Source organism: Hymenobacter sp. (assembly GCF_036387835.1).
Taxonomy (GTDB): domain Bacteria; phylum Bacteroidota; class Bacteroidia; order Cytophagales; family Hymenobacteraceae; genus Hymenobacter.
Genome location: NZ_DASVSY010000037.1, coordinates 1 through 53,356, shown reverse-complemented (window position 1 = coordinate 53,356; position 53,356 = coordinate 1). Strand labels below are relative to the sequence as shown.

Below are 53,356 nucleotides of genomic sequence, written 5' to 3'. Positions count from 1 at the left end.
GGACACCGGCACGTCCACCTCTCCCAGACTGATACAGCCGGACAAAAAGCAACCGAAAACCAAGAGCAGCAGAGTAGGACGGAAAAGCAGAGTAAATAGCATAGGCCAAACCTACGCGGTACCCGTAATTGTATTATCTTGTCTTGCCATAACTTCCCATATCCAGCCCAAAATGCCCCAGGTGTGCATCTGCCCCAAAGAAGCAGCGCAGTTAACCGGTACCAAGTACAGCACGGCCAAAGCCTTGCTGCAGCGCATCCGCGCCGAGTTCGGTAAGCCCCCGCGGGCCTACGTGTCGGTGCGCGAATTCTGCCACTACACCCACCTCTCAGAAGAGGAGGTGAGCAAGGCCCTCAACAAAAGCTATAGCATAGCTTGAGTATGGCTTGAGTATGGCTTAGGTATGGCTCACCCGTGTCAATGGTTGTCTCGTCCGGCTCTAGCTATACAGGTGGAGGCGATAATCCGCCCTGCGCTTTACAGGCTGTCTGATCCTAAAAAAAAGTTGTCAGTTTTTCGGTGAGAGATGATGACGCATTAAGAGTCCTGAAGGGAGGTTGTCACTGTTGGTAAAGGGGGCTCGTTAGAGTCCCCCTTTCTGCGGGATGAGTATACTTTCGGCTTCCATAGTTGCTGCAATGGTTCAGTACTGGTGTGGGCCGCGGCCGGTGTTAAGTACCCGCAACTCATGTGGGGCCGCAGGTGGTTGTAGTTACGGATACTGGCTTCGACCGTCCGCTGGGCTTCGTCAAAGGTGTTAAATACCCGGTTCAAGCGGAAGTCAATTTTGAGGATGCCGTTCACCCGTTCGGCAATGGCATTCTCGTATGGATCTCCATTTTCCGTCATACTAATGGCAATGCTAGCCTGTCGCAGCTTTTGCACGTATTGGAAGCTGCAGTACTGGCTCCCCCGATTCGAGTGATGGATAAGCTCTTGGCTGATCTCACCACCGTAGCTCAGCGCCATGTCCAAAGCCTTGACGGCCCCTTCAGCCGTCAGGAGGGGATGCAGGCAATACCCCATGATCATTTTGGAATAGGCATCCGTGATCAAGGATAGGTAGGCGAAGCCTAGTCCAATGCATAGGTAGGTAATATCGCTGACCCATACTTGGCTAGGAGCGGTGAGGAGCTTGTTCCGCAACAGGTTGGGGTATTTGCGCAGGCTGTGCAGCGAATTCGTTGTTTTGGGGACTTGCCGTGGCTGACGCAGTAGCAGGCCATGCTCGTGCAAGAGTTGATGCAGCTTGTCCCGCCCCATCTTAATTCCGCTCTCTGCCAGAGGCTCTTGCAGCAGCACGTGTAGCTTACGTGTGCCCAGACCCGGTATTTCGCGCCGTAACGCCAGCACCAGATCCAGCACCAAGAGCGACTGACCACGAGCCCGCTGCAGATACTGCTCTTTGCGGTAAAAGGCTTGTCGGCTCACACCAAACAGTCGGCACAGGCACCCGACACTCACCTGTGCTATTTCATTGCTTCTCCGCTTTAAGACCGTTTGGTGCCAGACTTTTTTCGGATCGGGATCTTCAGCTCTTGTTCGGCCACCTCAATCATCGTATTGAGCGCAAGGATGAGCAGATTGGCTTCTTGCAGCAACTGCGTCAGCTCCTGATTGCGCTGTTGCAGCACTTGGATATCCTGTTTCTGGGTGCGTGTCATAGTGGGCGCAACGAACAAGCCCGTCTGGATCTTGCGTTGATACTGACTCACCCAGTTGCGCAACGTGTAGCTGTTATGGATGTCGAGGTCAGCCATGACGTGGCGGGGATCCTCTCCGCCGATGAGGATGCGGAACGCCGCCGTTTCTTTCAATTGCTCGCTGTACTGGAACCGGTGGAGCAGGTCGCGAATGTGGTCTTGCATAGAACAGTTTTTAAGGTCAAAAACTGTCAACCTATTTCCGGACAAGACAGGCCGTGTTGGTAATCCGGTTTGGACTTTACAGGTGAGGAAGATAAGCAACGGATTCAGTTCCGCCGCGTGCTTGGCGTGTCAGCTGGTGCTCACAAGCGGGGCTGGCTGATAGTAGTTTTTCCAGCGCCGCACCAGCGGCCCCTCTTGGTCGTGGGCCTGGCTTGGGGTGAGAAAGTTGCAGCTGCCGTGTGGGCGCAGGTCGTTATAGGCCCGCACGGAGCCTACCACCAGGTCCTCGGCCTGGGCAAAGCCAGGCAGCGTGTCGCCCAGGCCGAATTCGTCTTTTAAGATGCCGTTGACCCGCTCAGCCACCGCATTTTCGTACGGGTCGCCGTGCTCCGTCATGCTTAGGCACACCCCGTGGCTTTCCAGTAGGCCCACGTACTCGCGGGCCGCGTATTGCAAGCCCCGGTCGGAGTGGTGAATCAATGGCCGTTGCGGGTGGGTGCGGGTGGCCAGGGCTTGGTGCAGGGCCGCCAGCGTACCGCGCACCGATAGGTCGGGGTGCAGGCACGCGCCCACGATTTTGTGGGAATACAGGTCGGTAATCAAGCTCAGGTAGCTCCAGCCGCTGAGCAGGCGCACGTAGGTGATGTCGCTGACCCACACCTGTTCGGCGCGGCCTACGGCCAGGTGCTCAATCAGATTCGGCCGCCGCAAGAGCGGCAAGCAGGTCTGCGTCGTCACCACCCGTCGCTTGCGGCGGCGGATGAGCTGGCCGTGCGCGGCCAGCAGGGCAAAGAGGTAGTCCCGGCCCACCTGCGGGGCGTGTTCACCCAGGTGGGGCTGGAGTAGAAAGTGCAGCTTGCGGGTACCCACGCGGGGCATTTCTTTGCGAAAGCCGGCGACCAGTTCCAGCACTAGCCCGTCGAGCAGCGCTTGGGCCGTGGCCCGGCGCTGGTGGTCATAATATGCGTTTCGGGTCTTGCCAAACAGCCCACAGAGCGCCCCTACACCAACGCGGGGGTACTTCTGGCGCATTACTTCGACGGCTTGGCACCAGCCTTTTTTCGGATGTCGATTTTATAGGTGGCTTCCGCCTGGTCGATGAGCGTGTGCAAGGCCTCCAACTGCCACTGCGCCTGCCGCAGCTGCGCCCGTACCGCGGCCACGTCCTCGTCCCCGTTGCCCGCTGGCGCTGGGTCGGCGGCCGGAGGTGGAGCCGCCGCTTGCTGCGCCTGGTAGGCGGCCACCCACTCACGTAAGGTGTTTTTGGTGCGCAGCTCGTACTTGAGCAAGGCCTCGCTTTCACTCAGGCGCCCGTCCAGCAGCTCGCGCACAATCTGCTGTTTCTGAGCCGGGGTAAACAGTTTGCGCTTCATGCCGTGATATACGCGGGTGCCATACTGTTTGAGCCAGAGCGCCATCGTGGCGGTACTAATACCCAGTCGTTCCCGGACCTCCCGTTGTAACAACCCGGATTCCACTTGGCGTACCGCTTCCTGGCGGAAGGCAAGTGGATAATTTTCATGTTTGGTACGGCGTGGGGGCCGTTCAGTTTCGGTCATACAGCAAGTGAATGATGTAAAGCCCTAGCCGGACGAGACAGCCACAGGGGAAGGCGATAATCCAGCCTGCGCTTTACAGGCCGCGTTGTTAATCCAGGTTCAACTTTACTGGCGGATCAAGCCAGAACTTCATTCGCCTTTACATAAAAACAGCCCACCAGATTGGGTGGGCTGTCTAATAGTGCGAAAAATCTATGCTTAAGCTGCTACATGCTCTACGGCACAGATCTGGCTTGACTGTATGTCGGTAGTGTCGGAAATAGCATCCTGAGCTTCCCAGACTCGCCGCATTGTCTGATGTTGAAAGTCTTCGACAATCTTGGCGTAGACCAGCGTAGTTTTAATATTCGTATGACCCAGGATCTTCTGTAGTACGGCAACCGGCATTCCGCGCAGCAGGCTTTGCGTGGCAAACGTGTGCCGGGCCGTATGCATCGTAACCAGGTCATGCTTGGGGGTCGGCGTTTTGACCACGCTTCCAGCTACTACCCGCACTACTTCTATAATCGACGCTACGCCCGCCAAGCGTAGTACCCGTTTCAGGTAGCGGTTCATCACCTGGTTGGTGAGCATGGGAAGCAGCCGCGTCCGTTGGCCGTCAGCATACTTGTCGATAATGGCTGCCGCCGCCGAGGTCAGATAGATACTAACTCTTTTGCGGGTCTTGCTCTGCGTCAGCCGTAGCACCCGCCCGCCGTCCCAGTTGTCCACATTGCCCACGTGCAGCTGCAGCGCATCGGAATACCGCAACCCCGTGTAGCAGCAAAACAAGAACACGTCCCGTACCGGTCCCAGATTAGCCGGCAGCACCGCTACGCGCAGGGCCTCCAGCTCCGCCGCGGTTAGGTATACCTTGTCCACGTCTACTGAATTGGCCTTCAGGTTTTTCACTTCCACCCCCAGGGTGTAGCTGCGCTCATCCCGCAGAAAATTCAGCAACGCCTTCAGATCTTTCACTGCCGTGTAGACCGAGTTGGCCGACAGCTTGCGCTCCATGGTCATAAAAGCTAGGAAACCATCGTGCGCTGCCAGGTCATAGGTGGCCACGAGTAGCGGTTGCCCCCGGCGCTTCTCATAGCTAGCTAGCCAGTTACGAACCACCAAATAGTGCCGCAAGGTCTCATACATGTACCCCCGTCCGCGCAACACCGTCCGGAAGTCGTCCATTAGCGCTACCAGGCTCTGCTGTCGTTCGGGTACTGCAACTTCATCGGAGGGAGGAGCCAAGGCCTTGCGCAGTCCTTCAACAGTGGGCGTTTCGCCCACGGCCCGGAGCTTGCGCCACCAGTCATTGACCTGCTCGATGCGCAGGGTCAGGTATTGGTTGGCTTCGTCGGCCCCCGTAAAGGAGCGTCGAAACTGCTGCCGGTCCGCGTTCCATTCGGCGGGCTTACATTTTTCGCCGGTGGCGCATTTGAGGCGGGTACCATCGAGGTACACCACCAGATGCACCGGACAACGCCCAGCGCTGTCTTTTTTGTCGGTGCGAAGTACGAATTGAGTGGTCATAGCCGGAGGGGGCGTAAGGGGGGGCGTTGCTTAGGTAGCAAACCCCCTATTTCGCGTCGTAGACCACCGAGAGGCCTAGACGCAAAAAACCCGGAAAACCGCCTCTGCGACGCGAGAAGCCATTTTCCGGGTACTCCGGGTTGTAGTAATAAGAGCCTCCTGCCGGGATCGAACCAGCGACCTACTGATTACAAGTCAGTTGCTCTACCAGCTGAGCTAAGGAGGCGTTGCGGTGGTGCAAAACTAAGCGGCTAAATCAGTTTTTCAAACCGATTTACAAACTTTTCTGGAGATGAATAGCAAACTGCCTAATAGTCAAGGCTTGAACCAGCAGTGTTCAGGGCATGCTAAGCAACGGCAGTGGAATAGCAGGCGCTAATCAAGTTGACGAAGCCAAGCTTCTGCTTCCTCCGTGTCCTGGAACAGTCGGTAAGTCATGGCTGCTGCTTTGGCTTCTTGCATAATCTGGCTGACCGACAAGCGGGCAAATACATCGTGTGGCAAGAGTACGGCTCCGAAAAGGGGCTGAGATTCGTTTTCCTTGCGAGCAAGCCAGTACTCAAGAATCCAGGAGCGCTCCTCGTCGCTGAAAGGAGCCATAAGGCGCTGGTCGCCCAGCATCTTATACCAATTGCGAAGGCGTAACAGGCGCCCAGCGTGCGTCAGGAAGGCCTGTAAATGATCTAGTTGACGAAGGCCCGCTTTATACTGAACCACAGCGTAACCATCAGGGTGCTCGAGGATGCGGCCCACAGGATTCTCAAAGTACAGGCGTAGTGATAAGGTAAGCATAACTAGGAAAGGCAAAAAGTAAGAGTATTGCTGCGATACAGGCGTAGCCGCAGTTTCTGCAAGCCCCGGCCTGGTAACCCGTAGCCGTTATTGTTCCTCATTAAAAGAAATTGTAGGTGCAACGTATCGGGATATCGGTTTGCTTGGCTGTTTGTGCAGCTTTTTTTAAATGCGAGTAGGCAGCGGGCGGGAAGTACGCAACGCCTGCCTGTTGCTCCAACGCGACCAATACAGCGCAACTATTGGTGAGGCCCGAGGTTTCCAGCATTACTATGGCAAGCTTGCCTTGGTAGAAACCGTAGGGTATAGCTGCCACCTGACCGCTACCGAGTTGCGGTGAGTCGCTGGTGCGGCGGTAATAACGCGTCTGGCCGGCTTTTTCTGCTAAAGCTAGATCGTGGTAGGCGGAAGTGTCGGTTTTGAAACGGGCGCCCCGGAACCCATACGTTTCATCTAAAGCATGAATGCTGGCCGTATGATTTCGAGCATGTAGGTAAGAAAAGGCTATAGCAAGAAGGCAAAGCAGAGTAGAATAAAACGTCATTTAAAAGCAAGCATTAGCAGAACAACAATAAGGTCTTGGTACAAGCAAGATAAAATCCCCTATCACAATGAGTGCAATCAAATTTGTAAAGTGCAGATTAAAGGTTTAATAGTACCAGTTATAGCTTACACAGCCATCAATAGAAGGTCAAAAGAAGGAGCAATGTGATATAGTAGCATTGGTGACGGCGACCAAAAGGTGGCAGTCCGGTGCCAAAGGCCGCCCCCGGACTGCCACTAAGCTTATTCCTGCAGAGGGCTGTCGTCGGATGGCGGGGTGTCGAATGGCGCGCTTGGGTTCTGGCTGTTCATACCAATGCGCTGGCTGATGGCTTCGTTGGGCTGGTTGTAGTCGCCCCCGCCGTAGCCGCCCCGAAAGGCGTTGGTGTCGGTATCGAAGTGACGGTCCGATAGGTCTTCGCGGCCGCCGCTGGTGCCCAGGCCGCCACGCTGTCCACTCTCGTCGTAGGTGCGGTCTTCGTCGCCGTTGAAGCCGGCGCGGCCGGTGCCGTAGCTACGGCCTACCGAACCATAGGGGTCGTTGGGGTCGGCGGCGCTGCGTCTGCGCTGCTGGTTGTAGTCAGATCCTTGGTCGCCGAAAGGGGAGTTGCCTTGCGGAGCCTCGTCTTGGTCGGGCCCCAGGTGTTGTTCTTTAAATTGATTGTCGCCCGTAATGTTGCCTCCGTTGGGCATGCCATTCAAATCGTCTTCTAGCGGGTCAAGACCGTCATTGGGGTGGTTGTAGGTAGCCATGGTAGTACTGAAATATGCGTGAGGCAGGGAAATATGCGTGAGGCAGATCAGCTTTCAATACTACACCCCCTGCAGAATGGTTATGCCGAGCTTAGGCAAGGGTAGGGGGGCGCATCGGCAGCAACTTATTGCTTGATTTTACAATTTTCGCGCAGCAGGCTAACCGCCAGGTTACTAGTTGCTAGAAGCGAATGGGCCTTCGCAGTTTATATAAGCTGTACAGTAGGCAATACCAATAGCCCGTTCCTATCGTAGGTATAGTTTTCCGACTGCGAGCGGGCGGGTGGTTGACGCAGCCGTTTACACTCTTGGTCTTGCTGTTAATGCGCTGCTTACTTTGTTGTTTGTTATTGCTTCTGCTACCCTATGCACCTATTGGAAGTTACTGCCCCCGAACACGCCCGTGAGTTTCTTGAATTTCCGGTCCGCCTCCACCGCGCCGACCCTCATTATATCCGGCCGCTCGACAAAGACATCAACCAAGTATTCGACCGGCAACGCAACAAGTTCTTTCGGCACGGCGAACTGGTGCGGTGGCTCTTGCAAGACAAGCAGGGGCAAACTATTGGACGAATAGCGGCCTTCGTTAATGAGCGAACCGCTAACACGTTCGAGCAGCCCACCGGCGGCATCGGCTTCTTTGAGTGCATCGACAAGCAGGAGGCTGCCAACCAGCTTTTCGAGGCCGGCCGCGAATGGCTTACGCAACGGGGGATGGCCGCCATGGATGGTCCCATCAATTTCGGTGACCGGGACCAGTGGTGGGGCTTATTGATCGACAATTTCAAGGCCCCGCTCTACACTCAGAATTACAACCCGCCTTACTACCGCCGCTTGTTCGAAAGCTATGGCTTTCAGCTCTACTTCAAGCAGTACACGTATTTCCGTAAGGTGCAGGCCCCGCTCTCGCCCCAGTATCAGCAGACGGCGGCCCGTATGCTCAACGACCCAAATTATCAGTTCGAGCACCTGCAGCTGCGCAACTTACCTAAGTATGCCGAGGACTTCCGCCAAATTTATAACAAGGCGTGGGTGAAGCACACCGGCGTCAAGGAAATGACGACTGAGCAGTCGCTCAACATCATGAACAAGCTGCGGCCGGTGCTGGACGAGCGCATTTGTTGGTTTGCGTATTTCCAGGGTGAGCCAGTCGGTTTTTTCATTGCTTTGCCCGAGCTAAACGAGCTGTTCCGCTACGTAGACGGCAAGCTCGACTGGCTAGGCAAGCTCAAGTTCGCCTACTACCGCTGGCGCGGCGCGGTCCGCACCATGACGGGTATTGCCTTCGGCATCGTGCCCGAGCAGCAAGGCAAGGGCCTCGAAATGACCTTTATTCTGGCCGCCAGCAAAGTGGTGCAGGATACCAGCAAAGTGCACTACGACGACTTCGTGATGAACTGGATTGGCGACTTCAACCCCAAAATGATGTCGGTAGCCGAGAAAATCGGTGGCGAAATCTGGCGCACCCACGCCACCTTCCGCTACCTCTTCGACCGAACCAAAGAGTTCAAGCGGGCTGAAGTTATTGATTGATGGTTGATTGGTGGTAGATGATTGTCAATTGCTGATTGTTGGCTGCTGATTATATAAACAACGCCGCCCTACTCAATAGAGCAGGGCGGCGTTGTTTTCGATTTAATTGGTGATATGAGCAATCAACAATTCAACAATCAACCATCAATTAAAAAGTATACTGCACGCTCGCGGTGATGTTGCGGGGCAGGATGGGGCGAACGAGGTTGTAAGCCGCTTCTGAGGGGGTTAAACCGGCGGCGTTGCGGGTTTGGTTGTCGATGAATTCCTGCGTGATGGTTTCGCCGTTGCGGGCAGCGGCATCACCAAAGCCAATTGTATTGAGCAGGTTGGAGCCTTGCACCATCAGGCGTACGCCCTGTAGCTCGTAGGCAATGCCGCCGAACAATACGCCGTAGCTCGGCAGCAGGATGGTGTTGCGGCGGTTGGCGTACCGCTCGCCAAACCAACGATAATTGGCAAACACGTTCAGGCCCTTCCAAACGTAGTCGGCGCCGCCTTCGAGGAGTACGTCGGGGGTGTCTTCGAGGCGGTTGCCGGCAATGGAAATAGGAGTGGTGGTAGCTGTCGGCTGCAACTGGAACTCCACGATGCGTGCGGCCTGCAGGGTGCCGATACCTTTCAGGGTTAGGCCTTCCACGGGCTGGAAGCTGATTTCAGACTCGATGCCGGCACTCTGAACCGTGCCCCGATCCTGGCGCAGCGTAAAGCCTCCACCGGGGTTAGTTTGCTGCACCGTAAACGGGATGTTCTTGTTGCGGCTGTAGAAGAAGGTCAACCCCAGGCCCAGCTTGTCGGTCGAAGCCTTGGCGCCGGCTTCGGCCTGTACTACGCGCTGGATCTGGCCGCGCACGGTGTTACCATCGGCGTCGGCGTTGAAAGCGAACTGGTCGTTGGTGGGCACTACGCCGGCGTTGCTGAAACGCGCATACACCGCCGATTTGTCGTCGAGCTTGTAGTTGGCCCCTACCGAGTAGTTGAAGGTCTGGAAGTTGAAATCCCAGTTGCGGTTGCCGCCGCTGGAAGCCAGGTAGGAATTGTCGTAGAGGGTGGTGTAGTTGCCGTCGAGGCCGCCGTTAGAGCCACCAAAGTTGTTGGTAGCGGAAGGTACCCCCAGGAAGGGTGTATAGCGCGCATCGGCATTTACTAGCTTGGCCGACCGGGCCGCCGCGCCTTCCGTGTGGGTGGTTTCGAGGCGGACGCCAGCGTCCAGGCGCAGCTTTTCGGTTATGCGGTACTCGTCGCCAGCGAAATAGCTCAGCACCTGGGTGGTGTTGGTGGTGTTGGCCAGCAGTCCGCCCGCCGTGCCAAAGCTATAAGCCAAAAAGCCGTTCTGCGTTACCTGGAAAGCGGGTTGGCCGGCCGCATTCAGCAGCTCCAGGTTGAGCAGCCGTGGTCGGTTGCTTACTTCCTGCACTACTTGGTTGTAGCTCAGCCGCTCCTTAATAGTATAGCGGCTGGCGTAGAACCCGGCCGAAAGCTGATGCCGACCGGCGGTTTTGTTGAGCTGCAGCTTATTGATGGCGTTGGTGGCCGGCTTATCGTCGGGGAAGATGCCCGCAATGTTTACGAGCCCGTTGCCATTGAGGTTGATATCACCTTGCGTAACCGTGTTGGCACCAGTCATCGGGTTGATAGACCCAGCCGCTACCACCTGGCCGTTGTCGGCGTAGCTGTAGCGGTAGCTGGCAGCGCCCAGCGCCCGGTAGCCCAACTGGTAGCTGGCCGCCAGTGAGGCCAAGGGCAGCGGCGAAGTCAGGTCGTATACGCCGTCGGTGGTTAGGTTGGCGTCGAGCAGGCGGGCGTTGTCTTGCAGGGTGAAGCCGTTACCAAGGTCGAAAAACACTTCCGAGCTAACGGCCTTGTAGCGGCTGTGCTGGCCATCGGCCAAATCTCGCTCCAGGGTGCCCTGGCCGTTGTTGAAGGGGTTCGGAATACTTTGCCGGCGGATATACTGCGACATGACCGTGCCGTGCCGGAAGTCGGGGCCGCCCGGAATCTGCTGCGGATTGTTCAGGTTCTGGTACGGGATGCTGGTTAGGTAGGCCACCCGGTCGTTGAGGTACTTGCCGTAAACCCGCACGTAGCCGTTTTTGAGGGTATAGGTTACGTTGGCCTTCACGTTGCCGCCGCGGTTGAGCGGGAAGCCCGCATACTTGGTGCCTACGTCGTAGCGGTAGAAGCCGCCCACGTTGAAACGGATTGGTGTGCCCTTGATGGGGCCGCCTACGTTGATGTCTACCCGTTGCAGGCCCCCCACCTGGGCCGCGCCTTCGCGGTCGGTGTTATAGCCCTGGTCGCCGGCAGTCAGGCGTACCAAACCCCCGATTTTGTCGCCCTGACCGGTTTTGCTTAGAAAGTTAACGACGCCGCCCGGGGCGTTGTTGGCGTAAATGGCCGCCGAACCGCCCCGCAGCACTTCCAGCCGGTTCACGGTTTCGTCAACGCGGAAGTGGATGTCGGTTTTGGCGAAGGTGAGCGAGCCGGTTTCCAGAATGGGCAAGCCATCTTCGAGCAGCTGAATGAAGCCAAAGCCTGATTCCGCATTCACTGGCAGCCCGCGGGCCGACACCGAGTTGGCTGCTTCGCCGCCGTCGGAGTTCACCCGGAAGCCCGGTACGGCCATCAGCAAGTCAGCCGTGCCGCGCGATACCCGGTTGAGAATCTGTCGGCTGTTGAGGGTGGTAACGGCGGTGGAGCTTTCTAGCTTGCTTTGAGGGTTGAACGTGCCCGTTACCACCACGTCGTTCATGAGCAGCGCGTCGTCGGCTAGGGTGGCTTGCACGGTAGCATTCTGGGTGGCATCCACCGTTACGCTTTGGGTGGCCGTGCGATAACCCAGGAAAGCAACCGTGACGGTGTAGGTACCCGGCGCTACGCCGCTCAAACTGAACTGGCCTTCAGAATTAGTGGTAGTGCCCTGGCCGGAAGGCTGGAGCACGACGGTGGCCCCGGCGAGGGGCCGGCCTTGGTTGTCTTTGATTTGCCCGTTGACTGTACCGGTGCTTTGCGCCATCCCCGCGAGCGGAATGGCACACACAACGGCTAGGGCAGGTAGCACCCGACCGATTTGGGTAAGATTTGAATTCATAGAAGAAAGAAACTGCTGGCTGGCTGATAAAAGAAAGCAAAAGTACGACCTCAACCGATATACGGATTGAACTCAACAATGCTTGTGCATAAAGACGGCTATTGTCGAAGCCCAAACTGTTCAGGCGGTTATTTTCGTAATACCTTTGATTTTGGGCGGTCGTGCGGGCCGCTGGTTTGTTACGTTTCTACATTCACATGAAGAATTTCTCCCGTTTGGCCTCTCGGCTGGCTGTTTTTTCCTTGCTGGCAGCTACTTCGGCCTGCCAAAGCGGCTGCGCCTACGTACGCTACTTCACGCCCCTCAACCCAAGCTCCAAAAACGCTGCCCCCGCCGACCATGCCGTCTGGGACGGGCTGCTGAAAAAATATGTTGATGCGCAGGGCATGGTCAACTACCAGGGCTTCCGGCAAGACAGCACCACCCTCAATACCTACCTGAAAACCTTGTCGGACCACCTGCCGGCCGATAAATGGACGCCCGACGAGCGCCTGGCGTACTGGCTCAACGCGTATAATGCCTTCACCATCCAGCGCGTAATTCGGGCGTATCCAGTGAAGAGCATCAAAGACTTAGGCGGCGACAAAACCCTGGTCAATACGGTTTGGGACCAGAAATTTATCAACCTCGACGGCGACAAGCTAACGCTCAACGACATCGAGCAGCGCATCATCCGCAAGAAATTCGACGACAACCGCATTCACTTTGCCTTGGTGTGCGCCGCCATGTCGTGTCCGCGTTTGCGCAACGAGGCTTACGTAGGCAGCCGCCTCAACGCTCAGCTGGAAGACCAGGCCAACGGCTTCGTCAACAACCCTCAGAAAAACCAGCTCACCCCGCCCGACCAGCCGAAAGTGTCGGCCATCTTCAATTTCTATCCCGGCGATTTCAAAAAGAACGGCAGTACCTCCGTGCAGGAACTCATCAACCGCTACGCCACCCAAAAAATCAAGCCCGATGCTCAACTCGGTTTCTTAGAGTATAACTGGGCGCTCAACGAGCAGAAGTAAGTTGTAGCCAGCCTCATCTATGCCCTTAACTTGGCACTGGCGCTCAGCCTCATGGTGGAAATCTTCCAGAATATTCGTCAGCTATATGATTTTGTAGCGCCTTGCCAGGAATTGGCTGACCATGTCGAATTCTTTGCGGAGACGTCCCTGGCTAGAACCCGGCAGCACTTCGGGCAAGCCCCGATTGCGGTCAAGATGTTTGCGAGTTGGACTCCCACTTTTTATATCAATTTAGGGCCAGCCTATAGCATTGATCTAGCGCATACCCGTTATCAGGTAAAAGCGCATGAGGACATTCTGCTGCTTAGAAACAACACCGTTGCCCGGCACAACCAACCGACTGATAATATTTTCACCGTCAAGTTTTACCCCGGCGGTTTGGAAGCCGTTCTGGGGATAAGCCAGGTCAAGCTTACAAACCAGCTTGTTCCGCTAAAGCAAATATTGCCGACCCAACTGCTTGGCAAGATGAGGCAGGCGCTACCGTTTACCGAGCGGCTTGATCTGATGCAGAGCTATTTGCTAAGCACGTATAAGCGCAACAAAAACAAGGATCATTATTTAAGTGTAGTGAGGGAGGCCATCGGGGAGTATCAGGCCAGCGGTTTGCAGCTAAACACGTCCGCCGTAGCCGAGCGACTCTTCGTGACTTCCAAAACCATCACCCGGTATTTCAACCGGGTGGTGGGCCTGGCGCCGAAGCAGTACTTTGCGCTTCTGCGGGCCCGTACCGCGCTAACGGTCTTTATCGCTGATCCGGATAACTTTGTTCCCTTCGAATACGGGTACTATGACTGGAGTCATTTCAACAAGGGCGTGACGAACTTCACCGGGCAGAAGCTTTCCGGGCACGAGCGGTAGATTGTCCGTTTTTTACTTTCCGGGGGTGGTGGGCAGGTTGTTATTTGTGTTACACAACTGCTGCTGTCTTATGAAACGCTTGGCTGCTACTTTTCTATTTCTTCTTATCTACATTGCTGCCGTTCGGGGGCAAGGCTACCAGCCGATCATCGAATCCACGGCTTGTTTGGTTAAATACGATGCCCGCCTGATAGTGAAATCCGGGTATCTGGTGGTGCCCGAAAACCGTCAGCGGCCCCAAGGTCGCAAAGTGAAAGTGCCGTTTTTGTTTGTGCGCAAGCCCGAGCAGGATGCCAGGCGCAATATTTCCCTGTTTAGTACGGGTGGCCCTGGCTACAGCACAACCGCCAACATAGACAGCATTGGCTACAAGTCCGGTCTATTAAAATACGGGGCCACCATTCTATTCGACCAACGAGGCACCAAGCGGGCGCAGCCCTGTCTGGACTGCCCGGAGGTATACGAGGCGATAAAGCGCAGCTACCGGACCGGCCTGAGCCAGGACAGCCTAGCAGAGGCCGCCGCCAAAGAGTGCCGTAAAAAGCTCACCAGCCAGGGCATCAACCTGTCGGCCTATAACACGGTAGAAAGCGCCGAAGATATTAACGACCTGCGGCGGGCGTTGCAGCTAGACTCGCTCAATCTTATTGGCGTATCCTATAGCGGCGGGTTGATGCTCACGGTGGTGCGCAACCATCCGGAAGCGGTACGCAGTTTGGTGCTCAATTCCCCGCTGCCCGGCTACGTGCATTACGAGGAAGAGGCCTTGCTTAACATCAATGAAGCCCTGGAGCAGGTTTTTGCCGACGTTGCGGCAGACCCTGCTTATGCTAACCTGCGAAGCCGATTTCACGCCTACTTTACGGCCATTACGGGCAAGAAATTCAAGTTGAAGTACTTGGAAAAAGGTGCTCGTGACAGCCTCACCATTACCTACACGAAACATGAGTTGCTGGGTGCAATAGTGGACCGATTGAATGGCAACCAAGTGAAAACACTGCCGGTTGTGATCAATGACCTGCTTCGTGGTCGCCATCGAGCCTACGTCCAGGAGCAGCTAGATGGTGTTTTTGCTGGTAACTCAGCTGAATCCTTGGGTATGCGGTATTCTGTGTATTGCACCGAACAAATAGCGTATGCAGATCCGGGCTTGGAGGCCGCGCAGGAGAAGACTGTGCCCTGGCTGGCCGGTTATCGTTTCAACAATGTCAACCACGCCATCTGTGCCTGCTGGCAGGTAAAGCCGGAACCAAAACTGGTTAAAACGCCCGTTTATTCGGCGGTGCCCGCCTTGATTGTAGCCGGTGATATTGATCCTTGGTGTCGGCCGTTCTACAATCAGCTCATCAAGCGTTATATGCCCAACAGTCAGCTGCTCCTCCAACATGGCTGGGGACACACGCCGGGGTTTAAAGCAGAAAATGTTGATTATGTTGAATTGTTTTTGGCGCATCCTTATCAGAAGCTTATTTCGCGGTCCAAAGACTTACTTATCGAATAAGTCAACTCTTGGTTGTTTGTTCTATGGATGCCACCCGCGCCACCCGTCTCAGTAAGTTTCTTAGTCTGCACCTGCGTCACCGCCCCGAGGCCCTGGGCTTAACGCTGGCCGAAGGGGGCTGGGTAGGAGTGGAGGAACTGCTAGCCGCCGCTGCTCGCCACGGCCAGCCCATCAGCCGCGCTGAGTTAGAAGAACTGGTAAGCGGAAGCGACAAACAACGGTTCGCCTTCGATGCCGAGGGCGCGCACATTCGGGCGCAACAAGGCCACAGCGTGCCCGTCGATTTGGGGTTGGTGCCCGTAACGCCGCCCGCCGTTCTTTATCATGGCACCGTGCCGGCCGCTTTGCCTACTATCCGGCGCGACGGCCTGCAAAAAATGAAGCGCCATCACGTGCACCTCTCGCCCGACGAAGAAACGGCCCGGCGCGTGGGCAACCGTCGCGGGCCCGCCGTGCTGCTAGCGGTTGATGCGGCTGGTTTGCAGGCACAGGGCCATGTGTTCTACGTGTCTGGCAACGGCGTTTGGCTCACCGACCACGTGCCTGCGCAATATTTGCGTGAGTTGTAAGGTTGTAAGGCCGCCAAATAGGAGGGAGACACTGGTTTCTGGTACGAAAGTCGTTGCTTTGCGGAGCCAACCCACGGTGGGGTGGCCACAGTTTATTTGTTGCTTTGGACAACCACGATCTTATAACCCGCACGGCCGACTTCGTCCGCGAAAAGTTCTTACACGAAGGATCTGGCCACGACTGGGAGCACATCCGCCGGGTATGGCAGGTGGCCCGTGCGCTGGCCCGCGACACTCCGCAGGCCGATCCGCTTATCACCGAATTGGGCGCTTTGCTGCATGACGTAGCCGATTGGAAATTCCATGACGGCGACGAAGAAGTTGGTCCTCGCGCTTCCCGCGCCTGGCTGGAAAGCCTGCAAGCCGAGGAAAGTGTTATTCAAGCCGTGGAAGTCATCATCCGCGAAATCAGCTTCAAAGGCCTAGGCGTGGCTACGCCCATGAGCTCGGTGGAAGGGGAGTTGGTGCAGGATGCCGACCGGCTCGATGCTATTGGGGCCATCGGGGTGGCACGGGCGTTTGCCTACGGTGGGCACAAAGGCCGGCCGTTGCACGATTCCAGCGTCCCGCCCGAAGTGCACGAGTCGTTTGAAAGCTACAAGAAGAACACCGCCCCAACCATCAATCATTTCTACGAAAAACTGCTGCACCTGCGGGAGCGGCTGCATACGCCCGCAGCCCAACGGGTAGCCGAGCAGCGTCATGCCTTTATGGAGCTGTTTCTGACGCAATTCCTACGGGAGTGGGAAGGCGAGGACGTGAGGTAAGTAGTCATCAATGAGACCATCAGGCTGCACATGACGCCTCAAGCCAGCAAGCCAGGGACCCGGAGGCGCAGTCGAAGCATCTCGCTAGCATAGCAAACGCAAGAGTACCTCAGCACGCGAGATGCTTCCTCAAGCGGACGCCAGATCAAGCAGGACCGTTCTATTCATCACTACACTACTCTTTGTTGCGTTTAGAACGAAGCTTTTGACGCACGTTGTTGATCCAACGGCCTACTTTGGTGCGCTTTCGAGTCTTCTGCTTGGCTGCTTGCTGCGTGACATTCGGGCGAGCCAACTTAACGGAGCCGGTGGCAAGAGGGGATTTAGGTTGTAGCCCCGATTGGGGTTCGGGCAGTCGGGGGCCAGACTTGGAAAGTACTTTGATGCTAAGCCTGCGGTTGAGGGCGCGCCCAACCGGAGCGGCATTGGAAGCTACGGCATACGCTTCACCGTAGCCCATAGCCTGCAAGCGTCCCATCGAAACGCCTTTTTCGGCCAGTGCCCGCATGGCCGTTTGGGCCCGGGCATCACTGAGGCGTAGGTTTTTCAAGCCGTCTCCGATACTGTCGCTGTAGCCGCCGAAAAGGATTTGAGTTCGGGGAAAGGTCCTAAGAATAGCCGCTAAATTGTCAAGCTGCTCCTGCGATTCGGATGTAAGCGTAGCTGCGCCCGATTTAAAGTACACCCGGTCGACATTGATCCAGCCAGTGGCGGGGTTGAGGGAGTCCACTTGGCGGTTGGCATCAGCCAGAAGGCGGTACAACTGGTATTCAGTGGAGTTCATTCCAACCCGTTGCGTGCTGCCGTCGGCCAACGTGATAATCAAGGGCTGGCCGGTGTTATAAATGTACGTGTCGGTGGCGGGGTCGTAATGGCCGGGCGGGGTTTGCGAGTTAGAAGCTGGGGTATCAGCAGCAGTTGCCGAGGCAGTGGTTGCCGTGTAGGCTACGGGAGTTTCTTGTTCGGTGAAGGCCGATCCATCGGTAGCAGGGAGTCCCTGGAAGAGGAGGTACCCAACCACCAACAAGGAGAGCAGCAACAGCGCCCATTTCCAGGAGGGCAGTTGCTTGAGATAGGAGCCAATCAGGGTACGGCGCTTCGGTACAAAAACGCTGCCCCCGCCTACGCGGGACCAGTCGCCGGCGCCGGCTTCAAACGTAGGAGTGGTTTGTGGGGTAGGTGGGGGGATGGCGCGCCGTGTTCTGGAACCAGGTATTGCCGCTGGCCGCTCTGTAGGAGTTGGTTGTGGAGTGTTGGCGGGAGCAATTGGTTGTCGTTGCAGCCAGTCACGTAAGCCAGAAGCATCTAAGCTCTGATCGGTAGCATACTTACCGAGGCCACCCAATACCGCCGCCACGGCTACTTCTAGCAGCTGGTTGAAAGAAGACAAAGGCATCCCTGCCTTGATAGACCTCCGAAATGTGGTCGATTCGTACGTGTCCTTGAGCAAGCCCTGCACCAGCAGTACGCCCCGGCCGCGCCAGCTGGCAATGTCGAGTTTATCGAGCTGAACTAGCACCTGGTCGTCCTGTGCCTGCCGCGTCGCGTCCCAAACGGCTTCTGCCCCGCGCGGCCGTGCGGCTTGCTCGGCTAGTAGGCGAACTAGCCACGGAATCAGGTCGGCCAATGCCTGGCCTACTATGGTCGTGCTTTTGCCAACCAAGGCGCTCAATTGGCTAATATGCTCTGGAGTTAGGCAGCCGTTAACCACTTCAACTACTGTTTCGTCCTGCTTCATGCCCTGGCCTTGTTAAACAAGTGTCACTTTAGTTGTACTGTACATTAGTATTTATAGAACGGCCCTAAAATCATACCAGGTAATTAGACTCCATAGGTAAATGCTTAACACAGTATTAAGCTGTATAGACTGATTGGCCTGTCTGAGCAGCCCGGCTACAACAAGAGTAAGAGCAGGGGACGCCAGGCTTAGTACGCACCAATAGGAAGAGTGTTTACGGGTTGGTGCTTAAGCCGGATTGAATATGGTTAAAACAAGCTTTTTGTTGGGATACTAGCGAGGAGTTTTACGGAGGATAGCAGGCTATCGGTAACTGAATATCTTTACCCCATGAAATTTTTTCTACTCTTCTCGCGGCGGTTTTGGCCGCTGCTTTTGCTGGTTATCGTTGCCTCGTGTCGCACCTGCCCAATTGTATCCTGCCATACTCGAAAGGTGCATTTCCATGATGGAGTGAAGTACCGGGGGCAGCCTATCTTCAAGAAACAGAACCCGGCTATCGGCGAGAAAATCAAGACGTACAACCCCAAAGCAGGCAAGCACAAGGCCGATAAAAGCCGGTCTATCCGTTAAGTTTCGGGTTAGTAATAAGACCAGCTAAATCGGGGCGGAAGCTCGGAAAAATGCGGTTTTTTACCTATCTTGCAGGCTAAACGCAACCATCATTCACGGGGCCGGAACTGCCTATGCAGGTAGCGGCCGGCCGACTAAGTTCTCCCTATGGCGGAAGGCGAAAAAATCATTCCGATTAACATCGAAGACGAGATGCGCGGCGCCTACATCGATTACTCGATGTCGGTTATCATCTCCCGGGCTTTGCCCGATGTACGCGACGGCCTCAAACCCGTACACCGACGCGTGCTCTACGGTATGAGCGAGCTAGGTGTCTCGTACAACAAATCCTACAAAAAGAGCGCCCGTATCGTGGGCGAAGTACTAGGTAAGTATCACCCGCACGGCGACTCGTCGGTGTATGATACGATGGTGCGCATGGCCCAGGACTGGAGCCTGCGCTACCCGCTCGTTGATGGGCAGGGCAACTTCGGCTCCGTCGACGGCGACTCGCCCGCGGCTATGCGTTACACGGAAGCCCGCCTTAAACGGCTGGCCGACGAAATGCTCGGTGACCTAGACAAGGAAACCGTCGATTTCCAGCCCAACTTCGACGACTCGCTGGAAGAGCCTAGCGTCATGCCTTCGAAGTTCCCGAACCTGCTGGTGAACGGTACGACGGGTATTGCCGTGGGTATGGCGACCAATATGCCGCCCCACAACATGACGGAAGTCGTGAACGGCATTATTGCCTACCTCGATAACTCCGAGGTTACCATCGCCGAGCTGATGGAACACATTACCGCCCCCGATTTTCCGACGGGTGGTACTATCTACGGCTACGAGGGCGTCAAGCAAGCCTTTGAAACGGGCCGCGGCCGGGTGGTCGTACGGGCAAAAGCTCACGTTGAAACCCTGGACAGCGGCAAAGAGCAGATCATCATCACCGAGATTCCCTACATGGTGAACAAGGCGTCGATGATCGAGAAAACGGCGGCGCTCATCAACGAGAAGCGCATCGAAGGCATTGCCGACCTGCGTGACGAGTCAGACCGGGACGGGATGCGCATTGTGTACGTGCTCAAGCGCGACGCCATGCCCAACGTGGTGCTCAACCAGTTGTATCGGTACACCCAGCTGCAATCCTCGTTTGGCGTCAACAACGTGTGCCTGGTAAAAGGCCGCCCGATGACGCTCAACCTCAAGGAGCTGATTCACTACTTTGTAGAGCACCGCGCCGATGTGGTTGTGCGCCGGACCCGCTACGAGTTGGCCGAAGCCCAAAAGCGCGCCCACATTCTCGAAGGTCTGCTCATCGCCCTCGACCACTTAGACGAGGTAATTGCGCTGATCCGTGGCTCACGCGACGGTGAAGTGGCCCGGGCTCAGCTCATTGAGCGTTTCTCGCTGAGTGAAGTGCAGGCCCGCGCTATTCTGGATATGCGTCTGCAGCGCCTCACCGGCCTGGAGCGCGACAAAATCGTGCAGGAGTACGACGAGCTGATGAAGCTGGTCGATTACCTGAAGTCGGTGCTGGCCTCGGAAGATCTGCAGCGTCAGATCATCCGCGACGAGCTGACCGATATCCGGGAGCGGTACGGCGACAAGCGGCGCACCATGATCGAGTACGCCGGTGGCGACTTCAGCATGGAAGATATGATTGCCGACGAGAGCATGGTGATCACCATCTCCAACGACGGCTACATCAAGCGCACGGCGCTGGCCGAATATCGCACGCAGGGTCGGGGAGGAGTAGGGGCCCGCGGGGCTGGTTCCAAGCAAGACGACTTCACCGAGCACTTGTTTGTGGCTACCACCCACGAGTACCTGCTGTTCTTTACCGAGCTTGGCCGGGTATTCTGGCTGAAAGTGTACGAAGTGCCCGAAGCCGGCAAGTCTGCCAAGGGCCGGCCGATTCAGAACCTGATCGAGATTCCGCGGGAAGACAACGTTCGTTCGGTACTGAACGTGCGGGGCCTGCGCGACCCGGATTACCTGGAGAACACCTACCTGATGTTCTGCACCGAGCAGGGCACCGTGAAGAAAACGCCGCTCGAAGCGTACTCACGGCCCCGTACGGCGGGTATCAACGCCATTACCATCAACGAAGGCGACCGGCTGCTCGACGTACAGTTGACCAGTGGCAAGTCGGAGGTGGTGGTAGCGCTGCGCTCGGGTCGGGCGGTGCGTTTCCCCGAGGAGAAAGTGCGCTCCATGGGCCGGACGGCTGCCGGGGTGCGCGGCATCACTCTCGGCGACGAGCAGGACCGGGTGGTGGGTATGGTGTGCATCGCCAACGACAGCCAAGAAGAACTGCTGGTAGTTTCCGAGAACGGCTACGGTAAGCGCAGCCCGCTCGAAGAGTACCGCATCACCAACCGGGGCGGTAAAGGCGTGCGGGCCATGAAAATCACCGAAAAAACCGGGGCTCTGGTAACCATCAAAGCCGTGTCGGATTCCGATGATTTGATGATCATCAATAAGTCGGGTATTACGCTGCGGATGAGCGTGGCCAAGGAGCTGCGTTCCATCGGTCGGGCTACCCAGGGGGTACGCCTGATCCGGTTGAGCAACGGCGACGCTATTTCGTCGGTGGCCAAAGTAGCGGCCGAAGACGAAAAGGCGTTGGACGCCGAATTATTAGTTGATGGCACGACCCTTGCAAACGGAGCAAACGGCGACGGTGCTACATCTTTGGCCATCGAGCCAGACTCGGATGATTTAGATTCTCTCACTGATCCAGACGCGCTCAGCGACAACTAAGCGTTGTTTCTTTCAAGTAGTGGTAGGAGTGGGGCTAACGTTAGAATAGACGTTGGCCTTACTTCTGCTGCTCCTGAAAGCTACTGAACCGGCAAGCTGAACTTCGCGCCGGATCTTTCGGTTTGTTCAGCAATTCCTTTCCACATCCACTTTCTTCACGAAAAAAAACCCATGAAGAAGATTATTCTGACGCTTGTTGCTGCGGCAGCTCTCACTTCCGCTTCGGCCCAGAATTCGGCTGTCACCAACGCCATTCTAAACCAGAAGCAAGGCCTGCTCGACAAAGCCCGCACCGAAATCGACAAAGCCATTGTAAACGAGAAAACCTCGACCAAGGCGAAAACCTGGTTTACGCGGGGTGAAATCTACGACGGCATGACTACCAACCCCATCTACGGCAAAGCTTTGCAGCCGGGAGAAGGTACTAAAGTCGCTTACGAGTCGTACAAAAAAGCCATTGAGTTAGACGGTAAAGATGGTGAGTACGGCAAACAAGCCACCGCCAAGCTCGATAACCTGTATGGTTTGGCGCTTAATGCTGGCGTAGAAAACTACAACGGTAAGAAGTACGATGATGCGCTGGCTTCCTACAAGATGGCCCAGCAGATCCGGCCGCAGGATACTACGGCCTATTTGTATGCTGCTTTCGCCGCCGAAGCCAAAGAAGACTTCGCCACAGCCAAGCAGACCTATGCTCAATTGCAGAGCATGAATTACAAGTCACCCCAGATGTACGGCCGAATGCTGCAGATTGCGCGTCAGGAGAAAAATGACCAGGAGGCCATGAAGGTGGTGGAGCAGGCACTGAAAGCATATCCCAACAACAAGAGCTTTATGCTGGAGGAGTTGAATATGTACTTAAGCGCCGGTCGTGGCAAAGAAGCCATCACCAAAATCGAAAGCGCTATTGCTGCCGACCCGAAGAACTCCAACCTGTATGCGGTGCTCGGTTCGATTTACGACCAGGACAAGCAGCCAGAGAAAGCCTTAGCCGCTTACCGCAAGGCCGTTGAAGTTGATCCTAATAACTTCGACGCCAACTTCAACCTAGGCGTGTATAACTACAACAAAGCTGCTGATTTATATACCAAAGCCAGCAAGATGGACTTGGCAACGTATCAGAAGAGCGGAAAAAACTTTGAAACCCAGGGCAAGAAGTTTTTCACGGATTCAGTGCCATATTTCGAGAAGGCGCTGGTTATTCAGCCCGATGATCGTGCTACCATTTCCTCGTTGGGCAAGGTGTACGCCAAGCTAGGCCGCACCTCTGATGCCGAGAAGATGAACGCCAAGCTTGACAGTTTGAAGAAATAGTCGCTCTTGTGCTTTTAAGCAGGAGAGGATAGAAGTAAACCAGCCCGAGGCCGCGTAGCAGCTTCGGGCTGGTTTTTGAAAAGTCTACTTAACATAATATAAATTATAAGACAAATAAAACAGTTTATGTGTGGCAGGCTTATGAGGCAATAGCGTTCCTTCAAAATCTAGCAGAATTCGGTTGCTCCAATGATCAACGCGTTAGCCAACGTTCAGAGAAGCTGGCTGAATATCACTCCCGATACCGGGGCCTTTCTAGCGCTTCTAATAAAGGCAATGCAAGCCCGCGCTGTATTGGAAATTGGCACCTCTTTGGCTAGCCGATGCGCTGGAAGACACTGGTGGCCACGTAACAACTATATGTAGTAGAAACTCGTGCTGAGCATTGGTTGCCTACGTGTGCCAGTACTTTCGACTTTATTCTCCTTGATGCTGATCGCGCGCAATACGTTGGCTGGTGGCCTCAGTTGTTCTCCCTGCTAAAACACGGTGGTTTACTCGTAGTAGATAATGCGCTATCCCATCAAGATGAGCTAAAGAGTTTTGCGGCACTGTTAGCATCGACACCTGGAATAGAAACTGTGCTGGTGCCAATTGGTAAAAGTGAGTTGTTAGTCTGGAAAGGTTCAGCAGCGAAAATAGAATAAGGTAGAAGTATGATACCAGCAGAAAGAATGATTGCTCCTCTCCTATTATCTAAGCTCCAGATAAAACGCGACTCTGCGTTGTAATTCTGCTTTTGCGGCCCTCTACAGGTACTTATATAGTAAGGATTAGAAAACCTCTCTTTGTATACACTAAGTTGTCTGAGTAGCAAACAGGGAGTTTTATCGGCATTTAAGAAAGGGTCCGCCCTCGCCCCGCCCCAATGTTAGTTTGGTATAAAAAATGATATGAGTGGAAGGATAGGATGTAAGAAAAAATAGCATAATAGCATCTAATGGCACATAATAGCACAAAAAGTATAAGAAAGTATAACTTTTATGGGCTGTTTTATACTTTATACTACTTTTACACACTTTTTATTCTTATACTTGCCTTCCACTTAACACTTCCTCTTTATGCCTAAAACCATAGACTATCCTAGAACTACCTACCAAAGCGCATGGGAAGTCTCAGAAGTAGTTGATGATACGGGTGGTAAATGCTCCCTTGAAACTTGTGCTCGTAAGCTTAATCGCAAAGTCAGTGGTTCCTTCAAAGCTATTCTTGGCTCAGCAGTGAAGTTTGGCTTGCTTACTAGCAAGAGGGAGTTGCTTACTACTACCAATCTGTTTCGCCGCATCAAGCATGCCTATGACAAACAGGAAGAGACACTGTATCACCGCGAGGCTTTCTTACATCCACCACTCTTCACGCAGATATGCCGCAAGTTTCGCAACCGTGAGCTTCCTGTCCACATGTTTGATATCATGCTCATCCGTGAATTTGGCGTTGAAGAGATAAATGCTCAAAACGTAGCCAAAGCTTTCGTTGAGGGCGCGCGCATGACTGGCGTTATAGATGAACGTAATGTTATTGCGGATATAGACCAACTAGCGGCCCAGCAAGGCCCACGGCGAGAGTTAGCTACAGGCGAGATGCCTCTCAACTTATTCCGGGGTACTGATGCATCTAAGGCTCCCACAGATACTAGTTCGGGCTCACCTAGTGCTCCAAGCAATTCCTCTAACTCAGCACAAACTAAACCACCGGTTTTAGACCCTGAGGCAGACGATGAAGAGGTTCCTAGTACATCTTCTAACAGAGCCTATGTACCACCATCCACAGTAAGAACAGTAAGTAAAGCCACTCTGCTTGAAGACTCCGATGCTGACCCCATATCGGCGTTGTTTGGACTGCATACTTCCTCTCGCGTGCCTGGTCCTACGGCTACGCCTTCGCACGCTTCAGAAGAGGATACGGAAGCACATAATAAATCGGCATCTTATACTCTTCCCCCTCAAGCTCCTATAAGCGCGCCCATATCGGCGGCACCATCTTCTCCTCCCTCTCCGCCTGCCAAACCACGAGCTACCCCGGCCCCACCATTGGCTACCCCAGCGTCAGCAGGCTCTCTTAGCTTTATGATTCACATCAGCGGCCCGGGCCTCGATACCCAACTGCACATTCAAGACACCGACGATTTAGAGATTGTGCGAATTCTGTTAGATAAGATTCGCAAACAATTAAGTTAACGTCTTGACATACGATTACAGGCAAATGCCCACCTAGTAGCAATAGGTGGGCATTTGCCTGTAGTAGCATTTAGTCGGTGAATTATTCCTCCCGGCGAACTCCCTGCGAAATGGTGCTGTGCCGCTGCCGGAGCACCTCCACAATGTTTTCCAGCGAAAGGCCGGAGGCCGTAAGTAGTACCAACAAATGGTAAAGCAGGTCGGCCGCTTCCCCTTGCAGGCCCTCGCGGTTGCCTGCTACTGCATCAATAACCGTCTCTACGGCCTCCTCTCCTACTTTTTGCGCCATTTTGGGGATTCCCTTACGAAACAACGAGGCGGTGTAGGACTTGGGCTCCTCCTCAGGGAAACGGTGCCGACGCTGCACCAGTCGCTCCAGTTCCGCCACGAAACTAATGGCCGGCGCGGGGTAGGCTTGCTGCTCGGGCTGCTCGAAGCAGCTGGTGGTACCCCGGTGGCAGGTGGGGCCGTCGGGGGTGGCCAGGATCAGCAGGGCATCCTGGTCGCAATCGGGGTGCATGCTGACTACCGTGAGGAAGTTGCCGCTGGTTTCGCCTTTGGTCCAGAGCCGCTGCTTGGAGCGGGAAAAGAACGTAACCCGTCCCTCCTGCTGCGTCTTCAGTAAGGCTTCTTCGTTCTGATAGCCGAGCATCAACACCTGACCCGTCTGCGCATCCTGAACGATAACCGGCACCAAGCCGTCGGGCATTTTAGTGAAATCCATATGATTGTAGTTACTGATTTCTACTTGCCTGTTTCCAACCAAATAACTAAAAACGAGCAAGTAGGAACTCGTTTTTTACAGACGTACCGGGATACCGTCGTGGCGGAGATGTTGTTTCAATTCGCGGATACCGATTTCGCCGAAGTGAAAGATACTGGCGGCCAGACCGGCGTCGGCGTGAGCTAACTGAAAGACGTCGGTGAAGTCTTGTTTAGACCCCGCCCCGCCGGAGGCCACTACCGGCACCCCTACCGCCCGGCTAACGGCCCCCGTAATATCGAGGGCGAAGCCGGCCTTACACCCATCGTTACTCATGCTGGTAAGCAGGATTTCCCCGGCGCCGCGGTCAGCGGCCTCCCGGCACCACGCCACGGCGTCGAGGCCCGTGTTGTGGGTGCCGGCGCGGGTATAGATCTGCCAGCCGTCGGGCTCGTGGTAACGGGCGTCGGCCGCCACCACAATGCATTGAGAACCGAACCGACGGGCCAGCTCGTCAATAAGCTCTGGGCGGGCCAGTGCTGCCGAATTGATGCTCACCTTATCAGCGCCGTTCAGTAGCAAGGCCTCTACGTCCTTCACCGTCCCGATACCCCCCCCCACGGTGAACGGGATATCCAGTTCCCGGGCCACATCGCGCACTAAGGCCACCAGGGTTGCGCGCTTTTGGTTGGTGGCCGTGATGTCGAGAAACACCAGCTCGTCGGCACCCTCACGGGCATAGCGGGAGGCCAAGGCCACCGGGTCGCCGGCATCGCGCAGCCCTTCGAAGCGGACGCCCTTCACGGTGCGCCCGTCTTTCACGTCGAGGCAGGGAATAATACGTTTGGTTAGCATGGGGTTGGTTTCTTGTTATTAGTTTTTAGGTTCTGGTTGCTGGTTGCTAATTGTTCTCCGCCAAGTGAGCCTACATATTCCTTCTCATCGACTAGAAACCAGCAACCAGAACCCAGCAACCAGAACCTCCGTGTTAAAGCCACGGCTGCAGTTCGGGCAGCGTGATGGTGCCTTCGTAGATGGCCTTGCCGATGATAGCCCCGTGCATGCCGATTTCCGCTAGTGCCGCTACGTCCGCAATAGTCGTGACGCCACCGCTGGCAATAAGCCGGGCTTCGGGCAGCGCCTGCCGCAGTGTGCGGTAGGTAGCCAGCGCGGGGCCCTGGAGCTTGCCGTCCTTGCTCACATCGGTACAGATGAAGGTGGTAGCCCCGGCCGCTAAGTATTGCTGCAGAAACTCTTGAAGCGTCCGTTCGCTTTGCTCGGCCCAGGCATTGATGGAAATGTGATTGTCGCGGAAGTCGGCGCCCACAATAATCTTTTCAGCCCCAAACGACTGGAGCCACCCTCCTACCAATGCCGGCTCCCGCACTGCAATACTGCCGGCCGTTACTTGCACGGCCCCCGCATCAAACGCCTGCCGGATAGCTTCCTCACTTTGGAGCCCGCCGCTATAGTCGATGACCAGCGTGGTGTTCGTGGCAATCCGCTCCAACACAGGCAGATTCACGGGGCGCTTGGCCCGGGCCCCATCCAGATCCACCAGATGCAGCCGTTTCACTCCCTGCTGCTCGAAGCGTTGGGCCACGGCCACCGGGTCGGAATCATAGGTGGTCTGCTGAGCGAAGTCGCCTTCCGTAAGACGGACGCATTGCCCGTTGATGAGGTCAATGGCGGGGATAATTTCCATGTTGGTGATAATTAATTGCTGATTGCTGATTGTTAGTTGCTGATTGCTGACTAGCTTATTTCAACTACCCGCAATCAACAATCACCTCACATTTTCAGAAAGTTTTCGAGGATGCGGGTACCGACCGGGCCGCTCTTTTCGGTGTGGAACTGGACGGCGTAGAAGTTCTGGTGCTGGACAGCGGCACTGAAAGGAGCAGGATACGTGGCCTCGGCAATGGTGTATTCGCCGACCGGGGCGTAGTAGCTGTGCACGAAGTAGACGTAGTCTTCTTCCCGTAAGCCGGCAAAGAGTGGCGACTGTAGGTTTTGCAAGGTGTTCCAACCCATGTGGGGCACCTTATACTCCACACTCGCCGGGAAGCGCACCACATCGAATGGAAGTATGCCGAGCAAGTCGGCGTTGTTTTCCTCGCTGTGCTGGCCGAGCAACTGCATCCCCAAACAAATTCCAAGGAAAGGTTGCGTAAGGGTTGGCAGTAGCTGGTCGAGCCCGTGAGCACGTAGTTCCTCCATGGCCGAAGCCGCCTCCCCCTCCCCCGGAAACAGAATCTTATCGGCCCGCTGAATGGCATCATGATTTGCCGTCAGGGTGGCGGCTACCCCTAAACGGTCGAGCGCAAAAAGCACCGACTGAACATTGCCCCCTTTGTAATCAATTACTGCGATTTCCATTTGACGATTATGAAACTGAGCATTCTTTACTCATTTGTTTATACATATGGTAAAGCCTCCACCTAGCCATTGCCTTCCGTGACAGGTATTGATTGGCAACTTCAAAACGCGCTATCACCCTGAAATCAAGCAACCTAGATCAGTTTACACATTTGTTTTAACATATGTGTAAGTCTACAAAATCCCCTTAGTGCTCGGGATTTCCATCTTGCTGGCGTCGCGCACTAAGGCCATCTTAATAGCTTTGGCCACCGCCTTGAAAATGGCTTCTATCTTATGGTGCTCGTTGGCACCCTCGGCTTTGATGTTGAGGTTGCAACGAGCCCCATCGGAGAAGCTTTTAAAGAAATGGTTAAACATTTCAGTAGGCATGTCCCCTACTCTCTCTCGTTTGAAGTCCACTTCCCACACCAACCACGGACGGCCCGAAAAGTCGACAGCGGCTTGAGCCAGTACGTCGTCCATGGGCAGCAGGAAACCGTAGCGGGCCAGACCGCGCTTGTCGCCGAGGGCCTGGCTGAAAGCTTCGCCCAAGGCAATGGCCGTGTCCTCTATAGTATGGTGCTCGTCGATGTGCAGGTCGCCTTGCACCTCGATCTTCAGGTCAACCCCCGAGTGCTTACTTAGTTGATCGAGCATATGATCAAAAAAGCCCAAACCGGTATGCATCTGCGGCCGGCCATTGCCGTCCAGGTTTAACTCGATGCGAATCTTGGTTTCGTTGGTGTCTCTTTGTACTACGGCAGTACGAGCCGGCAGCCGGAGGAATTGGTATATCTTTTCCCAACTGGTAGTAGTCAAGACGGCACGCTCGTCGCTTTCGGTTTCTGGCTTTAGTAGTACCGCCTGACATCCTAGGTTCACAGCCAGTTCAACGTCCGTTAGACGGTCGCCCAAAACGAAAGAATTCGAAAGGTCATAGCCGCTACCCTCTCCCATATAATGTTGTAACATGCCAATGCCTGGTTTGCGGGTAGGCAAGTTTTCATGGGGAAAGCTCCGGTCGATATGTTCCCTGACGAACTCCACTCCTTCTGAGCGCAGAATGTCGAGCATCATCGTGTGCGCTGGCCAGAAAGTTTCTTCCGGGAAACTGGCGGTGCCGAGGCCGTCTTGGTTGCTCACCAGCACTAGCTCGTAGTCTAGCTCGCGGGCAATACGCGCTAAGCCCGTGATGGCTCCTGGTACAAACTGAAATTTTTCTCTGCTCAGAGAATCTATTTGAAAATCCGTGGGCGGCTCAATCAGGATGGTGCCGTCCCGGTCAATGAAGAGAACTTTTTTCATGGGTGAAAGATACCGCCGGGTTCTATGGTTGGCCCCGGCGCAGAGTATATAAAGTGTAAAGGCCCGCGCTGCTAAAGGGCAGCCGGCAGCAAGCTACCAATGAAATGAGCATAGGCTTCGCCCAACGGCAACTCCAGATTGGTGGCCAGGCGGCGCCGGATGGTTTCGACGGGCAACTGGCTGATTGGGTTCAGTGCCGGTTTGCGGTAATCTTCCCAATACAAGCCCACGCCCCGTTTTTGCCAGGCCGGCAGGTTGTTGTAGTTGATACCCGCTTCGAACAGTAAGTCGTGCTTGGCGGCCGTACTTTGCCCTTTCACCTGGCTGGTGGCCTCCCCTACCGTCCGCCCTTGCTTGCGTAGCAACCAGTAGCAGTGGGCGTTCAAGGAATTACGGGCAGCATCTTCCTGCCGCCACCGGAAATAATCAAGCACATCTTCGCGGCGCGGCAGTTGCGAGATTCGGCAGTCAAAAACGCCCGCGGCGCCTAGCTGCAAAGAAAACCACGCCGAGGCCTCGCCCGCCAATACCGACAGGTACTTGCGCAGCTTACGGCCGAAGGCATCCTCATCGGGATGAAGTAGCAAAGAGATTTCGTCGCTCTGGGTATACCCGTACACCATCCGAAACCCGCACTCCAATAAGTGCCGGGTGGTTTCTACCATGTAGTCGCGCATGCGCTCATCGAAGGGGGCCTCGAAGGGATGCACTTCTTTGGTTAGCCGCGTGAAGCCGCGGCCGTCGAGGCGGGCCACCAGGTAGAGGCCGGGCAAGGCGCAGTGGTCGTGGGACGTTTCAAATACGCGCAGGCGCGCGTCGAGGTCATTGAACTTCATCCTGCCAATCGTTGATTGCAAATTCGTTGTTCCCGAGGGCCCGCACGTAGTAGAGGTGGTCGAAGCCTTCGGCGCGGATTGGTTTTTCCAGCCGGTTGCGGGTACCCCGAATGCCGCGGTCGGGAACCTGGCGCTCGGGTGGGCGCTGCTGGTTGCGCTCCAAGGCTTCGGCGGCTACCGAGTGGAAAAAGTAGCCCACGATTTCAAAGCCGGCCGCGCGAGCCGGTTCTATGTAGGTGGCCCGTTCGGCGCGGGTTGGGTTGGTGTTGTCAATCACGCAGCGCATCTGGGTTTCCAGGCACAGCTGCAACAGCCGCCGCTCCCGGTTGCGGGTGCGCAGCAAGTCCAGGCTGATACGCACGTGCGAATGAAAGAAATGCTGCTGATAGAAAGTGGACTTCCCCGTCGCCTGAATCCCGCAGAACACAACCAGCTGCATAGTTTTTCTGCTAACGGGGTGTCTCGAAGTTTTCCAGGGCCTGCACCAGTTGTTCGTTTTCGGCGGTAGTACCCACCGTCAGGCGCAGCGTACCGGCACAGCCCGGCTGCGTGGTTCGGTTGCGCACCACAATGCCTTGGCCGAGCAGGTACTCATACACAACCGTAGCGTCGGGGTGAAACCGCACCAGCAGGAAATTGGCATCGGAAGGAAACACCTCGGCCACAATGGGCAGGGCGGGCAAACGCTGGGCGAGCCAGTCGCGGCCCGCCAGGAGCTGCTCGCGCATTTGCCCGAAGTGGGGCGCATCCTGTAGCGCGGCGAGGGCATGTTGCTGCGTGGCTTCCGATATATTGTAAGGCGGCTTGATTTTGTTGAGGTAGGTGATGATTTCCGGCGAGGCGAAAGCCATGCCCAACCGTAGGCCAGCCAATCCCCACGCTTTCGAGAACGTCTGCAACACCACCAGATTGGGAAACTCCGCCAGGCGCGTGGTCCAGCTCGGCGCCGCCGCGAAATCGGCATACGCCTCATCGACCACCACCAGCCCTTTGAACCCGCGCAGGATTTGCTCGATACCCTCGGCGTGCAGCAGGTTACCCGTGGGGTTATTCGGGGAACACAGGAACACGAGCTTCGCGTTGGAGGCGAGTACGGCGGCCACGATGTCGGGCGAGAGTTGGAAGTCGGCGGTGAGTGGTACCCGCTCGATGCCGACATCATTAAGGTTCGCCGCTACTTCATACATGCCGTAGGTGGGTGGCAAGAGCAGAATACTGTCCTGACCGGGCGTGCAGGTGAGGCGCACCAGCAGGTCGATGGCTTCGTCGGAACCGTTGCCGAGGAAGATCTGCGCGGGCTCCACTCCTTTCAGTTCAGTTAAGCGCGCTTTCACGGCGCGCTGCTGCGGGTCGGGGTAGCGGTTAAACAAGTCGGGGCCCGCGCTGCCAAGGCTATTCTCGTTGGCGTCGAGCATGATTTGGGCCTCGCCCTGAAATTCGTCGCGGGCAGAAGAATACGGTTTCATGGCCCGGATATTGGGCCGAACTAGATTTTCAATTACCATTTAACAAGTATCATTTAACATTCAAACGGATGTCATTCAACAAGTATCAGTTAACAATTCCCTCTTTACCTACTGGCGTAGGTGGTGGCCCTTTGGTCGGACAACAACCAGACCCATCGAGTCAGCAGCCCGCTAACGAAACCGAAAGCAGAACGGCATCAACGGCCCACCTCATTGTTAAATGATAGATGTTAATTGTTAATTGACTCCAGTCGTAGGGTTACGGCGCGGGCGTGGGCGTGCAGGCCTTCGGCCTCGGCCATGGTTTCTACAATGGGGCCGACTTGCAGCAAACCTTCGGTCGTGATGCGCTGGAAGGTGATTTTCTTCAGGAAAGAATCCAGGGACACCCCGCTGTAGTTACGGGCATAGCCGTTGGTGGGTAGTGTGTGGTTGGTGCCGGAGGCATAGTCGCCGGCCGCTTCGGGCGTTAGGTGCCCAAGGAACACAGAGCCCGCGCTGGTAACGCCTTCCGCTAGCTGCTCGGGGTTGCGAACGGCCAGAATCAGGTGTTCGGGCGCATATTGATTGGAGAAGTAAAGCATCTCCTCCGGCGTCCGCAGCAAAATAGCGCGGCTTTCCTCCAGAGCCTGGGCGGCTACCGTAGCCCGGGGCAAGTCGGCTAGCTGCCGGGTCACCTCCCGCTTGGTCGACTCGATAACCGCCATGGAGTCGGAGAGCAGAATCACCTGCGAGTCGGGGCCGTGTTCGGCCTGGCTCAGCAGGTCGGCCGCTACGAAGGCCGGGTTAGCGGAGGCATCGGCAATGACCAACACCTCGGAAGGCCCCGCCGGCATATCAATGGCCACACCGTAACGGGTAGCCAGCTGCTTGGCGGCCGTGACGTAGCGATTGCCGGGCCCGAAGATCTTGTCTACGCCCGGTACGCTTTCAGTCCCGCCGCTAAGAGCGGCCACGGCCTGCGCACCCCCGGCCTTGATGATGGTGGCAATACCGAGCAGCTGCGCCGTGAACAGAATCACGGGGTTGATAGAGCCGTCTTTCTGCGGCGGAGAACACAACACCACCTCGGGGCAGCCGGCCAACCGGGCGGGCACTCCCAACATCAGGAGCGTACTGAACAGCGGCGCCGTACCACCCGGAATATACAAACCAACCCGCTGTACCGGCACCGCCCGCCGCCAGCAGCTCACGCCGGGCATGGTTTCCACCCGCTTTTCTTCCTCGCGCTGCGTGGCGTGGAATTTCCAGATGTTGGCGTGGGCTTGCCGAATGGCCGTTTGCAGCTCCGAGGGCACCAGCGCCACGGCGGCTAGTACTTCGTCGGCCGTTACGCGCAGCCCGGCACCTACATCGGCCCCATCGAAACGTTGCGCGTAATCAATCAGCGCCGCGTCGCCGCGCTGGCGCACATCCTCGAATATCTGCTGCACCCGCAACTCTATATCCTGCGCTTGCCCAGCGGCGGCCCGCTGTTGCAGCGCCGCCCACTCCGTCTGAGCCGGGTATTGAAAGATTTGCATTGGTCTTTATTTGTTGGATGGTTGAATTGTTAAATGGTTGACTGTTCCAGAGAATAGTGAAATGATTGAACGACCAACCAGTTAACAATTCAGCCATTAAGCCATTTAACTAATCATCTTCTCGATGGGCAGCACCAGGATGCCTTCGGCGCCCACGGCTTTGAGCTGGCCGGTGATATGCCAGAAGTCGTCTTCGTTCACCACCGACTGCACCGACACCCATCCTTCCTCGGCCAGCGCCGTTACGGTCGGGGACTTGATGCCCGGCAAGAGGGCCTTCACGGCGGCAAGAGACGCGGTGGGCGCGTTCAGCAGGATGTACTTGTTGCGGCGGGCCCGGCGCACGGCCTGCATCCGGAACTGCAATTGCTCCAGGATTTCCCGTTTTTCCTCGGAAAGGTTCTGGTTGGCAATCAGCACCGCTTCCGAACGAAACACGGTTTCCACTTCCCGCAGGCCGTTGCCCAATAAGGTAGAGCCGCTGCTTACAATGTCGCAGATGGCCTCGGCCAAGCCGATGCTCGGGGCAATTTCCACCGAGCCGCTGATGGTATGCAGGTTGGCTTGTACGCCATGCTCGGCCAGATACTTGCCTAGAATAGCCGGATACGAGGTAGCAATGTTCTTGCCCTGCAAGTCGGCCACCGAGTCGTAGGCGGCGGCGCGGGGCACGGCCAGGCTGAGGCGGCACTTGCTGAAACCAAGGGGCTCGATTTCCAGCGCGGGGTAGCCGGCTTCCACCAGCACGTTTTGTCCCACAATGCCGAGGTCGGCCACGCCGTCTTGCACGTAGCCGGGAATATCGTCGTCGCGCAGGTACAGGATTTCGAGGGGGAAGTTGGTGGCTTCGGTTTTGAGCTTGTACGAGCTGGCAATGAAGCTAATACCGCACTCCCGAATCAGGTTCAGCGAGTCTTCACTTAGGCGGCCCGACTTCTGGATGGCAAGACGAATCATTTTTGGAAGTAAGAATTATGAATTAAGAAGTAAGAATTGGCGGTTAGGCCGCTTCTTAGGCTTACTTAACTCGTGAATTTTAAGGGGGTTGTGGGCCGGCTTTCTGAAAGGCGGCACTACGCGACCAGGGCCACCTGATTGAGGGGGCCGGGCGACCAGCAGTGGGGCGCCCAACGGGACAATATGGTGCGTTATTCCTCTAAAAAGAGGAATGGTGCCCGTGCTGGTGATGATGCGCCGCGCGCAGCCCAACTGCTTCGCTAAGCGCGAAGGCAGCCACGGGGCTGGTAGAGCAAAAAGAAAGCGCGGCAGTAGCGGGCATAAACAAGAAGAGATGGCGCAAAAGTACAAGCTCAGTTGACCGAACAAAATTTTTTCCAGGAAATCTTCTCTTGAAGCCAGAACTTTAGTTGTTCGTCTCGTTTCAACCTGGTCTTGGCACTATTGTTTCTAGACATGCTCTGCTGCTTGGGTTTCGAGCGCTCGTCTGCGTCGGCCCGGACCTGTTTCCTGCTCTTCTTACCGCCTGTTGCCTGTTATGTTATGCCTCGTTTTCTTTCCCACGTTGTTTCCACGGTAGGTTGTTGGCTGCTGCTGGCGTGGCTGCCGGCCCCGGCGGCCTTGGCCCAAACCAAGCCCGCGCCTTCCGCCCCACCCGAATCGTTGATTCCGCTGCCGCAACCGAGCCCGCACGTGGTGCTGCAGCACGCCGTCGGCCTCACCGATATTGTGGTGGACTACCACGCGCCGAGCGTTAAAAACCGCGTTATCTGGCAGGGCCTGGTGCCTTACAACCAGATTTGGCGGGCGGGGGCCAACGAAAACACCGTTATTACCTTCAGCGACACGGTGCGCGTCAACGGCAAAAAGTTACCCGGCGGCAAGTACTCGTTCTACGTCATGCCCCGCTCCGATCAGGATTGGGACCTGGTTTTTAACCGCGTAACCACGCATTGGGGCGCCGAAGGCTACAACGAGAAAGACGATGTGTTGCGCATTCAGGTGGTGCCGGAAGCCTCCGCACACCACGAAACGCTGCTTTATTGGTTTTCGGAAGTAACTACGAGTAGCGCCCACCTCAACCTGAGTTGGGAAAAGAAAACCGTTAGCCTCTTTATTGACACCAACGTGCAGGCCCGGGTGGTTGCCGGCATTGAAAAAGCTGTGGCCGCGCGCCCCAACGATTGGCAGCTCCTGGCGCAGGCCGCTGAATACCTCGTGCAAAACAACCTCAACGGCGAACAGGCCCTCAAATACATCAACGAGTCGATTCGCCTCCAAGATGTTTACCTCAACAACTGGATTAAGGCCCGGCTGCTGGCCTCCAAACAAGACTATGATACGGCCATCGTTTTCGGCCGCAAAGCCATCAAGCTCGGCGAGAAAGACGATACCACCTTTCAAAACCAGCTTCCCAACATGCGCGTGGCGCTAATTGAGTGGCAGTCGAAAGCGTATTAGAGAAGTAAGAAGGTACCTCTTTCTGCTGTTCAGCGTTATTCCTGTCTTAGAGAAAGGAGGCTTTCTTAGCTATTTGCCAAGCCATTCATCCACTGTCGGAGCCGTTGCAGGCGGCATTGCGGGAGTTGGTACGGCGGGAGGAACTGCTGAAACGGCCCCGGCTGCCGGAGCGGGGCCAAGTGGCGAACCAGATTTATTTCCTGGAAACGGACGTGTTGCGTGGGGTTTTACTTGAGGGATGACAAGGTTTACTTTGTGGGCCGCGTGCTAACGAAAGCGTATTAAGTAAGTGCTGAGCGAACAGCGGGCGCTGCACCTGCGTATGCACTCCGCAGCCGAGCGCCACGACCAACTGCTCCGCGATTTTCCTGCTACGTTGAAGCGCGCTTCGCTTAAACACCTTGCCTCGCCCCTCGGCATCACCCCCGAAACCGTCAGCCGCCTGCGCAGCTGCCGGACCTGACGAGCTGTGTATGCGCTACGCACTGCTCTACCTACTTCGCCACCTTGATGAATAAGCTCACGATTCGCAGCCTGCCAGAACTCGAACAATATGCAGGGCAGGAACTAGGCGTTTCCGACTACCACACCATCACCCAAGCGCAAATCAACAGCTTCGCCGCCGCTACCCTCGACCACCAGTGGATACACGTGGATGCCGAGCGGGCCGCCACCGAGTCGCCCTTCCAATCCACTATTGCGCACGGCTACCTCACGGTTTCCCTCCTGCCCTACCTCTGGCACCAGATTTTGACTATCGAGAACCTGAAAATGCAGGTGAACTACGAAATCGAGGCGCTGCGTTTCAACCAGGCCGTGGCGGTTGACAGTGCAGTGCGGCTGCGGGCCAAGCTGTTGGCGGTGAAAAACCTGCGCGGCATCGCCAAGGCCCGGCTGGAAGTGACGCTAGAAATTAAAGACCAGCCAAAGCCGGCCTACACGGGCATTATCACGTTTCTCTACCACTTCATTTAATGCCTAGCGGGTAGTACCCGGTGCTTCGGCTGGCTAACTTAAAAAGGGGTGCTAAATGGAGTGTACACCGGGTTGTGCAAGGTTTGCTTATGGCTTACTATAGTTATCTAACGTTTGCCTTTGATTTACGTAGGGTTGTCTATATTTGTGAAGCCGACAGGTTGTGTAGGCGTAGAAAGTAAAATAGCGGAACTGCCCCTAAGGCCAGTCCCGCTACCTACTACCTCAAGTAATGCGAAATCAGCAGGTCCGCTGCGTATTTCAACACTACTCCAACAGGCGGCATCCACAGAGGCCGACTGTTCCACAAGCGGGCCAGTAGTTTAGTCCACTTGGTGTTCACACGTTTACCCATTGTAGCTTGGGAGTAAAGGTGTCTGGTCACACCCACTTCCTGAAGCCCCTCGGCCTGCCAGCCTTGGGGCTTCGTCTTTTCAGACAAAGCCCCAAGGCTGGGTGACTTACCGTGCGATGGGCCGAAGATACATGTTTAGTACCTGGTGCTTAGGTTGTTCTATCAACCCACAACGGAACAAACTAAGTACCAGGCACCAAGCACTATTTCAACAGCGGCTGTAAAACAGGCCAGATGGTACGGGCGACGAGGCGATGACCCACGGCCGTGGGGTGGATGCCGTCTTGCTGATTGAGTTTCACTACTCCGCCCACCCCTTCCAACAGGAAAGGAATCAGGACCAACTGGTTTTTGCGGGCTAGCTCGCCGTAGAGAGCTTTGAACTGCGTGGCGTAATCAGCGCCAAGATTGGGCGGAATCTGCATGCCGGCCAGCACGATGCGGGTTTGGGGGCTGCGGGCCCGCACCGTATCGATGATGGCTTGCAGGTTTTTGCGGGTGTCGGTGAGCGGCAAGCCGCGCAGGCCGTCGTTGCCGCCTAGCTCCAGCACGAAGATGGATACGGGTTGGCGTAGCACCCACCCGATCCGGCTACGGCCACCGGCGGTAGTTTCGCCGCTTAAACCGGCGTTGACAACGGTATAACCCAAGCCCGCAGAATCGATTTTCTGGCCGATTAGGGCAGGAAAGGCTTCTTCGGGGTCGACGCCGTAGCCGGCGGTGAGGCTGTTGCCGAAAAACAGGATGGTTTGCTTGCCGGCGGGTGTGGCCGCAGCCGTAGCTGGCGGCGGGGCCGTGGTGGCAGGGGCTTCGGCAGTTTTGGGCTCGGAGTGGCAGCCGGTCAGCATCAGCACCAGGCAGCAACTAAACAGGGACAGGACAGGTTTCATAGAATCACGGATTTAGCCGGATTTGTCGAGGACAGGTTTCATAGAATCACGGATTTAGCCGGATTTGTCGGATTGCACGGATACATACGTCTTTAAGCTGTGATGAGCCGTAGTAGAATTAGTTGGCTTGGCGAGTCGCGCAGCTTTTTGTAGCCTTTTGCCTTGTTTCTTTGTTGACATGGCTGTAGAAACAGGTGGTACTTGGCAACCAACGACTGCATCCGTATAATCCATCAAATCCGGCTAAATCCGTGATTAAAGTAGAAAACCTCACCAAATCCTATTCCAGCGGCGGCCGAACCTTAACGGTGCTCGAATCCATCAGTTTCGAGTTGCAGGCACAAGACACATTCGCCATTGTAGGGCCTTCGGGCAGCGGCAAAACCACCTTATTAGGCTTATGTGCGGGCCTCGACCGGGCTAGTTCGGGCAGTGTGTGGCTAAACAACATTCAACTCGATACCCTCAACGAGGACCAGCGGGCCGCTGTCCGTAATGAGCACGTGGGGTTCATCTTCCAAAACTTCCAGCTGCTGCCTACGCTCACGGCCCTCGAAAACGTGCTGGTGCCGCTGGAACTGCGGGGTGTACGCAACGGCACCAAAGCGGCGCAGCAACTGCTGGAGCGCGTGGGTTTGGCCGGGCGCGGGCACCACTACCCCACGCAGCTTTCCGGCGGCGAGCAGCAGCGCGTGTCCCTGGCCCGAGCCTTCGTCAACCAGCCCAAAATTCTGTTTGCCGACGAGCCCACCGGCAACCTCGATGCTGATACCAGCGCCACGGTGGTGGAGTTACTCTTCGAGCTCAACCGCGAAGTAGGCACTACGCTCGTGCTCGTCACCCACGACCTGGAACTAGCGGCCCGCACGCAACGCATCGTCCGCATCAAAGGCGGCGCCATGCTTTCGGATACCCGCACGGCCGTTTCTATCCGGTAATTAATTGTTTCCTAATGCCCTACTTATAGCAGTTTCACCAACCATATAGCACAAGATGTAGCGACGCGATACTTCGCGTCTGGATCGTTGCTGACGTTGTTTAGCCCGATAGGCTCTATGTGGGTCGTTCAATGACGAGACGCGAAGTGTCGCGTCTCTACACCGTTCTCGAAACGGCTATATATAAGTAAAGCTTCCCTATCTACCGCCCAACAAGTATTGGTTTGTTAGTGAAAACTTACTTAATAAGACAGTAAGTAAATAGCTAATTGCTGTAACAATGAGAGCTAAGGCTGGCGTTATCACAAGGCTATATAGTAAGGTAGAATCTGGAGACAACTGCAAACGCATCAATAGTACGTTATTAAATATAGTGCTGATAAGAAATATACCTAGACTCTGCTTGCCAATTTCACTAATTACCTTCTCTCCAAAAATTGAAATTAAACCTTTAGCGAAAGCAACAAAAAACAGTACGCCTACCATCCCAATAACGAACCTGTAAATAACCAATAAACCGCTCTCAGACGAAAGCACGCTGAATGTTTGCCCACTGTTGTAAATATAGATATCCCTATTCCACAACAGTAATAGCAGCGGAAATAGCAGGAAGGAGAAATAAGTTAGTATGCTGCGTAGTCCTGGCAACGTACTTGCATACTTGTGGTAGAGATAACCAGCAAAAAAATAAGGCAGGCTGAACTTAACGAAATAGAAATTATAACCATTTGGGAGCAACAGCACAATACCGATTACCAGCGCATAGGCCCAAAGTTGGTCTTTTAAAAACTTGTTGACTGCCGCATTTAACAAGGAGCATATATATATATACACCATAAAAACCAGAAGCCCCCTGTAAGGGTTCCTATAAACAGTGGCACGGTGATACCGCTTAAAAAATTGCCACGTAGTATTCCACGTACATTAGTTACGATCAAGAAGATAATAGTCCAAAGCAAAAGAGGAACTAAAATTTGATTGGTTTTGCTTTTGAATATTTTTGCAAAGTTTTTATTCTTTTGAGTCAGAAAAAAAAGATAGCCGCTGACAAACATAAACAGCGGCATATGAAAAGAATAAATAAAGATGAAGGTTTGATTGGAAAAAAAATCAAAATCATAATCGCTTGCAAACTGAATACAGTGCCCCCAAACAACCAAAAATATTGCTATTCCCTTTAAGTAATCTAATAGAAGGTTTCTTTCGCGCATTTAAGTACAGTGTGAATTAAATTCAAAAGTGTTGAATTAATATGGGTTTTCACAGCACAGCAACATAAAAAGCAATAAGATTCATAATATCTTCATGCGTCCTTCACTATGAATAACCATCCCATTCCTTCCGCTCGGCCGGCACTCAGCTGGCTCTGGCGCATGGCTTGGCGCGACAGTCGCCGCAGCCGGTCCCGGCTGTTGCTGTTTGTGTCGGCCATTGTGCTTGGAATTGCCGCGCTGGTAGGCATCCGGGGTTTCGGCGACAACCTGGCCCGCAGCATTGACGAGCAGGCCCGCGAGCTGGTGGGCGCCGACCTGGTGCTTTCCGGCAGCCAGCCTTTCGATTCGACGCTGGCGCCCACCCTGCGTAAGCTCGGCCGCGACCGAAGCGACGAAGTAGCGTTTGCCTCGCTCATCCAGTTTCCGAAAGGCCAAGGCGTGCGGCTGGCGCAGATAAAAGCGTTGACTGGCAACTTCCCGTACTACGGCGAGTGGCTTACGGAGCCCACGACGGCCGTCGCCGCTTTCCGCCAAGCCATGACTTCGGCGGAGCGGGTGGCACTGGTGGACGATGCGCTGCTAGTGCAGTTTGCCGCCAAACCGGGCGACTCGATTCGGGTGGGCAAACTCACGTTCCGGATTGCGGGGCGGGTGCGCAAAACGCCGGGTCAGTCGGGGTTTAGTGCGGCCGTGGCGCCTACTGTGTTTATTCCAGGTCATTATTTGCCTGAAACTGGCTTGATGCAGCGCGGCAGCCGGGTGCAGTACCGCACGTACTACCAATTCGCGCCGGGTACCAATGTCGATGCCGTGGTCAAAACCCTGGAAAAGCGCCTCGATAAGGTGAACATCAACTCCGACACCGTAACGGAGCGTAAGCGCCAGACCGGCCGCTCATTCACCGACCTGACCCGGTTTCTGAACCTGGTGGCCTTTGTGGCGTTGCTGCTCGGGTGCGTGGGCGTGGCCAGCGCCGTGAGTTTGTATGTGCGCGAAAAAGTAGCTTCCGTAGCCGTGTTGCGGTGTTTGGGGGCCAGTGGTAGCCAGGCCATGCTGATTTATCTGTTGCAGATAGCAGCCATGGGCTTTGTAGGTGCTGCAGTGGGCGCCGCGTTGGGTACGGCCGTGCAACTACTGCTGCCGCGGCTGTTCGAAGGGTTTCTGCCCGTGACGGTGACGGTGGCGGTATCGTGGCCTGCCGTGGCGCAGGGCCTGGTGACGGGCGTGCTGGTGGCGGTGCTGTTTGCGCTGCTGCCGCTACTGAGTATTCGGCGGGTGTCGCCGCTGCGCACCTTGCGGGCGGCCTACGAGGACGATACCACCAAACCCGACCCGCTGCGCCTGGTAGTATACGGGCTGATACTGGTCTTTATTACGGGCTTTGCCTATCTGCAAACCCGCGAATGGAAACAGGCCCTCGGCTTTGCGGGCGGACTGCTGGTTACGTTTTTCGTGCTGGCCGGCTTGGGGCAGGGTTTGCGCCTGCTGGTGCGCCGCTTCTACCCAAGTTCCTGGAGCTACGTGTGGCGGCAAGGCCTGGCCAACCTCTACCGGCCCAACAATCAAACCCTGCTGCTGACCGTCTCGATTGGGTTGGGCGTGTTTTTAATGGCCACACTCTCGTTGCTGCAAGGCTTGCTGCTGAGCCGGGTGCAGGTTTCGTCCGCCGATGGGCAGCCCAACCTGGTGCTCTTCGATATTCAGCCCGCGCAGCGGGCGGGCGTGACGCAGGTGCTGACTAGTCGCCGCCTGCCCTTACTCCAGCAAGTGCCCGTCGTGACGATGCGGCTGGCGGCCATCAACGGCGAATCAACCGCCGAGCTCAAGAAGGACACAACCAACGGCCGCAGCCGGGGGGGCCTCACCCGCGAATACCGCGTTACGTACCGCAATAAGCTGATCAGCTCGGAAAAGCTCGACCAGGGCCTCGCCCCCTACCTGCCGCCCGACGGTACGCCCCGCATTTCAGTGGATTCCGATTTTCTGCGCCGCCTGCAAGTCAAGCTCGGCGATACGCTTACTTTCAACGTGCAGGGCGCCCCGCTTGCCACTATCATCGGCGGCACCCGCACCGTGGACTGGACCCGGGTGCAAACCAACTTCCAGATTGTTTTCCCGGCGGGCGTGCTCGAACCCGCCCCGCAGTTTCTGGTCTTGATGACGCGCGTGCCCAACAACAACGTGCTGGCCGCCGTGCAGCGCGAACTGGTGCAAAACTTCCCCAACGTGTCGGCCATCGACCTCGGCCTGGTGCTGCAAACGCTGGACGACATCCTAAGCAAAATCTCGTTCGTGATTCGGTTTATGGCCTTCTTCAGCATTGCCACGGGACTGGTGGTGGTGGTCAGCTCGGTGATAGTGAGCCGCTACCAGCGGGTGCAGGAAAGCGTACTGCTTCGCACGCTCGGGGCCAGCCGCCGCCAAATTCTGCGCATCACGCTGGTGGAATATGCCCTGCTTGGGTTGCTGGCCGCCTTGGCGGGCCTGGTGCTGGCCGTGGGAGCCGCTTGGGCGCTGGCGTTCTTCCTGTTCGAGGTACCCTTCCTGCCAACCATGGTCCCGCTCCTGCTGCTGGCCGCCGTCACCACCACCCTCACGGCCCTCATCGGCCTCTTCAACAGCCGCGACGTCCTCACGCGCCCGCCGCTGGAAGTGCTGCGTGGGGAAGCCTGACCAAGTAAGAATCGAAAAGTAAAAAAAGGCCGTTCAACGACCTCCTGATGGAGCGTTGAACGGCCATTTTTTACTTCTCGATTCTTATTTGACTCTACCAGATCTGGTGCACCTGCGGTTTGATTTTGCGGTCGTAGATGGCTTGGACTTGCTGCATTTGCTGTTCTGACAAGGCGGGCAGCTCGGCGGCGTGCAGGTTGGAGGTGAGTTGCTCGGGCCGGGAGGCGCCGGGGATTACGCAGCTTACTTCGTTGAACATCAGCACCCACCGCAACGCCACGGGCGCGAGGTTAGGCTGGTCGGGGAATAGCTGCTTGATTTCTTCCACGGCTTCCAAGCCGGTGTTGTAGTCGACGCCGGAGAAGGTTTCGCCTTTGTCGAAGGCTTCGCCCTGGCGGTTGAAGTTGCGGTGGTCTTCCGGCGCGAAGCTGGTAGTAGCCGAGAACTTGCCGGTGAGCAGGCCGCTGGCCAGCGGTACCCGCACAATCAGGCCCACGTCGCGGCGTTGGGCTTCTTTGAAGAGCAGTTCCGTGGGCCGCTGCCGGAACATGTTGAAGATGAGCTGCAGCGTAGTGACGTTGGGGTACTCAATGGCTTTGAGGCCTTCTTCCACCTTCTCGACGCTCACGCCGAGGTTCAGAATTTTGCCTTCCTCTTTGAGTTGGTCGAATACCTCGAAGATTTCCGGGCGGTAGTACACCTCCGTGGGCGGGCAGTGCAGCTGAATCAAATCCAGGGTTTCGAGCTGCATGTTGCGCAGGCTGGCTTCCACAAACTGGCGCATGGCCTCGGGCGTGTACGCCTCATTGACGTGGGGCTGGAGCTGGCGGCCGCACTTGGTGGCCACGTAAATTTGCTCGGAACGGCTGCGCACGAGCCGGCCGACGGCTTTTTCGCTTTCGCCGTCGCCGTACACGTCGGCGGTGTCAATGAAGTTGATGCCGCCATCGACGGCCGCATTCAGGATTTTATCGGCGTTGGGGTGGCTGAACGGCTCGCCCCATTTGCCGCCCACCTGCCAGGTGCCCAAGCTGATTTCGGAAATGGAAAAGCCAGTTTTGCCAAGTTTGCGATACTGCATATACGAAGAAGAAATGTGAAAAGCGAATCCCGCCACGCCCTATAAGGCGCTTTCGGCGGAGCGAGTGTATACGGGCGCTGGTGGAATTCGGCTCTGCTCAACGCAGGCTCGGCGCTTGTACAAAACGGTCCTGCTGAGCTTGCCAAAGCACCACGCGTGCTGAGCTTACGTCTTCGTTTAGTGCTTGCTGTCTATGCCCCACGAGCAGACTGCTCCGGCAAGCGGACACCAGATCAAGCACTGTAGTTGGCAGGCTGGCTCCTGCTGAGTATGTGGTTCACATATGCTCTTGACTACCTCCCTCTTTCTGTCGATTTGCGCCTTTGGAACCGCTTTTAAGGAGATGTTTCAGAGTTGAGGCAGAACACTAGCAACACTAGTTGCGGGAAACCACAGTCGCACATATACAGGGGTACGCAAAAATACGCACTACGTCCTAGGATAAATACTCAATTAATTTGTCTGACTGCTAAATCTCGCTTTCAAGCTACTATCAGTATTATCAAATTGAATAGAATTGCTTGAATTTAGAATTCAAGCCAGATTTGATATGATTTCCCCACTGATACTACCAACGCCTACCTATTCAATAACTGTTCAGATTCACTTAAACGAGGCTTCAACAAAGCATATTGGATTTTACAAACGCAGCATCGGGGAAGAAATCTATGGGTGTTGCGCTGATGCAGAATGCGGCATTAACCTCGCTTTTATATAGGAATAGTTGAAAAATAAACGAAAAGTATTGATGAGGTTTAATATTACTTATATCCTATAACAAGCTTCTTCTTCTTCTTCTTCAACAACCCCCTTCACAAGGCCTGCGTTGGAATTGGGAGTTACGAATTGTAGCGAAAATAGGCTAAAAAAGCTTGGATGCTTCCTATCAAAAACAGAAAGGCATTGATTAGTGGCGGCGGGTCTGGAATTGGGCGGGCAGTAGCGGCGAAGTTGGCCAGTACCATCCCGACGGCCATAGCCGATATCCAATTTCCGGCGGCGCCCCTCCCCCACATCCAGGCTTTTCCTTGTGATGTTTCCTCGGGGCCAGCCATCGACGAGCTATTTGCGCAGGTGCAGCACACGCTCGGCACGCCCGATATTCTGGTGTGCTGCGCGGGCCGCGGCATCCACGAGAAGCTGACCGAGGGCGACCCGGAAAAGTGGCGGCAAATCGTTGACGTCAACCTGATGGGCGCCCTGCGGCTGGTGCGGGCGTTTGTGCCGGGCATGCTGGCGCAGGGCAGCGGCGACGTGGTGTTTGTGTCGTCGGTGGCGGCGGGCCAGGCCTACCCGTACGGCGGCGTTTATGCGGCCACCAAAACGGCCCTCGAAGTGGTGGCCGAAACCCTGCGCCTGGAGGTGCTGCCCACGGTGCGGGTAACGGTGGTGGCGCCCGGCGTGACGGATACTGCCTTTTTCGAGCACACCGTGTCGGGCTTTCACACGGCCGCCGACCTCGGCTACGGCTCTCTGGCGGCGGCCGACGTGGCCGATGCCGTCCTCTACGCCCTGCAGCAACCCCCCGGCGTGTCAATCAACCACCTCACCATTCGCCCGGTGCGGCAGCCTTTCTGAGCTTTCCTTTCAACCATACCACAACCACACAACCTACGACCATGCCTAAGAAGATACTGATTACCGGCGGCGCCGGCTTCATTGGGTCCCATTTGGCCGACGAGCTCCTTGGCCACGGCTACGAAGTCCGGGCCCTGGACAACCTCTCGGAGCAAGTGCACGGCGAGAACTGCCAGCGCCCCGAGTACTTGCACCCCGCCGTGGAGCTGCTGGTGGGCGACGTGCGCGACCCGGAAGCCGTAGAACGGGCGCTGGAAGGCGTGGACGCCGTTTTTCACTTCGCCGCCATGGTGGGCGTAGGTCAGAGCATGTACGAAATCAAGCACTACACCGACGTCAATAACCTGGGCATGGCGGTGCTGCTGGAGGCCCTGATTAAGCACCCGGTCGAGAAGCTGATGGTGGCCAGCTCGATGAGCATCTACGGCGAAGGGTTTTACCGAAACACCGCTGGCGAGCTGGTACCCGGCTTTGAGCGCGGCATCGAGCAGTTGAAAGCCGGCGCGTGGGAGCTGCAAGACGAGTTAGGTAGCCCGCTGGAACCGGCCCCAACAACTGAAAACAAGATGCCCTGCCTCTCGTCGGTGTATGCGCTTTCCAAATACGACCAGGAGCGGCTGTGCTTGCTGGTGGGCCGGGCCTACAATATCCCGACGGTGGCCATGCGCTTTTTCAACGTGTACGGCACGCGGCAGGCGCTTTCCAACCCGTATACCGGCGTGCTGGCCATTTTTGCCTCGCGCCTGCTCAACGACAATGCGCCCATGATTTTCGAGGACGGGCAGCAACAGCGCGACTTCGTGCACGTGAAGGATGTAGCCCTGGCTTGCCGCCTGGCCCTGGAAAAAGACGAGGCCAACGGGCAGGTGTTCAACGTGGGCAGCGGCCACAACTACACGGTGAGCGAGGTAGCCAACCGCCTGGCCACGGTGATGGGCAAGCCGCACTTGCAGGCACAGATAACCGGCAAATACCGCGTCGGCGACATCCGCCACTGCTACGCCGACATTTCGCTGGCCAAAGAGAAACTCGGCTTCTACCCGCAGGTGGAATTTAACAGCGGCCTTGATGAGCTGGCCACCTGGCTGGAAGGCCAGATTGCCTACGACCGGGTAAACGAGGCCAGCGCCGAGCTAGCGGCCCGCGGCCTCACGGTCTAGCGCCCTGTCTTCTCCCTTTCTTCTGCGAACCTTGGAACCGAGCAACCTCATGACTATACAGAGCGATAAAACTACGACCCGCCCCACCGTCGGCCTGCTGGAATGGTTCCGGCCGGGCGAGTTCGCGCGGGTAGAGCAGGTGCTGGCCGATTTGCGCGCGCTAGGCGTAACGGAGCTGCGCACCGGCGTTTCGTGGGCCGACTACTACACGCCCGAAGGCGCCGACTGGTACCGCTGGCTGCTGCCCACGCTGGCCCAACAAGTAAACGTGCTGCCCTGCTTTCTTTATACGCCGCCTTCCTTGGGCGAGCGGCCCAAAACGTCGTCGCCGCCGCGCCAGCTTAAAGCCTACGCCGATTTTCTGGATGTGTTTGTAACCGAGCACGGCGAGTTTTTCGAGTGGGTGGAGCTGTGGAACGAGCCCAACAACCGCACCGAATACGACTTCACGCTGGATTACGGCTGGTTTAAATTTGCTGAAATGGTGGGCGGCGCGGCCTATTGGATGAAGCAGCGCGGCAAGAAAACCGTGCTCGGCGGCATGAGCCCCATCGACCCCAACTGGCTGCACGTCATGTTCGAGCGGGGCGTGATGCAACATATCGACGCGGTGGGCATTCACGGTTTTCCCGACGTGTTCGACCAATTGTGGGACGGGTGGCAGGCCAACATCGAGGCCGTGCGCGAGGTGCTGCGCCAGAACAACTCGTCGGCCGAGCTTTGGATAACGGAAGCCGGCTTTTCCACCTGGCAGTTCGATGAGTACAAGCAGCTGCAGGAATTTCGGAAGGTGCTGGACACCGACGCCAACCGCGTGTATTGGTACAGCGTGCAAGACCTGGACCTGCGCCACGCCACCGTGGGCGGCTTTCATGTGGATGAGCGGGAGTACTATTTTGGCTTGAAGCGCACCGATGGCACGCACAAGCTGCTCTACCGTCTGTGGGCCGATAATGGCCTGGAAGCCGTGCTGCAAGACCGGCCTTTTATCCGGCGCGAGCTTAGCGCCGCCGACGGCCGCTACACCCTCATTACGGGCGGCGCGGGCTTTGTGGGCACCAATCTGGCCAAGCGGCTGCTCTCGGAAGGCAAGCGCGTACTGGTCTTCGACAACCTCGCGCGGCCCGGCGTGGAGCGCAACCTACAGTGGCTGCACGACACCTACGGCGAGCTGTTGTCGGTGTACGTGGGCGACATCCGCGACCTGCAAACCGTGCGCGCCGTCGTGCAGCACGCCGACGCCGTGTTTCACTTTGCCGCGCAGGTGGCCGTTACCACCTCGCTGGAAACGCCCTTCGACGACTTCACCATCAACGCCCACGGCATTCTGAACGTGCTGGAAGCCATTCGGGCGCAGCCCACGCCGCCGCCGCTGGTGTTTACGTCCACGAACAAGGTGTACGGCGGGCTCGAAGACCTGCAGTTTGTGGCCGGCGACACCCGCTACGCGCCCACCAACACCCACATTCGCAACCACGGCATCAGCGAGCAGCGCCCCCTGGATTTCCACTCGCCCTACGGCTGCTCGAAAGGCACCGCCGACCAATACGTGCTCGACTACAGCCGCTCGTTTGGGCTGCCCACGGTGGTGTTTCGGATGAGCTGCATCTACGGCCCGCACCAGTACGGTACCGAAGACCAAGGGTGGGTGGCGCACTTCGCCATCCGGGCCATCGAGGGCCAGCCCATCAGCATCTACGGCGACGGCAAGCAGGTGCGCGACATTCTGTTTGTGGAAGACTTGGTGGATGCCTTTCTGCTGGCGCAGCAGCACATGCCGCAGCTGGCGGGCCAAGCCTTCAACATTGGTGGCGGCGTGCAAAACACGGTGAGTTTGCAGGAGCTGCTGACCACGCTCGGCCATTTCAAAGGCGAGCCCATCAAGCTTAGCTACGGCCCCTGGCGCATCGGCGACCAACACTATTACGTGTCCGACATCAGCAAATTCCGGTTGGCCACGGGCTGGAACCCCCAACACAACGTGCGCCAAGGGATGGCCAAGCTCTACGGCTGGCTGTGCGAGAGCCGCGGCCTGCCCGCTCCTGCCGCGCTAAATGCAGCCCCCGGTCCCGAAGAAGCCACGGGCCGCCCTTCCAAATCAGTTAAGAAAGTAGCCATAGCCTAATGCAAACCACCTCCCTCGAAGAAAACACGGAAAGTAACGCGGAAATCCATTCCGCGACGAGCAGCAGCGCGAGTAGCTCACGTCTGCAACGTCAGCTTACGCGTAGACACTCGCTCCGCTCGTCGCGGAACGGATTTTCGCGTTACGCTTCCCACGATTTAACAGAAACCGGCGCCCCGCCCCACATGGCCAGCACCACCATGCGGGCCGCCGTAGTTACCGCCCCCGGCCAGGCCGCTGTGCAAACCGTGGCGCTACCCGCGCCGCAAGCCGGGCAAGTGCGGGTGCAACTGGAAGGCTGCGGCCTGTGCGCTTCCAACATTCCGGTGTGGGAAGGCCGCGAGTGGTTCAGCTACCCCGTGGAAGCCGGCAACCCCGGCCACGAAGGATGGGGCCTTATCGACGCCGTCGGCGCGGGCGTAACCGAGTTGCAAGTAGGCGACCGGGTAGCGGCCCTTTCCTACCACGCCTACGCCGAATACGACCTCGCCGACGCCGACAAGGCAGTAAAGCTACCCGCCGCGCTGGACGGCCAGCCGTTTCCGGGCGAGCCGCTTGGCTGCGCCATGAACATCTTTGGCCGCAGCGAAATAAAAGCCGGGCAGACGGTGGCCATCCTCGGCATCGGCTTTTTGGGGGCCCTGTTGGTGCAACTGGCCAAGCACGCCGGTGCCCGCGTCATTGCCGTTTCGCAGCGGGCCTACTCGCTGGACATCGCCCGGCAGTGCGGCGCCGACGAAGTTATTGCCATGGACGACCACTACCGCATCATCGAAGACGTGAAGCAACTCACGGATGGTCGGTTCTGCGAGCGGGTGATTGAGTGCACCGGTAAAGAGTGGCCCCTCAACCTGGCCGGGGAACTCACGGCCGAGCGGGGCCGCCTTGTTGTTGCCGGCTTCCACCAGGACGGCCTGCGGCAGGTGAACGTGCAGCTCTGGAACTGGCGCGGCCTCGACGTCATCAATGCCCACGAGCGGGACCCGCAACAGTACATAGCCGGCATCCGAGCTGCCGTGGCCGCCGTGGCGCAGGGCGTACTGCAACCCGATTTGCTTTACACCCACCACTATTCCCTCGACCAAATTTCCGAAGCCTTCGACCACCTCACCCACCGCCCCGACGGCTTCATCAAAGCTCTCCTTACGTTCTAGCCATGTCTGAAACAGCCTTACCGGAAACCCTCAACCGGCCCAGCGAAACTACCGCCGCCCCCAAGCCCAAACTCGGCTTTTTGGGCGTTGGTTGGATAGGCCGCAACCGGTTGGAAGTTATTGCCGGCACCCCCCACGCCGAGGTAGCCTACGTGGCCGACCCCGCGCCGCAAAACGTAACGGACGCCCTGCAAAGCGCCCGTGGAGCCGTGGAGGTGGATTCGCTGAGTTCCATGCTAGCCCAACCGGAACTGGATGCCGTGGTTATCGCCACCCCGAGCGCACTCCACGCCGAGCAAAGCATACAGGCCCTGGAAGCCGGCAAAGCCGTTTTCTGTCAGAAGCCGCTCGGCCGCAACGCCACCGAAACCCGGGCCGTGGTAGAAGCCGCCCGCCAAGCCAATAAGCTGCTCGGTGTCGACCTTTCCTACCGCCACACCACCGCCATGCAGCAGGTTTACCAAGTGGTGCAGTCGGGAGAATTGGGCACCATCTACGCCGTCGAGCTGGTGTTTCACAATGCGTATGGGCCTGATAAGCCCTGGTTCTACGACCCTAAGCTTTCGGGCGGCGGCTGCGTCATTGACCTAGGCGTGCACCTCGTAGACCTGGCGCTGTGGGCGCTGAACTTCCCGGTGGTGCAGGATGTACGCAGCAGCTTGTTTGCCAAAGGCCAACCCCTCACCAACCCCAACGAACAAGTGGAAGACTACGCCACGGCCAGCATCACGCTAGCCAATGGCCCTGTCGTGCAGCTCACTTGCTCCTGGAACCTGCCGGCCGGGCAAGAAGCCATCATCGGCGCCATGTTCTACGGCACCAACGGCGGCGTGGCCTTCAAAAACCTGAACGGCTCTTTCTACGACTTCGTGGCCGACCGCTACTACGGTACCCGCACCGAGCGCCTGTCCTCGCCGCCCGATGCCTGGTCGGGCCGCGCGGGCGTGGTGTGGGCCCAGCAGCTCACGCAAAACGAAGGATTCAGCGAAGAAGCCGAAGAGTTTGTGCGCGTGGCTGAAGTACTGGATAAAATCTACGGCCGGAGCTAAGCAATCGAGTGAGCTGAGGTTGCCAAAGCCTCTCGGGCGCTGCTACCCCTCTCATATAGATCTAGCGGACCAGCAGCCTGGAAGTTTGCTCTTCTGCATCACGCCAAACGCGCCGGCAAGCTTAGCCCAACCTATCACCTCTTCTCCCTTTTTCACCGCTCCCGTGTTCAACGCCGCTCCAGCCACCATCCTGATGACCGCCGACACTGTTGGGGGCGTATGGACGTATGCGCTGGCTTTGACCCGGGCGCTGGCCCCTTATGGTACGCAGGTGGCGCTGGCTACTATGGGGGCGCCGCTCAGTGAAAGTCAGTGGCAGGAAGTAGCCGCTATCTCCAACCTGACGGTGTACGAAAGCCACTACAAGCTGGAGTGGATGGACAAGCCTTGGGACGACGTGGCCGAGGCCGGTGAGTGGCTGTTGCAGCTCCAGGATACCGTGCAGCCCGACTTGATTCACCTCAACGGTATGGTGCACGGGCAGCTGGCTTGGGGGAAACCGGTGCTGGTGGTGGTGCATTCCTGTGTGCTCTCGTGGTGGCAGGCGGTACATGGGGAGCCGGCGCCCGAAGCGTGGAGCACCTACCGCACCCAAGTGCAACAGGGCCTGCAAGCAGCCGACTTGGTAGTTGCCCCCACGACGGCTATGCTGCAAGAGGCGGCCCGGCTCTATGGCCCGTTTCAACAACAGGCGGTAATCTATAACGGCTGCGACGCGAGCCTGTTCCAGCCTGCAGAGCTGAAGGAGTTGTTCGTGTTCAGCATGGGCCGCATTTGGGACGAAGCCAAAAACCTGAAACTGCTGGCTGAAGCGGCCCCCAAACTACCCTGGCCGGTGTACATAGCTGGCAACGCGCATCATCCCACTACCGGAGCAACCTTAACCTTACCGAACGTGGAGTTGCTTGGCCAGCTTACACCCGAGGAAGCGGCCACGTGGCTTAATAGAGCTTCTATCTACGTGATGCCCGCGCGGTATGAGCCCTTTGGCCTGACGGTTTTGGAGGCGGCGCTGGCTGGTTGCGCCTTGGTGGTGGGGGATATCGAAAGCCTGCGGGAAGTGTGGGGCGAGGCAGCGTGCTACGTCCGCCCCGATGATGCGGAAGGGCTGCACGCCACTCTGCAACATCTGATTAACAACCCAGAAGTGCGCCATCAACTAGCCGACCGCGCCCGGCTGCGCGCCGAGCGCTACACCACCGCAAGCATGGCAAAAACCTATCGGGAGCTGCAAGCGGCAAGCCTCAGGCTACAAGCCGCAAGCTCACAACATGAACCCGGAGTTTAAATATGGCACTTGAAGCTTACCGCTTGAGGCTTACCGCTTGAAGCTTATAGCTCTAAAAAAACCACATCCATGAACATCGTCCTTTTCTATCACTCCATCCTTTCCGACTGGAACCACGGCAATGCCCATTTTCTGCGGGGCATCGTGGGCGAGTTGGTGCAGCGCGGCCATCAGGTGCAGGTGTACGAGCCCGAAAACGGCTGGAGCTTGCAAAATCTGCTGGATGGCTACGGCCCCGAGAAGCTAGAGGAGCTAAGCCAGTATTACCCCGGCATCAGCACCACCTTCTACACCTGGAACTCGCTGAACCTGGACGTGATGCTGCAAGGCGTGGACCTGGTGCTGGTGCACGAATGGAACGACCACGCCTTGGTAAAGCGCATCGGCATGCACCGCTCCCGCAACCACTACCGCCTGCTTTTCCACGACACCCACCACCGCGCCGTAACCGAGCGCGAAAGCATGGCCCACTACGACCTCACCCACTACGACGGTGTGCTGGCCTTCGGTGAAGTCATCCGCGACTTGTACCTGCAAGAAGCCTGGACCAAACGCGCCTGGACCTGGCACGAAGCCGCCGACACCCGCGTGTTCTACCCCCACGAGTCCACCGACTACGATGGCGACTTGGTATGGATTGGTAATTGGGGCGACGAAGAACGCACCGCCGAGCTGCACGAGTTTCTACTAAAGCCAGTGAAGGAGTTGAAGCTGAAAGCCAAAGTTTACGGCGTACGTTACCCCAAACATGCGCTGAAAGCTCTCAAAGACGCCGGTATCGAGTATGGCGGCTGGCTGCCCAACTACAAAGCTCCCGAAGAGTTTGCCCGCTATAAGGTAACCGTGCACGTTCCGCGCCGGCCCTACGTGGAGGCGCTGCCCGGCATTCCCACCATCCGCCCGTTCGAGGCGCTGGCCTGCGCCATTCCGTTGATTTGCTCTCCCTGGGATGATGCCGAGCACCTGTTCACCCCCGGCCAGGACTACCTGGTAGCCCGCACCGGCGCCGAAATGAAGCAGCACCTGCAAACCCTGCTTTCCAACCCCATTCAAGCCGCCGAACTGGCTCTGCACGGCCTCAGCACCATCCAAAGCCGCCACACCTGCGCCCACCGCGTCGATGAGCTAGAGCAAATCTGCCAGGAACTCGGCATCAAATCAGCGCAGCTTAAAGCGAAAACCGCCGTAGCCTCAGAGTAACTGCATCAATGAAGTGGAAGCCAGATAACGGTTGCCTGCCAAGAACGTCCTGCAGAGGCGTAGCATCTCGCTAGTATCATAGCCGGTTGTAGAGACGCGACACTTGGCTATGCCGACCTTCGGTTCGCGTCTCGTCGTTGAACGACCAGAGCCCCACAGGCTAA

49 protein-coding genes and 1 tRNA gene are annotated in these 53,356 nt (G+C 56.7%); 24 read left to right on the top strand and 26 right to left on the bottom strand.

The window, feature by feature from the left end; all coding sequences use genetic code 11:
* Positions 1-172 precede the first annotated feature (172 nt).
* Complete coding sequence (locus VF639_RS07530; protein ID WP_331145284.1) at positions 173-379, top strand: hypothetical protein; 207 nt, start codon at positions 173-175, stop codon at positions 377-379.
* Between the two features lie 158 nt (positions 380-537).
* Here VF639_RS07530 and VF639_RS07525 read toward each other — a convergent pair whose 3' ends face one another.
* The 9 genes from VF639_RS07525 to VF639_RS07485 all read right to left on the bottom strand — a co-directional run bounded on the left by VF639_RS07525 (position 538) and on the right by VF639_RS07485 (position 7,024).
* A complete protein-coding gene (locus tag VF639_RS07525) occupies positions 538-1,464 on the bottom strand; it encodes an IS3 family transposase (RefSeq protein WP_331145283.1) in 927 nt (308 codons plus the stop codon).
* Between the two features lie 26 nt (positions 1,465-1,490).
* The gene (locus VF639_RS07520) at positions 1,491-1,868 is read right to left on the bottom strand and encodes a transposase (protein WP_331145282.1); all 378 of its coding nucleotides are present in this window, start codon (positions 1,866-1,868) and stop codon (positions 1,491-1,493) included.
* A gap of 129 nt (positions 1,869-1,997) precedes the next feature.
* Positions 1,998-2,900, bottom strand: coding sequence for an IS3 family transposase (locus VF639_RS07515; RefSeq protein ID WP_331145281.1), 903 nt, complete (start codon positions 2,898-2,900; stop codon positions 1,998-2,000).
* Positions 2,900-3,427 (bottom strand): hypothetical protein, encoded by a 528-nt coding sequence (locus VF639_RS07510; RefSeq protein WP_331145280.1) that lies wholly within the window; start codon positions 3,425-3,427, stop codon positions 2,900-2,902. The genes VF639_RS07515 and VF639_RS07510 overlap by 1 nt, the downstream gene beginning before the upstream one ends.
* Positions 3,428-3,625: 198 nt before the next feature.
* Complete coding sequence (locus VF639_RS07505; protein WP_331145279.1) at positions 3,626-4,936, bottom strand: tyrosine-type recombinase/integrase; 1,311 nt, start codon at positions 4,934-4,936, stop codon at positions 3,626-3,628.
* Between the two features lie 153 nt (positions 4,937-5,089).
* Positions 5,090-5,162: transfer RNA gene (locus VF639_RS07500), tRNA-Thr, on the bottom strand.
* Between the two features lie 149 nt (positions 5,163-5,311).
* Entirely contained in the window at positions 5,312-5,728 is a 417-nt protein-coding gene (locus VF639_RS07495) for a hypothetical protein (protein ID WP_331145278.1), read from the bottom strand.
* A 100-nt stretch (positions 5,729-5,828) separates the two neighbouring features.
* On the bottom strand, positions 5,829-6,272 hold the full coding sequence (locus VF639_RS07490) for a hypothetical protein (RefSeq protein WP_331145277.1): 444 nt from the start codon (positions 6,270-6,272) through the stop codon (positions 5,829-5,831).
* 242 nt (positions 6,273-6,514) lie between these two features.
* Positions 6,515-7,024 (bottom strand): hypothetical protein, encoded by a 510-nt coding sequence (locus VF639_RS07485; protein ID WP_331145276.1) that lies wholly within the window; start codon positions 7,022-7,024, stop codon positions 6,515-6,517.
* Between the two features lie 366 nt (positions 7,025-7,390).
* Between VF639_RS07485 and VF639_RS07480 the strand changes: the two genes are divergently transcribed.
* Entirely contained in the window at positions 7,391-8,557 is a 1,167-nt protein-coding gene (locus tag VF639_RS07480; protein WP_331145275.1) for a hypothetical protein, read from the top strand.
* 148 nt (positions 8,558-8,705) lie between these two features.
* Here VF639_RS07480 and VF639_RS07475 read toward each other — a convergent pair whose 3' ends face one another.
* Positions 8,706-11,648 (bottom strand): TonB-dependent receptor, encoded by a 2,943-nt coding sequence (locus tag VF639_RS07475; RefSeq protein ID WP_331145274.1) that lies wholly within the window; start codon positions 11,646-11,648, stop codon positions 8,706-8,708.
* Positions 11,649-11,845: 197 nt separating this feature from the next.
* On the opposite strand from VF639_RS07475, the gene VF639_RS07470 reads away from it, so the two are divergent.
* The 5 genes from VF639_RS07470 (at position 11,846) to VF639_RS07450 (ending at position 16,356) form a co-directional block, all read left to right on the top strand.
* Positions 11,846-12,658 (top strand): DUF547 domain-containing protein, encoded by an 813-nt coding sequence (locus VF639_RS07470; protein WP_331145273.1) that lies wholly within the window; start codon positions 11,846-11,848, stop codon positions 12,656-12,658.
* 30 nt (positions 12,659-12,688) lie between these two features.
* Positions 12,689-13,519: an AraC family transcriptional regulator gene (locus VF639_RS07465; RefSeq protein WP_331145272.1), complete on the top strand. Its 831-nt coding sequence runs from the start codon at positions 12,689-12,691 to the stop codon at positions 13,517-13,519.
* 70 nt (positions 13,520-13,589) lie between these two features.
* Entirely contained in the window at positions 13,590-15,020 is a 1,431-nt protein-coding gene (locus VF639_RS07460; RefSeq protein WP_331145271.1) for an alpha/beta fold hydrolase, read from the top strand.
* Between the two features lie 23 nt (positions 15,021-15,043).
* Entirely contained in the window at positions 15,044-15,589 is a 546-nt protein-coding gene (locus tag VF639_RS07455) for an RNA 2'-phosphotransferase (protein WP_331145270.1), read from the top strand.
* Between the two features lie 104 nt (positions 15,590-15,693).
* Complete coding sequence (locus tag VF639_RS07450) at positions 15,694-16,356, top strand: HD domain-containing protein (protein WP_331145269.1); 663 nt, start codon at positions 15,694-15,696, stop codon at positions 16,354-16,356.
* Positions 16,357-16,531: 175 nt separating this feature from the next.
* Here VF639_RS07450 and VF639_RS07445 read toward each other — a convergent pair whose 3' ends face one another.
* Complete coding sequence (locus VF639_RS07445) at positions 16,532-18,094, bottom strand: OmpA family protein (protein WP_331145268.1); 1,563 nt, start codon at positions 18,092-18,094, stop codon at positions 16,532-16,534.
* A gap of 330 nt (positions 18,095-18,424) precedes the next feature.
* Here VF639_RS07445 and VF639_RS07440 point away from each other — a divergent pair, with 330 nt between their 5' ends.
* The 5 genes from VF639_RS07440 (at position 18,425) to VF639_RS07425 (ending at position 24,900) form a co-directional block, all read left to right on the top strand.
* Complete coding sequence (locus tag VF639_RS07440) at positions 18,425-18,667, top strand: hypothetical protein (protein ID WP_331145267.1); 243 nt, start codon at positions 18,425-18,427, stop codon at positions 18,665-18,667.
* Between the two features lie 147 nt (positions 18,668-18,814).
* On the top strand, positions 18,815-21,409 hold the full coding sequence (gyrA, locus tag VF639_RS07435) for a DNA gyrase subunit A (protein WP_331145266.1): 2,595 nt from the start codon (positions 18,815-18,817) through the stop codon (positions 21,407-21,409).
* A 171-nt stretch (positions 21,410-21,580) separates the two neighbouring features.
* Positions 21,581-22,723: a tetratricopeptide repeat protein gene (locus VF639_RS07430; RefSeq protein ID WP_331145265.1), complete on the top strand. Its 1,143-nt coding sequence runs from the start codon at positions 21,581-21,583 to the stop codon at positions 22,721-22,723.
* A 389-nt stretch (positions 22,724-23,112) separates the two neighbouring features.
* Positions 23,113-23,370 (top strand): O-methyltransferase, encoded by a 258-nt coding sequence (locus VF639_RS25330; RefSeq protein ID WP_414654681.1) that lies wholly within the window; start codon positions 23,113-23,115, stop codon positions 23,368-23,370.
* Positions 23,371-23,784: 414 nt separating this feature from the next.
* The gene (locus tag VF639_RS07425; protein WP_331145264.1) at positions 23,785-24,900 is read left to right on the top strand and encodes a hypothetical protein; all 1,116 of its coding nucleotides are present in this window, start codon (positions 23,785-23,787) and stop codon (positions 24,898-24,900) included.
* 82 nt (positions 24,901-24,982) lie between these two features.
* On the opposite strand, the gene hisIE is transcribed toward VF639_RS07425, so the two are convergent.
* The 11 genes from hisIE to VF639_RS07370 form a co-directional block, all read right to left on the bottom strand.
* The gene (hisIE, locus tag VF639_RS07420) at positions 24,983-25,624 is read right to left on the bottom strand and encodes a bifunctional phosphoribosyl-AMP cyclohydrolase/phosphoribosyl-ATP diphosphatase HisIE (protein ID WP_331145263.1); all 642 of its coding nucleotides are present in this window, start codon (positions 25,622-25,624) and stop codon (positions 24,983-24,985) included.
* Positions 25,625-25,699: 75 nt separating this feature from the next.
* The gene (gene hisF, locus VF639_RS07415; RefSeq protein ID WP_331145262.1) at positions 25,700-26,458 is read right to left on the bottom strand and encodes an imidazole glycerol phosphate synthase subunit HisF; all 759 of its coding nucleotides are present in this window, start codon (positions 26,456-26,458) and stop codon (positions 25,700-25,702) included.
* A gap of 133 nt (positions 26,459-26,591) precedes the next feature.
* Positions 26,592-27,308, bottom strand: a complete 717-nt coding sequence (gene hisA / locus VF639_RS07410; protein WP_331145261.1) for a 1-(5-phosphoribosyl)-5-[(5-phosphoribosylamino)methylideneamino]imidazole-4-carboxamide isomerase — start codon at positions 27,306-27,308, stop codon at positions 26,592-26,594.
* 86 nt (positions 27,309-27,394) lie between these two features.
* Positions 27,395-27,982 (bottom strand): imidazole glycerol phosphate synthase subunit HisH, encoded by a 588-nt coding sequence (gene hisH / locus VF639_RS07405; protein ID WP_331145260.1) that lies wholly within the window; start codon positions 27,980-27,982, stop codon positions 27,395-27,397.
* A 174-nt stretch (positions 27,983-28,156) separates the two neighbouring features.
* Complete coding sequence (hisB, locus tag VF639_RS07400; RefSeq protein WP_331145259.1) at positions 28,157-29,269, bottom strand: bifunctional histidinol-phosphatase/imidazoleglycerol-phosphate dehydratase HisB; 1,113 nt, start codon at positions 29,267-29,269, stop codon at positions 28,157-28,159.
* Positions 29,270-29,340: 71 nt separating this feature from the next.
* The gene (locus tag VF639_RS07395) at positions 29,341-30,105 is read right to left on the bottom strand and encodes a tRNA(His) guanylyltransferase Thg1 family protein (RefSeq protein WP_331145258.1); all 765 of its coding nucleotides are present in this window, start codon (positions 30,103-30,105) and stop codon (positions 29,341-29,343) included.
* A complete protein-coding gene (locus tag VF639_RS07390) occupies positions 30,092-30,544 on the bottom strand; it encodes an ATP-binding protein (protein ID WP_331145257.1) in 453 nt (150 codons plus the stop codon). Before VF639_RS07390 ends, VF639_RS07395 begins: the two co-directional genes overlap by 14 nt.
* 10 nt (positions 30,545-30,554) lie before the next feature.
* The gene (gene hisC, locus VF639_RS07385) at positions 30,555-31,610 is read right to left on the bottom strand and encodes a histidinol-phosphate transaminase (protein WP_331145256.1); all 1,056 of its coding nucleotides are present in this window, start codon (positions 31,608-31,610) and stop codon (positions 30,555-30,557) included.
* Between the two features lie 191 nt (positions 31,611-31,801).
* On the bottom strand, positions 31,802-33,094 hold the full coding sequence (gene hisD / locus VF639_RS07380; RefSeq protein ID WP_331145255.1) for a histidinol dehydrogenase: 1,293 nt from the start codon (positions 33,092-33,094) through the stop codon (positions 31,802-31,804).
* A gap of 105 nt (positions 33,095-33,199) precedes the next feature.
* Complete coding sequence (hisG, locus tag VF639_RS07375; protein WP_331145254.1) at positions 33,200-34,051, bottom strand: ATP phosphoribosyltransferase; 852 nt, start codon at positions 34,049-34,051, stop codon at positions 33,200-33,202.
* Between the two features lie 199 nt (positions 34,052-34,250).
* Positions 34,251-34,373 carry a hypothetical protein gene (locus tag VF639_RS07370; protein WP_331145253.1) on the bottom strand — a complete coding sequence of 41 codons (123 nt, stop codon included), beginning with the start codon at positions 34,371-34,373 and terminating at the stop codon, positions 34,251-34,253.
* A gap of 221 nt (positions 34,374-34,594) precedes the next feature.
* Here VF639_RS07370 and VF639_RS07365 point away from each other — a divergent pair, with 221 nt between their 5' ends.
* The 3 genes from VF639_RS07365 to VF639_RS07355 all read left to right on the top strand — a co-directional run bounded on the left by VF639_RS07365 (position 34,595) and on the right by VF639_RS07355 (position 36,487).
* Positions 34,595-35,512, top strand: a complete 918-nt coding sequence (locus VF639_RS07365; RefSeq protein ID WP_331145252.1) for a DUF2911 domain-containing protein — start codon at positions 34,595-34,597, stop codon at positions 35,510-35,512.
* A gap of 322 nt (positions 35,513-35,834) precedes the next feature.
* Entirely contained in the window at positions 35,835-35,975 is a 141-nt protein-coding gene (locus tag VF639_RS07360; protein WP_331145251.1) for a cyclic nucleotide-binding domain-containing protein, read from the top strand.
* 47 nt (positions 35,976-36,022) lie between these two features.
* Positions 36,023-36,487: a MaoC family dehydratase gene (locus VF639_RS07355; protein ID WP_331145250.1), complete on the top strand. Its 465-nt coding sequence runs from the start codon at positions 36,023-36,025 to the stop codon at positions 36,485-36,487.
* A 558-nt stretch (positions 36,488-37,045) separates the two neighbouring features.
* Here the strand turns inward: VF639_RS07355 and VF639_RS07350 are convergent.
* Positions 37,046-37,732: an arylesterase gene (locus tag VF639_RS07350; RefSeq protein ID WP_331145249.1), complete on the bottom strand. Its 687-nt coding sequence runs from the start codon at positions 37,730-37,732 to the stop codon at positions 37,046-37,048.
* Positions 37,733-37,983: 251 nt separating this feature from the next.
* On the opposite strand from VF639_RS07350, the gene VF639_RS07345 reads away from it, so the two are divergent.
* The gene (locus VF639_RS07345) at positions 37,984-38,670 is read left to right on the top strand and encodes an ABC transporter ATP-binding protein (protein ID WP_331145248.1); all 687 of its coding nucleotides are present in this window, start codon (positions 37,984-37,986) and stop codon (positions 38,668-38,670) included.
* Between the two features lie 198 nt (positions 38,671-38,868).
* Here the strand turns inward: VF639_RS07345 and VF639_RS07340 are convergent, their stop codons facing one another.
* Both VF639_RS07340 and VF639_RS07335 read right to left on the bottom strand, forming a co-directional pair.
* Positions 38,869-39,483 (bottom strand): acyltransferase family protein, encoded by a 615-nt coding sequence (locus VF639_RS07340; RefSeq protein ID WP_331145247.1) that lies wholly within the window; start codon positions 39,481-39,483, stop codon positions 38,869-38,871.
* Positions 39,477-39,881: an acyltransferase family protein gene (locus VF639_RS07335; protein WP_331145246.1), complete on the bottom strand. Its 405-nt coding sequence runs from the start codon at positions 39,879-39,881 to the stop codon at positions 39,477-39,479. Before VF639_RS07335 ends, VF639_RS07340 begins: the two co-directional genes overlap by 7 nt.
* A gap of 108 nt (positions 39,882-39,989) precedes the next feature.
* Here VF639_RS07335 and VF639_RS07330 point away from each other — a divergent pair, with 108 nt between their 5' ends.
* Positions 39,990-42,557, top strand: coding sequence for an ABC transporter permease (locus VF639_RS07330; RefSeq protein ID WP_331145245.1), 2,568 nt, complete (start codon positions 39,990-39,992; stop codon positions 42,555-42,557).
* A 94-nt stretch (positions 42,558-42,651) separates the two neighbouring features.
* On the opposite strand, the gene VF639_RS07325 is transcribed toward VF639_RS07330, so the two are convergent.
* The gene (locus VF639_RS07325; protein WP_331145244.1) at positions 42,652-43,638 is read right to left on the bottom strand and encodes an aldo/keto reductase; all 987 of its coding nucleotides are present in this window, start codon (positions 43,636-43,638) and stop codon (positions 42,652-42,654) included.
* A gap of 876 nt (positions 43,639-44,514) precedes the next feature.
* On the opposite strand from VF639_RS07325, the gene VF639_RS07320 reads away from it, so the two are divergent.
* The 7 genes from VF639_RS07320 to VF639_RS07290 all read left to right on the top strand — a co-directional run bounded on the left by VF639_RS07320 (position 44,515) and on the right by VF639_RS07290 (position 53,192).
* The gene (locus tag VF639_RS07320; protein WP_331145243.1) at positions 44,515-45,216 is read left to right on the top strand and encodes an SDR family oxidoreductase; all 702 of its coding nucleotides are present in this window, start codon (positions 44,515-44,517) and stop codon (positions 45,214-45,216) included.
* Positions 45,217-45,257: 41 nt separating this feature from the next.
* Positions 45,258-46,376, top strand: a complete 1,119-nt coding sequence (locus tag VF639_RS07315) for an NAD-dependent epimerase/dehydratase family protein (protein ID WP_331145242.1) — start codon at positions 45,258-45,260, stop codon at positions 46,374-46,376.
* 49 nt (positions 46,377-46,425) lie between these two features.
* Entirely contained in the window at positions 46,426-48,501 is a 2,076-nt protein-coding gene (locus tag VF639_RS07310; protein WP_331145241.1) for an NAD-dependent epimerase/dehydratase family protein, read from the top strand.
* Complete coding sequence (locus tag VF639_RS07305) at positions 48,501-49,655, top strand: MDR/zinc-dependent alcohol dehydrogenase-like family protein (protein ID WP_331145240.1); 1,155 nt, start codon at positions 48,501-48,503, stop codon at positions 49,653-49,655. The genes VF639_RS07310 and VF639_RS07305 overlap by 1 nt, the downstream gene beginning before the upstream one ends.
* Before the next feature lie 2 nt (positions 49,656-49,657).
* A complete protein-coding gene (locus tag VF639_RS07300; RefSeq protein WP_331145239.1) occupies positions 49,658-50,704 on the top strand; it encodes a Gfo/Idh/MocA family protein in 1,047 nt (348 codons plus the stop codon).
* A gap of 163 nt (positions 50,705-50,867) precedes the next feature.
* Complete coding sequence (locus VF639_RS07295; protein WP_331145238.1) at positions 50,868-51,992, top strand: glycosyltransferase family 4 protein; 1,125 nt, start codon at positions 50,868-50,870, stop codon at positions 51,990-51,992.
* Positions 51,993-52,061: 69 nt separating this feature from the next.
* On the top strand, positions 52,062-53,192 hold the full coding sequence (locus VF639_RS07290) for a CgeB family protein (RefSeq protein ID WP_331145237.1): 1,131 nt from the start codon (positions 52,062-52,064) through the stop codon (positions 53,190-53,192).
* The last annotated feature ends 164 nt before the right edge of the window (positions 53,193-53,356 follow it).

Excerpts from the sequence above, each read along its gene's own strand:
- VF639_RS07530 (WP_331145284.1), top strand. The coding sequence starts at position 173 with ATGCCCCAGGTGTGCATCTGCCCCAAAGAAGCAGCGCAGTTAACCGGT.
- VF639_RS07520 (WP_331145282.1), bottom strand. The coding sequence starts at position 1,868 with ATGCAAGACCACATTCGCGACCTGCTCCACCGGTTCCAGTACAGCGAG.
- VF639_RS07515 (WP_331145281.1), bottom strand. The coding sequence starts at position 2,900 with ATGCGCCAGAAGTACCCCCGCGTTGGTGTAGGGGCGCTCTGTGGGCTG.
- VF639_RS07510 (WP_331145280.1), bottom strand. The coding sequence starts at position 3,427 with ATGACCGAAACTGAACGGCCCCCACGCCGTACCAAACATGAAAATTAT.
- VF639_RS07505 (WP_331145279.1), bottom strand. The coding sequence starts at position 4,936 with ATGACCACTCAATTCGTACTTCGCACCGACAAAAAAGACAGCGCTGGG.
- VF639_RS07495 (WP_331145278.1), bottom strand. The coding sequence starts at position 5,728 with ATGCTTACCTTATCACTACGCCTGTACTTTGAGAATCCTGTGGGCCGC.
- VF639_RS07490 (WP_331145277.1), bottom strand. The coding sequence starts at position 6,272 with ATGACGTTTTATTCTACTCTGCTTTGCCTTCTTGCTATAGCCTTTTCT.
- VF639_RS07485 (WP_331145276.1), bottom strand. The coding sequence starts at position 7,024 with ATGGCTACCTACAACCACCCCAATGACGGTCTTGACCCGCTAGAAGAC.
- VF639_RS07480 (WP_331145275.1), top strand. The coding sequence starts at position 7,391 with ATGCACCTATTGGAAGTTACTGCCCCCGAACACGCCCGTGAGTTTCTT.
- VF639_RS07475 (WP_331145274.1), bottom strand. The coding sequence starts at position 11,648 with ATGAATTCAAATCTTACCCAAATCGGTCGGGTGCTACCTGCCCTAGCC.
- VF639_RS07470 (WP_331145273.1), top strand. The coding sequence starts at position 11,846 with ATGAAGAATTTCTCCCGTTTGGCCTCTCGGCTGGCTGTTTTTTCCTTG.
- VF639_RS07460 (WP_331145271.1), top strand. The coding sequence starts at position 13,590 with ATGAAACGCTTGGCTGCTACTTTTCTATTTCTTCTTATCTACATTGCT.
- VF639_RS07455 (WP_331145270.1), top strand. The coding sequence starts at position 15,044 with ATGGATGCCACCCGCGCCACCCGTCTCAGTAAGTTTCTTAGTCTGCAC.
- VF639_RS07445 (WP_331145268.1), bottom strand. The coding sequence starts at position 18,094 with ATGAAGCAGGACGAAACAGTAGTTGAAGTGGTTAACGGCTGCCTAACT.
- VF639_RS07440 (WP_331145267.1), top strand. The coding sequence starts at position 18,425 with ATGAAATTTTTTCTACTCTTCTCGCGGCGGTTTTGGCCGCTGCTTTTG.
- gyrA (WP_331145266.1), top strand. The coding sequence starts at position 18,815 with ATGGCGGAAGGCGAAAAAATCATTCCGATTAACATCGAAGACGAGATG.
- VF639_RS07430 (WP_331145265.1), top strand. The coding sequence starts at position 21,581 with ATGAAGAAGATTATTCTGACGCTTGTTGCTGCGGCAGCTCTCACTTCC.
- VF639_RS07425 (WP_331145264.1), top strand. The coding sequence starts at position 23,785 with ATGCCTAAAACCATAGACTATCCTAGAACTACCTACCAAAGCGCATGG.
- hisIE (WP_331145263.1), bottom strand. The coding sequence starts at position 25,624 with ATGGATTTCACTAAAATGCCCGACGGCTTGGTGCCGGTTATCGTTCAG.
- hisF (WP_331145262.1), bottom strand. The coding sequence starts at position 26,458 with ATGCTAACCAAACGTATTATTCCCTGCCTCGACGTGAAAGACGGGCGC.
- hisA (WP_331145261.1), bottom strand. The coding sequence starts at position 27,308 with ATGGAAATTATCCCCGCCATTGACCTCATCAACGGGCAATGCGTCCGT.
- hisH (WP_331145260.1), bottom strand. The coding sequence starts at position 27,982 with ATGGAAATCGCAGTAATTGATTACAAAGGGGGCAATGTTCAGTCGGTG.
- hisB (WP_331145259.1), bottom strand. The coding sequence starts at position 29,269 with ATGAAAAAAGTTCTCTTCATTGACCGGGACGGCACCATCCTGATTGAG.
- VF639_RS07395 (WP_331145258.1), bottom strand. The coding sequence starts at position 30,105 with ATGAAGTTCAATGACCTCGACGCGCGCCTGCGCGTATTTGAAACGTCC.
- VF639_RS07390 (WP_331145257.1), bottom strand. The coding sequence starts at position 30,544 with ATGCAGCTGGTTGTGTTCTGCGGGATTCAGGCGACGGGGAAGTCCACT.
- hisC (WP_331145256.1), bottom strand. The coding sequence starts at position 31,610 with ATGGTAATTGAAAATCTAGTTCGGCCCAATATCCGGGCCATGAAACCG.
- hisD (WP_331145255.1), bottom strand. The coding sequence starts at position 33,094 with ATGCAAATCTTTCAATACCCGGCTCAGACGGAGTGGGCGGCGCTGCAA.
- hisG (WP_331145254.1), bottom strand. The coding sequence starts at position 34,051 with ATGATTCGTCTTGCCATCCAGAAGTCGGGCCGCCTAAGTGAAGACTCG.
- VF639_RS07370 (WP_331145253.1), bottom strand. The coding sequence starts at position 34,373 with ATGCCCGCTACTGCCGCGCTTTCTTTTTGCTCTACCAGCCCCGTGGCT.
- VF639_RS07365 (WP_331145252.1), top strand. The coding sequence starts at position 34,595 with ATGCCTCGTTTTCTTTCCCACGTTGTTTCCACGGTAGGTTGTTGGCTG.
- VF639_RS07360 (WP_331145251.1), top strand. The coding sequence starts at position 35,835 with ATGCACTCCGCAGCCGAGCGCCACGACCAACTGCTCCGCGATTTTCCT.
- VF639_RS07355 (WP_331145250.1), top strand. The coding sequence starts at position 36,023 with ATGAATAAGCTCACGATTCGCAGCCTGCCAGAACTCGAACAATATGCA.
- VF639_RS07350 (WP_331145249.1), bottom strand. The coding sequence starts at position 37,732 with ATGAAACCTGTCCTGTCCCTGTTTAGTTGCTGCCTGGTGCTGATGCTG.
- VF639_RS07335 (WP_331145246.1), bottom strand. The coding sequence starts at position 39,881 with ATGCGCGAAAGAAACCTTCTATTAGATTACTTAAAGGGAATAGCAATA.
- VF639_RS07330 (WP_331145245.1), top strand. The coding sequence starts at position 39,990 with ATGAATAACCATCCCATTCCTTCCGCTCGGCCGGCACTCAGCTGGCTC.
- VF639_RS07325 (WP_331145244.1), bottom strand. The coding sequence starts at position 43,638 with ATGCAGTATCGCAAACTTGGCAAAACTGGCTTTTCCATTTCCGAAATC.
- VF639_RS07320 (WP_331145243.1), top strand. The coding sequence starts at position 44,515 with ATGCTTCCTATCAAAAACAGAAAGGCATTGATTAGTGGCGGCGGGTCT.
- VF639_RS07315 (WP_331145242.1), top strand. The coding sequence starts at position 45,258 with ATGCCTAAGAAGATACTGATTACCGGCGGCGCCGGCTTCATTGGGTCC.
- VF639_RS07310 (WP_331145241.1), top strand. The coding sequence starts at position 46,426 with ATGACTATACAGAGCGATAAAACTACGACCCGCCCCACCGTCGGCCTG.
- VF639_RS07305 (WP_331145240.1), top strand. The coding sequence starts at position 48,501 with ATGCAAACCACCTCCCTCGAAGAAAACACGGAAAGTAACGCGGAAATC.
- VF639_RS07300 (WP_331145239.1), top strand. The coding sequence starts at position 49,658 with ATGTCTGAAACAGCCTTACCGGAAACCCTCAACCGGCCCAGCGAAACT.
- VF639_RS07290 (WP_331145237.1), top strand. The coding sequence starts at position 52,062 with ATGAACATCGTCCTTTTCTATCACTCCATCCTTTCCGACTGGAACCAC.